This window comes from Acinetobacter sp. AS5, assembly GCF_048957595.1.
GTDB lineage: Bacteria > Pseudomonadota > Gammaproteobacteria > Pseudomonadales > Moraxellaceae > Acinetobacter.
In genome coordinates this window covers 1-57671 of record NZ_JARDAL010000015.1, presented here as the reverse complement: position 1 = coordinate 57671, position 57671 = coordinate 1, and the positions used below count along the sequence as shown (strand labels likewise).

Genomic DNA, 57671 nt, shown 5'->3' with positions numbered 1-57671 from the left:
AGCCGGTATGGCGCAACTTGAAACCGGTTTTAAGGCTTTGGGTCTTAACTATGTGCCTTCACGTACCAACTTTATTCTGGTAGATGTACAAGCAGACCCATCAGCAACCTTCAATGGTTTGCTTAAGCAAGGGGTGATTGTGCGTCCGGTCGGTATTTCTAATCACATTCGTGTATCGATTGGTACTGAAGCAGAAAATGCGAAATTCTTAAGCGCATTGGCTAAAGTACTCGGTTTAGAGGCAAAAGCTTAAACCATGTCGCAGCCACTGTTTGAAAAAGTTGCATTTATCGGGCTTGGACTGATTGGTTCAAGTCTGGCGCGTGTCATTCGAGCTGAGCATTTGGCCAATGACATTGTTGCATCGACACGTTCACAAAAGACTTTGGAAGATGCTAAATCTCTTGGCCTGATTTCCGAAGGCTATGCAGATCCTGTGGAAGCGGTCAAAGGTGCTGATCTGGTAGTGCTTGCATTACCGGTGCGTGCCACGCAAAAGGTGCTGGAAGCCATCAAGCCTTATTTATCTGCCAATACCATTATCACTGATGTCGGTAGTACTAAAGGCAATGTAGTCGATGCAGCGAAAGCAGTCTTTGGCGATGCACTACCTGAAGGTTTTGTACCGGGCCATCCGATTGCAGGTGCAGAACATACTGGTGTACATGCAGGAAAAGTCGATTTATTTGCCAATCATAAGGTGATTTTGACGCCACTGCCAAGTAGTGCAGGCTGGGCCGTCGATAAACTGATTCAGCTGTGGCAAGCGGCGAAAGCCGAAGTGATTTGTATGGATGTCGACAAGCACGATGAAGTGCTGGCGCATACCAGTCATCTTCCGCATCTCATGGCATTCAACTTGGTTGAGCAATTGGCCAAGCGTGAAGACAATTTAGATATATTTCGTTATGCTGCCGGTGGCTTCCGGGATTTCTCGCGAATTGCCGCTAGCGATCCACAAATGTGGCATGACATCTTTTTTGCCAACAAAAAAGCAGTTCTGAATGCTGTTGATGGCTTTGAACAGCAGCTCGCGATTATTCGCAAATTGATTGAAGATGAAGATTCCCACGCATTGATGGGCTTATTGGGTCATGCGCAGGCAGCTCGCCAGCATTTCAACCATATGCTCGCCAAGAAACCTTTCATGGAGAAAAATAAAGTGACACAACAATTTACCATTCAGCCGGGTGCCAAGAAATTTCAGGGTAAATTTACCGTGCCAGGTGACAAATCTGTGTCACATCGCTCGATCATGTTTGGTGCGATTGCTGAAGGCACCACGCATGTGACCGGCTTTCTGGAAGGTGAAGATGCTTTAGCGACACTGCAAGCTTTCCGTGATATGGGTGTCAGCATTGAAGGCCCTAAAAATGGTGAAGTCACCATTCATGGTGTTGGCATGCAAGGCTTAAAAGCGCCGCAGTCTGCCATTTATATGGGCAACTCAGGCACTTCAATGCGTTTGCTGTCGGGTATGCTAGCAGCACAGAAATTTGATTCAGTCATGACTGGTGACGCATCTTTATCCAAGCGTCCAATGGAGCGTATTGCCAAGCCTTTACGTGAAATGGGCGCGCAGATCCAGACCACAGGTGAACGCGGTACACCACCTGTATCCATTACCGGCAATCAAAACCTTAAAGGGATTCAGTACGATTTGCCAATGGCCTCTGCTCAGGTGAAATCAGGGATTCTACTTGCAGGTCTATGGGCGGAAGGTGAAACTTCGGTGACTGAACCAGAACCAACACGCGACCATACTGAACGTATGCTGCGTGCATTTGGTTATGAAGTGAAAACAGAAGGCAACCGAATTTCCCTGCAAGGTGGCGGCAAGTTAGTGGGTACCAACATTCAAGTGCCTTCAGATATTTCTTCAGCAGCCTTCTTTATGGTGGGTGCGGCCATTACTGAAAATTCGGACGTCACCCTTGAAGCGGTAGGCATTAACCCGACCCGTACTGGTGTGATCGAAATCCTCAAGCAAATGGGTGCGGACATTACAGTTGAAAACGAGCGTATTGCAGGCGGTGAACCGATTGCTGATATCCGTATTCGTGGTACACGTACATTAAAAGGGATTCATATGCCGGAAGATCAGGTGCCATTAGCAATTGATGAATTCCCGGCGCTATTCATTGCCGCTGCATGTGCTGAAGGTCAGACAATTTTGACCGGTGCTGCCGAGCTTCGCGTGAAAGAATCGGATCGTATTCAGGTCATGGCAGATGGTCTTCAAACCATGGGCATCGACTGTACCCCAACTGAAGATGGCATCATCATTGAAGGTAAGGGTAAGTCCGGTGACTGGTTGCCAATCTTTACGGGTGGTGAAATTGAATCGCATCACGATCACCGTATCGCGATGAGTTTTTCGATTGCCGGTTTGCGTAATTCGGAGCAGATCAAGATTGTCGGAACCGAAACGGTCGCAACCAGTTTCCCGACCTTCACAGAATTGACCTCAATCGCAGGACTGCCAATTCAAGTATCAGAATAATTTTTAAAATTATGTGAAACAGCCAAGCTTTTGCTTGGCTGTTTTGTTTATATTGCTTATGCTAAACCCATATAAGAAAAAAGCCATTTGGAAGTAGCGATGCGAAAATTAAAATTCATGGCCAATACCCAGAGCCAAACACCACGGGATGGTCAAGAAACCCAGGAATATGTAGCACATTTACTTGCCGAAAAATTAGGTAAATACGGTTTTCAGACCTTAAGCCAAAGTGGTGCTCAGGTTGCCGTCAGCGTAGAAGAACATGCGCTGCCTTTATCAGTGAGTTGCGAAACCAGAGATGAACAAGGGCATCTGGTCTGTGAGATTGCCTCATATCCTGAAGAAGAACAGGACTGGCTGGATCGTATCACCGAAAGAAGTTTGCTTAATCAGCTTGCACAGGCAGTGGAAACCTCTCTAAAAGAGCAGGAACGCTTTAGCGAGTTTGAATGGAAGAGCTAATTCAACAGACTCAATCAGCTTTGCCTACACTGCAAAGTAAACGCTTGATCCTGAATTGTTTTAAATCAGCCGATGCCAAAGAAACTTATGCTTCAATTACGCCGAGTTTGACACGTTTTATGGCGTGGGATGCACCAGAATCTGAACAGGAATTTACAACAGTCTGGAAAAATTGGCTGGAAAATATGACCGATCATAAAGAATATGTATTTGTGATCCGTCATATTGAAACACAAGAATTTATTGGACTATGTGGTTTGCATCGACTTCATGATGAAATACCTGAAGTCGGTATTTGGATCCGTGAAACTGCGCATGGTCATCATTATGGACATGAGGCAGTGCATTGTGTTGTGGTCTATGCTTTCAATACATTAGGGATTCAAGTCTTAAGCTACCCGGTAGCAGAAGAAAACTGGGCTAGCCGTAAAATTGCAGAACGCTTGGGCGGAAAAATTATCCGTTACATCGATAAGCCTAAATATCGGGCTGTGATGTATGAAATTCTTGCAGAAAATTTTGTCTTTTAACAAAAAAACCCATCAGATGATGGGTTTTTTTATTCAGCCAAGCGCTAAGTACCGGGTCATTGCGATCCGTAATTGCTTTAAATAGCCGGTAAAGAAATGATTGGCACCAGGTAATACGGTCACTAAATGGCGTTGTGGCTTTGCCCATTCAATCATATCTGAGAGCAAAGTCACTTCATCGGCTTCGCCATGAATGAACAGAATGTCGCCTTTAATGGCGGGCGTCACATAATGACGAATACCGGCAACTGTTGCAGTCGGCAGACCACATAAAATGGTTTGCTTTGGTTGCAGTTCTACGGGTAAGGCTGCATAGCTTTTTGCCATGACATGCGCACCAAAACTAAAACCGCCTGCATAAAAAGGCAGGGCAATATGCTGGTTGCGAGCGAACCGAATGACTTCTAATACATCATCTGTTTCACCGAAGCCCTCGTCGTGTATACCTTCACTTTGACCAGAACCACGGAAACTTGGACGATACACAATACAGCCACGCTCCAAATACATTTGTGCCAGTAAAACCGGGACCTTATGTTGTGGTGTACCGCCTTGCAATGGATGGGGGTGACAAACTACCGCGAATCCTTTCACTTCACCCTGAGGATAATCCACAAAAACTTCAATCTGACCCGCAGGCCCTTGAAGAAAAATTTGCTCGGGCATATAAAAACCGATGATTAACAGGAGAATCGTGCATTTTAACGATTATGGTGAATAAAAACATGAATTGGAATTAAAATAAGCAGACTGATATAGTTTAATTAATCATTTTTTGACCAGGTTGCCATGCTCGCTTTAATTTCTCCAGCCAAAACTCTCGATTACGATACTCCATTACCGACTGACCAATTTACTCAAGCGAGATTATTAGAACATTCACAGGACTTGATCAAAGTTTGTCGCACACTTTCTGCAACAGAAATTTCCAGCTTAATGAGTGTCAGTGAAAAGATTGCCAGTTTAAATACCGCACGTTTTAATGACTGGCAGCCAGATTTTAATTTAGCCAATGCCCGTCAGGCGATTTTTGCATTTAAAGGCGATGTCTATACAGGTCTGGATGCTTATAGTTTGAAACATGAAGATCTGCACTATGCACAAGACCGTTTACGCATGTTGTCTGGATTATATGGACTCTTACGTCCTTTGGATCTAATGATGCCGTACCGTCTGGAAATGGGAACCAAGTTAGCCAATTCCCGTGGGCATAATCTATATGAGTTCTGGGCTCATCACATTACTGATCTGATTAATCAGGATTTAACCGCAGCAAATTCTGAAATTCTGGTGAATATTGCTTCTGATGAATATTACAAATCAGTCAACGAGCGCAAAATTCAGGCAGACATTATCAAGCCGGTATTTCTGGATCAGAAAAATGGCAAATATAAAGTGATTAGTTTCTATGCCAAAAAAGCACGCGGTCTCATGGCGCGTTTTATGATTGAAAATAAAATTGATCGTATAGAGGGGCTAAAAGCTTTTAATACTAATGGCTATTATTTTGATGCAGACAGTTCACTCAAAGGAGAACTGGTGTTCAAGCGTGATGAACAACTGAGTGCATAAATGAGATGATTCCCAGTATCCAGCATGAGGATATGTATGCCGGATATTGGGATGTCTTTATCATGGTTAGGTTCTTAAATAGTGTTCAACGATTTGACTCTATGATGAGTGAAGTGTGGATGAACTGCATAATGAAAACTTCAAGATAGTTAAAAATAAAAAATATCGTTAAACACTTTGAAATCCCTCGCAAAATCTCCCTTATTTAGATCATTTTATTTTAAAAATTAAAGTTGAGCATTCTTGGAAAAGGCCGATAAAATAAACCGAAATAAGTTCTATTGAATAGGTTAGATTTCATTTATCTACATATTTTAATTTTGAATAAACTTCTTTTAGAGATTTTTAAAAATATATTAAATTCAATTATTTATTGTTTATTTGAAAGAATTTTTAATAGTATCGATTTTTTGAAAAAAAGAATTATAAATTAATTAAGTATTAATAAATAAAACGACATAAAATTAATCTTTAGAAGATAAATAAATGCCTTCTATCGGGTTAAATGTAAACTATGTCACAAGTTTGTTAGGTTTTTTGTTAGCATAATTGCATAGTGTTACAAAGCAGCATAATAAAAATGAAAATATATGCTATCCCTGTTTTTGCCTTAATGATCAGTTTATTAGGATTTTGTGTCCATAAACAGTCAGAAATCAGAAAATATGAAAAGATCCGTCATGTCTTGAACGATGGACGTGATTCAAGCAAATTGCTGGAATCCAATCGGCATCGACATTAAGCAGGTTATATATCTTCCTCCCGCCAATTGGGCTGGATTAATAAAATTAAAACCATAATAAATATAATAAAATTTTTTAAATATTCACCTGGAATATATTAATTTCTAATAAAGTGTAAAATCAAATAAGCAATAAGAAATCAATGTGTTATAATTTGCCAACGATCAGGATGAAGCAGAATTCATCTTGTTAAGCATTTGATTTAAATCGAGAAAATAAAGCTGCATAAAGGTTATGCAGCTTTTTTGTTTAGATTTTTTTTGGGTTTTTATAGCATAGCCCTGGGGCTGTAAGCTGTTCCAACATTTTAACCCGTCAAATGGCTATGCTGGCATATTCGTTGCTAACACATCCTTAAAATTGATGAATTTTTTTATAAAATTTCATTTATTTGACGGCTTGCTTAAAGCATAAAGTTTACTCAATAGGGGCTAGGTCATGACGACTCCTAATCCATCTTCAGAAAGTATGCTTGAACGTCTGTTTAAACTGAGTGAAAACAAAACCAGTTTCCGTACAGAAGTTCTTGCTGGTGTGACAACATTCTTAACGATGTGTTACATCATTATTGTCAATCCGATGATTTTGTCCGAAACGGGGATGGATCATGGGGCTGTCTTTGTAGCAACCTGTCTTGCAGCCGCGATTGGCTGTTTAGTCATGGGCTTGATTGCAAATTATCCAATTGCACTTGCACCAGGCATGGGCTTAAATGCCTTCTTTACCTATTCCGTCTGTTTGGGAATGGGTGTGCCTTGGCAAACAGCACTCGGGGCTGTGTTTATCTCCGGTCTTGTGTTTATTGCGATCAGCATGTTCAAAATCCGTGAAGCCATTGTCAATGCGATTCCAATGTCGCTGAAACTGGCCATCGGTGGTGGTATTGGCTTATTCCTTGCGCTGATTGCTTTGAAAAATGCCGGCCTGATTGTGGATAATCCTGCTACGTTGGTAGGTTTGGGCGATTTAAAACAACCATCGGTTTTGCTTGCATTATTTGGTTTCCTTCTGGTTGTTGTGATGCATCACTTTAAAGTGCGTGGTGCGATCATCATCAGTATTTTGGTGTTAACCGGTATTTCAGCAGCATTGGGTCTGAGTGAATTTAAAGGTGTGGTTGGCGCAGTGCCATCGATTGCACCCACATTTATGCAAATGAGCTTTGAAGGTCTGTTCACTGCCAGTTTAATTGGCGTGATTTTTGTCTTCTTCCTGGTCGATTTATTCGACTCAACCGGTACGCTTGTAGGTGTTTCACACCGTGCAGGCTTGTTGAAAGATGGCAAACTGCCGCGTTTAAAAAAAGCACTTTTTGCGGACTCTTCTGCAATTGTTGCAGGTGCAGCGCTGGGTACATCTTCAACTACGCCATACATTGAATCTTCTGCAGGCGTAGCAGCCGGTGGCCGTACAGGTCTAACTGCTGTTGTAGTCGGTATCCTGTTTGTTGCCTGTTTGTTCCTTGCACCATTGGCACAGTCTGTACCAAGCTTTGCAACAGCGCCAGCGCTGTTATTTGTTGGTGTCTTAATGATTCAAGGTATCGTGCATATTGACTGGGAAGATATTACAGAAGCAGTTCCTGCATTTTTAACCATTGTATTTATGCCATTTACCTATTCAATTGCTGATGGTATTGCGATGGGCTTCATCAGCTATGCACTGATCAAATTGTTAACCGGTAAGGCATCAACTGTACCGTATATGGTCTGGATTATTGCAGTACTATGGACGCTTAAATTCGCACTATTTGGCGGCTAATTTTTCTAGATTTGGAAAGGGTGTAAACTCAGTTTGCACCCTTTTTTTATTATTTTAGGTTTCATGAGGAGAAGCGATGAACCGTCTTGAGTTGATTCGAGCTTTGCCAAAGGCCGAGCTTCATGTTCATATTGAGGGCACTTTTGAGCCTGAGCTAATGTTTGCGATCGCTCAGCGTAATAAAATTGCCATCCCGTATAAATCTGTTGAAGAAGTTAAACAGGCCTATAACTTTCATAATCTTCAGTCGTTCCTGGATATTTATTATGCCGGCGCTGCTGTATTAATTCATGAACAGGATTTTTATGATCTGGCGTGGGCGTATTTTGAGAAATGTGCTGAAGACCGGGTCGTGCATACTGAAATGTTCTTTGATCCACAGACCCATACCGATCGTGGCGTTGCTTTTGCAACCGTGATCAACGGCTTGCAAAAAGCCTGTGATGATGCCAAAACTAAACTTGGTATCAGTTCACATCTGATTATGTGTTTCTTGCGTCATTTAAGTGAAGATGCTGCATTTGCAACACTGGAACAGGCCTTACCTTATAAAGACCAGATTATTGCGGTCGGTCTGGATTCAAGTGAAGTCGGGCATCCACCTTCAAAGTTTGAACGTGTCTTTGCTAAAGCGCGTGAAGCAGGTTTCTTGGTTGTAGCACATGCAGGTGAGGAAGGTCCGGCAGCTTATGTCTGGGAAACTTTAGATTTGCTGAAAGTGAATCGTATTGATCATGGGGTTCGTTCGGAAGAAGATCCGGAGTTAATGCAGCGCCTGATCGCAGAAAAGATGCCACTGACAGTTTGCCCATTGTCAAACCTGAAACTCTGCGTCGTGGATGATATGCAGCAGCATAATATCCGTCGCCTCTTGCAACAAGGCGTGCACGTTACAGTCAATTCAGATGATCCATCTTATTTTGGTGGTTATATGAATGACAATTTTATTGCCATTGCTGAAGCACTGGATTTAAGCAATGAGGAACTCAAGCAGTTGGCCATTAACTCATTTGAAGCCTCTTTTATTACCGATGCTGAAAAAGAGCAATGGATCAACCAGATCCGTGCCCTGGTTTAAGTTTTTAAATAACAGGCAGGGTTCGCTCTGCCTTTGTTTTTATAGATGGATATGAAATTGAAAAGCGTAATTCTGCTCCTCAGTACCGTGTTGATATCTGCCTGCTCAAATGCGGATATGACTTTGACACAGCGTACTTTAAAACCCGTGATTGAATACCAATGTGCAAAAGAATTGAAAGCATCTAAATTCTGGACTGCCTCGACCTATTTTATGCAGGACAAAAATAAAGCTGAACTTGAACAGAATGTCTGTTCATGTGTAGGTGAGCATGCACTCAAGGATATTCCGGCAAGCAATTTATTGAAAGCAACTCTGGATGAAGAAGTAAAGTCAAAACTCACTCAACAGGCTATTGCAAACAGTCTGAAAGGCTGCATGACCGAGTTCTTAAAATAAAATCAGCTTTGCAATGAAAGCTGATTGTGGGGTTTTGCAGATTATTTTTTAGAAGATTTGGATTGTCGCGTCATGCTGTTGAGTACGTGATCTTTATCGATAAAATGATGTTTCAGTGCTGCAGCAATATGTCCAACTAAAAGTAAGCCAACTGTCCAGGAAAGCCAGATATGTAGGGGTTTTACGATTGCGGTTACAGCCGGATTTTCTGCAATCAGTGCCGGCAAGTTAAATAAATACAGCACTGGTGCTGGATAGCCCAGACTCCAGCTATATAAACAGCCCGTGACAGGTAGGGCAATCAGCATGAAATACAAAGCCAGATGACCTGCATGTGCCAAAGTTTTCATCCGGGGTGACATAGTGTCCGGTAGTTCAGGGGCAGGATGAGTATAACGCCAGAAAATTCGCACAACCAGCAGGAAAATAATGGTGGTGGCGATATTTTTATGCAGGGTGATGACATCGCCTTTAAAGCTGCCATCGACTTCATAACTTAAAAAATTCCCACTATAAAAACCAATCAGCCAGGCCGCAATAAAGATAACTGCCATGATCCAGTGCAGCCATTGTGCCGTGCGCGTGTAATATTGTACTTTTTCCATGTGATTTTCGATTGCCCTCAAAGATGAATGCACCTTAGCAAAGGGCGAATCAACTCAGCAATTCCAAATCTGCAACGCTATGGTGGCTTTCATGCAACATCTATTGAAATGGCTGGGTGCAGATTAAACATTCAGGATGATTTATAGATTTCTTATTCAGGTGAATTTCGGCACAATAGCGTCACGCTTCATATATGAATAAACAAGGAACAGATCTGTGAAAAAATTATTGGCTGCACTTGCTCCGCTTACTTTGGTTTTATCGGCTTGTGCAACAACAGGCAGCCCTGAAACGCAAACCACGACTCAACAGCTGGGTGGGGCTGCGCTTAAAATCGCGATCAATGCAAAATGTACGACTGAGCTGAATAATATTCCAGCATGGCAAACAGCTACACGTCTAATGACTACGACCCAAAAGGAGAATATCCAGACTGAAATTTGTGGCTGTGTCAGCGAAAAAGCACCCCAAAGCGTAACAGCGGTAGATTTGGCGACTGCAGCGATTGACCCGGCAGCACGTGCGACGATTGTCGGCAATGTGGTTGCAAAAACCATTAACGCTTGTGTAGCTGAAGCTGTAAACTAAGCCAAGATTAAATTGAAATAGGCTGACTGGTTCAGCCTATTTTTATGGAAAAATAGACATGAAGATTGCTGGTGTAGATGAAGCAGGGCGTGGGCCATTAGTGGGTTCGGTGGTCGCTGCGGCAGTTATTTTGGATCCGAACAACCCGATTGAGGGTTTAAATGATTCTAAAAAACTCACTGAAAAGAAGCGTGAAAAACTTTTTATCGAGATTCAGGAAAAAGCGCTGGCATGGGCCATTGCTGAGGCTTCTGCGGCAGAGATTGATGAACATAATATTTTGCAAGCTTCTTTGCTGGCCATGCGTCGTGCTGTAGAAGCTTTGCCAGTTCAACCAGAGCATGTACTAGTCGATGGCAATAAAGTCCCTCAAGGCCTTCGCATGAGCTGTGATGCCGTGGTGGGTGGTGATGCACTGCATGCTGAAATTTCAGCAGCCAGTATTCTGGCGAAAGTAACCCGTGACCATCAGATGATCGAGATGGATCAGAAGCATCCGCAATTTGGTTTTGCCAAGCACAAGGGTTATCCGACCAAAGCACATTTTGAAGCAATTGCCTTGCATGGTGTCATTGATGAGCATCGCCGCAGTTTTGGGCCAGTGAAAAAGGTGATTGCAGCATTACAGCAGGGTGCAGAACTTTAAGTTTTATTTAAAGTATCTAAGTATTTAATATTTTTATATAAAATGCGGACAAATTTAAAGCGGCTCAAAAGCCGCTTTATTCTTCGCACAAACATTAACGATTAAAGTTATTTTGTGTCTGGCTGTCATCTTCATAAGAAGGTTGGTAATCTTGATCGATATGTTGAAGATGTTCATGCATTGCACGTTCATGCTGGATACGCTGGTAAATCTCTTCACGGTGCACAGAGACTTCTTTCGGAGCATTTACCCCGATACGAACCTGGTTACCTTTTACACCAAGCACAGTCACACTGACTTGATCACCAATCATTAAAGTTTCCCCGACGCGTCGAGTCAGAATCAGCATGTTTTTCTCCTTGCAAAATGCAAAACCTGCAATCTATTGAATGTAAAACAAAAAGCACAACCAAAAATTACAAAATAAGATCTGGATAGAAATTCTGTCATCTGGGTGAAAGATTTTAATCTATCTCAGCTGGTTAAAAATCCTCAGGCTTAATATAACAGAGCCACTATAAAAAAAACTATAGTGGCTCTGCATTTTTGTAGACTTTTATAAAATACTGTCAAACAATGACAATATTCTGTCTTAACGATTAAGCGCGTACGCTAGATTCGCCTTGTTCACGGTCTAAACCGAATGCGGTATGCAATGAACGAACAGCAAGTTCAAGATAATTTTCTTCAATGATCACAGAAATCTTGATTTCAGACGTCGAGATCATCAGGATGTTGATGCCTTCATCTGCCAATGCTGTAAACATTTTGCTCGCTACACCTGCATGAGAACGCATACCTACACCCACAATCGATACTTTTACGATATCTGAACGGGTCGCAACTTCACGCGCACCAATTTCTTGAGCAGTCGCTTCAAGAATGGCTTTGGCTTTATTTAATTCGCCACGGTTCACAGTAAAAGTGAAATCAGTTGTACCATCTTCTTCAACGTTCTGGATAATCATATCCACTTCAACATTGGCATCACCAATCGGGCACAAAATTTTAGAAGCAATACCTGGTTCGTCAGGCACACCTAAAATAGTTAATTTTGCTTCGTCACGGTTAAATGCGATACCGGAGATAATTGGCTGTTCCATGTTGTCTTCCAATTCAGTCGTAATAAGTGTACCAACGTTTTGCTTAAACTCTTCGTCGAATGCGCCATCGTTGTCATTGTCGAAGCTTGATAATACGCGTAAAGGCACCTGGTATTTACCAGCAAATTCAACTGAACGAATTTGCAGGACTTTAGAACCGAGTGACGCCATCTCAAGCATTTCTTCAAATGAAATACGATCAACTTTTTTTGCTTTTGGTGCAACACGTGGATCGGTGGTATATACACCGTCAACGTCGGTATAAATCTGGCATTCATCTGCTTTGAGTGCGGCGGCAATTGCAACACCTGAAGTATCAGAACCGCCACGCCCTAAAGTGGTGGTATTGCCATGTTCATCAAAACCCTGGAAACCGGCAACGACAAGTACGCGGCCTGCATCCAGATTTGAGTTCAGGACTTCAGTATCAATGGATTCGATACGTGCCTTATTGAATGAGCTGTCGGTTTTCATGCCAACCTGGCGACCTGTTAGTGATTTTGCTTCAACTCCAATTGAGTTCAGCGCCATTGCTAACATAGAAATCGTAACCTGTTCACCCGTAGATACCATTTGGTCTAGTTCACGTGGGTCAGGGGTTTCGGTAATGGCCTTCGCTAAAGCAAGTAGACGATTGGTTTCGCCACTCATTGCTGATACCACTACCACTACCTTGTGGCCGTGGTCATGCCAGCGCTTTACACGACGAGCAACATTTAAAATGCGCTCGGGAGTACCCATAGAGGTACCGCCATATTTTTGAACGATTAATGCCATAGTTGTTCCATATAAGCCATGACCCTGATGTACCTATCAGGGTCAGTTACACAAAATTGAAGTTTTATTTTGCTGCAAGCCAGGCAGTTAAATCTGCCATCACTGGAGCAAACTTCTCGTTAAGTGGCGCGCCACCTTGTGCCAAGTCAGGTTTACCACCACCTTTACCACCTAGCTCAGTCGCTAAATGTTTGATGATGTCACCTGCTTTAATAGAAGCAGTAAAGTCTTTTGCTACAGATGCGATCAAGCTCACCTTGTCACCCTCTACACCTGCCAGAACAATCACTGCATTTTCTAATTTTGATTTCACACCGTCGTGCAGGTTGCGAAGTGCTTTCGCATCCATGTTTTCAACAGTTGTAATCAAGGTTGCACGACCTGCAATGCTTTGAACTTGGCTTAGAAGTTCACCGGCTTGCAGGCTAGCAAGTTTTTGATTGAGTTGTTCAATCTGTTTCTGCAAGCTTGATGCAGTATCAACCAACGCTTCAACTTTTTCTAAAGTCTGGTCTTTTTGCGCTTTGAGCAAACCGTTAATCGTATTGATATCGCGATCGGCTTTTTGCGCAACTTCAACTGCTTTCGTGCCTGTTACTGCTTCAATACGACGTACACCGGCTGCCACACCACCTTCAGAGGTGATTTTGAACAGACCGATATCACCGGTACGTTTTACGTGAATACCACCGCAAAGTTCGATTGAGAAGTTTTTCTCTTCAATCACTGAACCCATAGACAGTACACGTACTTCGTCACCGTATTTCTCGCCAAACAGCATCATCGCGCCTTTAGCCTTCGCAGACTCGATATCCAGAAGTTCAGTAGACACCGCAGTATTGGCAATCACTTCAGCATTGACCAAGCGTTCAATTTCTTGCAGCTGTTCAAAGCTTACAGGCTGGTCGTTGGCAAAGTCAAAACGTAACACGTCAGATGCAACCAATGAACCTTTTTGCTGTACATGTGAACCTAAAATTTGACGTAATGCAGCATGTAGCAGGTGAGTCGCAGAGTGGTTACGTGCCGTTGCTGCACGAATGTCTGCTTTAACCGTTGCTTCTACATTTTGAGTAACTTTCAAGTTACCCATAGTCACGATACCTTGGTGTACAAATGCACCACCAGATTTCTTGGTATCTTGAACTTCGAAAATACCAGTATCGTTTTTGAAGAGTCCTGTATCACCGATTTGACCACCGCTTTCTGCGTAGAAAGGTGTTTGGTTAAGTACGATCAGTGCTTCGTCGCCTTCAACCACTTCGTCAACTTGCTCGCCATCTTTGTAGATTGCGATGATTTGACCTTGACCCGCAGTTGCATCGTAACCTTCAAACTGAGTTTCACCTTCGACTTTCACAACAGAATTATAGTCGATTGCGAATTTGCCTGCATCACGTGCGCGTTGACGCTGTGCAGCCATTTCAGTTTCGAAACCAGCTTCATCAATGGTTAAGTCACGTTCACGTGCGATGTCAGCAGTCAAGTCAGTCGGGAAACCGTAAGTATCGTAAAGTTTAAATACTACTTCGCCCGGAATTACAGAACCTTTTAACTGCGCCAATTCGCCTTCAAGCAATTTCAGACCTTGCTCAAGTGTTTTAGCAAATTGCTCTTCTTCTTTCAGAAGTTGCGCTTCGATACGTGCCTGGTTGGCTGCAAGTTCAGGATATGCTGCACCCATCACTTCAATCAGTGGCTTCAACATTTTGTGGAAGAACGAACCAGTCGCACCTAGTTTGTTACCGTGACGTACTGCACGACGAATGATACGACGCAATACATAGCCACGACCTTCGTTCGATGGGTTTACGCCATCAGCAATCAGGAAGCAGCATGAACGTGCATGGTCAGCAACAACTTTAAGTGAAGCAGGGTATTCAACTGGTTTGTTTTCTGCTTGTGCTTTTGCTTCAAGTTCAGACGTATCTAAACCAATAATTTCAGCAGCAGCTTTTAGCAAGTGCTGGAACAGGTCGATTTCGTAGTTTGAGTTAACGTGCTGAAGAACAGCTGAAATACGCTCCAAGCCCATACCTGTATCCACAGAAGGCGCTGGAAGAGGGTGTAATACGCCATCCGCAGTACGGTTGAACTGCATGAAAACGTTGTTCCAGATTTCAATGAAACGGTCGCCATCTTCTTCAGGAGAACCCGGTAAGCCACCCCAGATATGATCGCCATGGTCAAAGAAGATTTCAGAACATGGACCACAAGGACCGGTGTCACCCATTGCCCAGAAGTTATCTGATGCGTATTGACCGCCTTTGTTGTCACCAATACGAATAATGCGCGAAGCGTCTAGACCGATTTCTTTGTTCCAGATGTCAAAGGCTTCATCATCGGTGTGGTAAACGGTTGCATAGAGTTTATCTTTAGGAAGACCAAGCCATTCTTCGTTAGTCAAAAAGTCCCAGGCAAATTTGATCGCATCACGTTTGAAGTAATCACCAAAGGAGAAGTTACCCAACATTTCAAAGAAAGTGTGGTGACGTGCTGTATAACCTACATTGTCCAAGTCGTTGTGCTTACCACCTGCGCGCACGCATTTTTGTGATGACACTGCACGTACATAATCGCGTTTTTCTAGACCTAAGAAGCAATCTTTAAACTGGTTCATACCAGCATTGGTGAACAGCAAAGTTGGGTCATTGGCAGGTACTAGAGAACTCGACGCGACACGTGTATGCCCTTGCGATTCAAAGTAACGCAAAAATGCTTCACGAATTTCAGCTGATGTCATAAAACGAGTACTCACAACCAAGTCACTCCATAATTTCCGATTTGGCTAAAACACCACAGTCTGACAAGCATACAAGAGCTCTGCTGCAATGCGGGGCTTAAAAATTTAAAACGCCAAATTATAACGGAAAAAGCAGTAGGCACCAATCATTTTAAAACCAATTGCGAAGGATTTATTTACTCAGGTTTTTCGCTGAATAATTAAATTGAATTTTCCCACAGTAGAATTCGTGGATATCCATCACATTAAAAATAACTGGAATTTTAAATGACCCAGATACAGACAGATGGATCAGAAATAAAATAATCGAAAATCAGTATTTTCACTGAAGTTTTTTAATGTACGGCGCCAGAAATCCTTTAACATAGAAGAGTTTTAAAATAGGCATATAAAAGGTCGAGTCATGCAACGAGTGGCAATCAATGGATTTGGGCGTATTGGACGGAATGTACTGCGTGCATGGTTTGAAAACCCGAAAGATTTTAATTTTGAAATCGTTGCCATTAACGATATTGCCGATGTTGAAACCCTGATTCACCTGTTTAAATATGACTCGACCCATGGCCGTTTTCCGGGGCAGGTGGATCTCAGCTATGATACTGAACATATCTATATGCATATCAGCTATCAAGATGCTGCATTAAAAGTACAGGTTTTGTGTGAGTCGCAGCCGGCTAAGTTGCCTTGGCAAAACTTGGCGGTAGATGTAGTGCTTGAATGTACTGGACTGTTCCGTTCTCGTGAAGCCGCGACCCAGCATATTGGAGCAGGGGCGAAACGTGTGATTATCGGCGCAGCACCTTTTGATACGGTCGATGCCGCGATTGTCTATGGTGTCAATCATCATGAAGTCAAAGCATCGGACCAGATCATTTCCAGTGTTTCTTGTACTACACAGGCTTTGGTGCCACTGGTCAAAATTGTCGATGATGCTTTTGGCATCACTAGCGCCCTGATGACTGAAATCCATGCTGTAACGGCGGATCAGTCGGTACTGGATCATGCGCATCGTGATTTGCGTCGTGCACGTGCTTCAGGCCATAACATCATTCCTACGACTTCGAGCGCACTCGGTGCCTTAAAGCGTGTCATGCCAAAAATGGAAGATCGTATTGATGGTTATTCAATTCGGGTGCCGACCATTAATGTGGCCGCGATTGATTTAACGTTTGTCTCCCAGTCGCCGATTACCGATCACAAGCTGAATGAAGTGCTGATCAAGGCTGCCCAGCAGGATTTTGCGGAAATTATGGCCGTGACAGATGAGCCATTGGTATCGAGTGATTTTAATCATTCCCCATATTCATTGATTGTGGATTTGACCCAGACTCTAGTCGTTGGGCATCAAGCCAAAGTCTTTGCCTGGTACGATAACGAGTGGGGCTATGCCAACCGTCTGCTGGATTTATGTGAATCATTTCATTAAGTTCGGGTTATCTAAACCTCAAAAGCACCGAGATACGGTGCTTTTTTCTTGCCTGTAAATATTCTGCAAGCCATGTTTTAAGAGAATTTGCCGGTAATTGATCGAAAATCAGGAATTGAGGCTGAATTATTTACGTTATCTGCAGCATTTTTCGTTAAGATAAAGACAATAAAATGAAATAAGAGCAAGCACATGATGGTGGTTTGGGGATTTATTATACTGCTGACTTTGGCGGTAATTTTTCTGATCTGGCTGCAGTTTAATCAGAGTGATGAGCCACGTAGCGTGGAAGGCGTGCCAGTCGAAGAAAAAATCGTGCATCTGGAAGAAAATTTAAAAAAGACCCTGGAAATCATGCAGGATCTAGCCAAAAAAATGCATGTGCAGCAGGAAGTGCTGGATCAGACCACAGCCAAACTTCAGCAGGTTGAATTGCAAAATGCCGAACTGGTCAGTTTGCTGACCAAAGTGGTTGATCCACAGAAATAAACAAAACCCCTTTAGAGATCATTTAAAGGGGTTTTTCTAGCGTTAGATTATTAAAATTCTTAAAATTGCAGCAGAAACCATACTGATGGCGACGGTCGGTAATAATCCAAAACGTGTAGCGGCAAATAGCGTTAAAGCCAAGGCGATCAGGTCTGCAGGATGGTCGCGTACAAAATAGGGTGCAATCACTGAAATCAGCACGCAGCCGGGGACTACTTCCAGAATTTTACGCTGGCGCTGTGTCAGCGTTTTATTTTTTAATAAGACATAGCCCAAGATCCGGGTTAAATAGGTGGTCGCAGCAATCAGGAGAATGGCCACCAAGGTGCTCATCTGGATCATGTTTGATCTTCTTGAATCAGGAAAAATGCCGAAGCGATTCCAGACAAGGCACCAATCGGCACATACCAGCCCGCAGGTAAATATAAATAAGCCAAAGCCGCACAGACTAAACTGACCAGCCATGGCCGGGCAGCCTCAAAACCTTTCCACATACTTCTTAGTAACACCAGAAATACAGCAGGAAAGGCCATATCAAAACCAAAACGGTTGATGTCGCCTAATACAGGCCCAAGCATGGCGCCGAGTGTGGTAAATCCGACCCACATCAAGTACAGGCAAAAACACAGGCCAGCATAATAAGGCATGCTAAAAGCAGCACGATAACCCAGTTGCGCCTGTTTCCTTTGTGCATCAGCCAGACCGAGTGCCCAGCTTTCATCGACCATAAAAAACAGCGCCGGAAAAACTTTAAGATTCGGAAGATGCTTTAAAGACGGCACCAAACTGGCGCCCATCAACAGATGCCGGCTATTTACCAGAAAGGTAATGAACATCAGCATGAGTAAATTTGGTGGACTGCTCCAGACTTCCAGAATGGCAAATTCAGAACCGCCGGCAAAGTTCAAACCGGTCAGTAATGGCACTTCGAGCAAGCTGAAATTCTTCTGTACCGCCGTCGCACCCAGCACCAGCGCAAAGGGGATAATTCCCAAAAGCATGGGGATAGAATCTTTCATGCCACGTTGAAATTCGCTGAAATCGGTAGGGACAACCACCGCTGCGGTGCTTTGTCTGAACAAAAGCATGGAAATGACCTGGGTACTGCAAAACTAGACCATATTTTATGGCGATATTCTGGCTAGTTGCTGTTGTAATGAAAGAGATTTACGTTTTATTTAAAATTAAATTGCGCTAAATTGAATTTAAAGGGTTTTAAATGCCAAAGTATAAATATGGATCAAATAGATAAACGCATTTTGCATGAGCTGCAAATGAATGGAAAACTGCAAAATAATGAACTGGCTCAATTAATTGGCTTGTCGCCATCACCCTGTTTAAGACGGGTGAAACAGCTGGAAGATGATGGTGTGATTGAGCAATATGTCGCGCTGCTGAATCCGCAAAAGGTCAATTTGGCGATGAGTGTGTTTGCACGTGTCTGGCTCAAGTCTCAAGAGGCTGCCGTGGTCGATCAATTTGTCGAAGCGATCAAGGAAATGCCAGAGGTGGTCGAGTGCCAGTTAATGGCGGGCGATTGTGATTTCTTTCTAAGAATTGTAGTGGCTGATCTGGATGCTTATCGTAAATTTCAGATTCACCATTTAACCCAAATTCCCTGCATTCAAAGTGTAAAAACTGAAATTCCATTGCAAACGGTCAAAAGTACCACTGCATTGCCTTTGGTTTAATGCCTGATTTTTTCATGCTATTTGTTTTGAATGTGCATTAAAACGCTGATAGTTGACACAATTGTTGTTGATTTCATCAGGTAGCGAAAATTATAAAATTTGCGATGCACAGCCAAAACTATCGTGCTAGACTAGGAGAAATCGGGTGTGCTCCCGATTTTTTTATGCGGATTCGTTCCGCGCTGACAAGAATTTAGGTTTACAACATGCCCATTTCAGAGACATGGTTATTACCTGATGGTGTAGCTGATGTATTACCAGAACAAGCGCAAGTTATTGAAAGTCTGCGCCGTAAATCACTGGATTTCCTTGCATCTCGAGGTTATCAGCTGGTGTACACGCCATTCATTGAATACATCGAATCTCTATCTTCTCTCTCAGAATCGAATCAAGATTTAGACTTAGCCACTTTTAAAGTCATCGATCAGCTTTCTGGTCGTTTGCTTGGTGTGCGTGCCGATATGACACCACAAGTGGCTCGTATTGATGCGCATGTACATCCAGTGGAAGGTGTGGCACGTTATTGCTATGCAGGAACCGTTCTGCATACCAAGCCTCGCGGCTTTAATACCTCACGTGCACCACTACAGTTGGGTGCAGAGCTATTTGGTTCAGACAGCATCGATGCCGATGTGGAAATGGTCGACTTGATGATCAGTCTGATTCAGGAGACAGGTCTGGCAGATGGTATCCATCTGGACTTAGGTCATGTAGGTTTATTCCGCAGTCTGGTGGCTCAGGCAGGCTTGAACAAAGTCGCTGAACAGCAATTATCTGATTTATACCAGCGCAAGGCTTTGCCAGAATTAGAAGAATTCACGGCAGACCTCAAATTTGGTCAGGATTTTTATGCCCTTGGACGCTATGCCAGCGACCTGGATGCATTACAAGCGCATTTAAGTGCTGAAGTGTTGGCGAATCCAGCATTCACGCAAGCTTTTAATGTCTTGCAAACCACCAAAGATGAAGTTCAAACCCGTTGGCCAAACTTGAGTATTGGTATTGATGTGGTTGAATTACGTTCATACCATTATCATACTGGCCTGATGTATGCAGTCTATGCACCGAACCGTGCAGCTGCACTGGCACAAGGTGGCCGTTATGATGGCATTGGTGAACATTTTGGCCGTGCCCGTCCGGCAACCGGTTTCTCTTGTGACTTATATGCTTTAAGCGCAGGTCAGTTTGATGCGGTACAGGTCGTGGTTGCACCTAAAGGCACTGATGCAGAACTTCTGAATGCGATTCAGAACATTCGTGCACAAGGCTTAAGTGTAATTCAGTTACTGGGTAATGATGATTTAAACTCGATTCCATATGCAACGCACCAGCTGGTGAATGCGAATGGTGAGTGGACAGTCAAAACGATTTAACTGCTTGGCTCAGTGTTCATGTCGCTGAGCGGGGCTTTCAACTTTAACAGCATGATGTAATGAGGCTATTATGGGCAAGAATGTTGTGGTACTTGGTACCCAATGGGGCGACGAAGGTAAAGGTAAAATCGTCGACCTGCTCACAGATCAAGCGGCAGCGGTAGTTCGTTATCAAGGCGGACATAACGCAGGTCACACTCTTGTGGTTGGTGGTAAGAAAACTGTCTTACACCTCATTCCATCAGGTATTTTACGTGAAAACGTATTGTGCTTAATTGGTAACGGTGTTGTTCTTTCTCCTGAAGCGCTCATCAAAGAGATGGACATTCTTGAAAAAGAAGGCGTTCCTGTTAAAGAACGTTTACGCATTTCTCCTAACTGTCCATTGATTCTTCCGAACCACATCGCACTTGATCAGGCGCGTGAGAAAAAACGTGGTAATGCGAAGATTGGTACGACAGGTCGTGGTATCGGTCCTGCATACGAAGACAAAGTAGCGCGTCGTGCAGTACGTGTTGCTGACCTGGTACGTGGTGGTGAACATCTTACTGCTCAGCTGACTGAACTTCTGGACTACCATAACTTCCAGCTGACTGAATACTACGGTGTTGAAGCAGTTAAACTGGAAGACGTGCTGGCACTGTGCGACGAATGGCGTAAAGTTGTTGCGCCACTGGTTGTGGACGTGACCACTGAATTGCATAACTACCGTAAAAACGGTGACAATATCATGTTCGAAGGTGCGCAAGGTTCACTTCTTGACGTTGACCACGGTACATATCCATATGTAACTTCTTCGAATACCACTGCTGGTGGCGTAAGCTCTGGTTCAGGTCTGGGTCCTTTGCACCTTGACTATGTACTGGGTATTACTAAAGCGTACACAACGCGTGTAGGTGCTGGCCCATTCCCAACTGAGTTGGTGTATGACGCTGCAAATGACACAGGTGATGCGATTGGTAAACACCTCGGTACGATTGGTAATGAATTTGGTGCCTCTACTGGCCGTCAACGTCGTTGTGGCTGGTTCGATGCTGAAATTCTACGCCGTTCAGTTGATGTAAACTCACTTTCTGGTATTTGCCTGACTAAACTTGACGTTCTTGACGGTTTAGAAGAAGTGAAAATCTGTGTGGGTTATGAAGCTGCAGATTCTGGTTGTGTCGGTTCTTCTGATGCGCTTGCATTCGAAACTTTAAAACCGATTTACGAGACTATGCCAGGCTGGTCTGAGTCAACTTTTGGTGCGAAATCACTGGATCAGTTGCCAGAAGCTGCATTGAACTATGTAAAACGTCTTGAGCAATTGATTGAATGTCCAATCGACATCATTTCAACAGGTCCAGACCGTGAAGAAACCATTGTTCTTCGTCACCCGTTTGATGCTTAATCTTTATTTGATTAAAGCTTGAATGATAAAAACCCATCTCCGGATGGGTTTTTTTATATGCTGAATTTATGCAGGTATTTCAAGACTAAAGTTGCATCGGTAATGTAGCGTGATGTGCTTTAACATAGTGGTATATAAAGAAAGAAAAATGAGCAGCAGGATGCAAAAAAATATATCGGCGACCATGTTTTATTCATTGTTATTCGCGATGGGCGGGGCGCCAACAATTGCCATGATGATTATTCGTGCGCAAACCCAAAATCCCGAGGTGATTTATGCGGCACTGATTGGTCTGAGTGTCATTATTGCCTGTGTTTTAGTGCCTATTATTTTATTGCAAAATGCTTTTTTATATTTCAAACGTAAAGATGAAATACTTGAACAGAAAATAAAACCACTGAGTCAGGTTTACTTGGGCCTCAATATTATTTGTCTGATTTATTGGTTGGCGATACAGTATTTGGCTTAAAAATTACATAATTTATAAGAAGATGAATAAATTAAACGTTTAGCTGCTGCACGCTTTCACTTATAATTTTTACAATGTAAATTGCCCTTGAGTCAAGGCGGAGTAAATTATAATGAAGAATAAACTTTTATTGAGTATGGCGGCTGCTACAGTCGTCACATTATCAGGTTGTACCACCATTGCCGATATTGCTGGGGCCGATTCTGCGACCTTAAATGCATCCGCGAGCCAAAGCTATAATGCCATGGTCAATGATGCGCGCAATAAAGGTCAACTGGATACCAGTTCAGCCACCTATAAACGGATTAATAATGTATTTAACCGTTTGAAGCCAATTGCTAACCAGATGAATCAAACTGGTACAGCATTCCAGTGGCAATTGGCTGTGCTCAAATCTGATCAGGTCAACGCCTTTGTTGCACCAGGTGGTAAGGTTGTATTCTATACTGGTATCGTGACGAAGCTGAATCTGACCGATGCTGAAATTGCAGCGATTATGGGGCATGAAATGGTGCATGCCTTAGAAGAGCATTCTAAGCAGAAAATCGGTGCTCAAGCCCTGACTGATCTGGCCTTGGGTATTGGCTTAAATGCAGCAGGTGTAGGTCAAGGTGGCGCTGCAGCAGCACAATTAGGTAGTCAGATCGGTATTGGCTTGCCATACTCGCGTAATCTGGAAAGCCGTGCTGACCAAGGTGGTTTAATGCTGATGGCGCGTGCTGGCTATAACCCGAATGCAGCCATTACCCTGTGGGAAAAAATGAGTAAGCAAAGCAGCAGCGGTGTGGCGTTCTTATCGACCCACCCATCAAGCAGCCAACGTATTGCCGCAATGCGTCAAAATCTGCCAGCCGCTATGCAGATTTATAACCAGAACAGATAATTTGATGATCCTCCTTTAAAAGGAAAGCTAGATCGGATTGAAAAGGCAGGGCAATGGCTCTGCTTTTTTTATAGCTAATTGGATGGTTAATATTCTGCGGGCTATTTTCAGGCAATAAAAAAGGCAAAGTCAGACTTTGCCTTTTTTCACTCGAGATCAAAAGATCTTAGTGTTGGTGACCGCCTACACCGTGTACGTGGCCGTGATCTAATTCTTCTTGAGAAGCTTCACGAACAGATACGATTTCAACTTCAAAAGTCAGGTCTTGACCAGCAAGTGGGAAGTTAGCGTCAACAACAACATTGTCGCCTTCAACTGCTTTAACAGTTACGATTTGCACGCCGTCATCAGTTTGAGCTTGGAACTGCATGCCTGCTTGAATGTTGTCTACGCCTTGGAACATTTGCGCAGGAACTTCTTGAACGAGGTCAGGATTGTATTCGCCATAACCTTCAGCAGCAGGAACGTTTACAGTGAATTTTTCACCTACAGTTTTGCCTTCTAACGCATTTTCTAAACCTGGGATGATGTTACCTGCACCGTGCAAATAGGCAAGTGGTTCACCTTGAGATTGGTCGAGAGTTTCACCCTCTGCGTTAGTCAATGTGTAGTGGAAAGAAACCACGAGGTTATTTGCAATAGCAGTCATGTTAATTGATCCATTCAATTTTTTAAGGGTACATCATAAAGTGAAATTGCATTTTTGTAGACTAAAATTAGCAAAAAAACGCAATTTGACAATTTTGTTGACGATTTTTTCATTGATTGGGCCAAATTCTGGAATTTCAATGCAATTTCAGCTTTGGAGAAATTTTTCGTGTAACAAAATCTTTTGCCGTGAGAATGCCGGCATGTGCATAACCATGAATGGTCGCCTGATGGATTCGGTATAAGGAAACGTACATCGATTTAGCAACAAAGCCTTGCACATTGACCTGACCGAGTAGTTCCCCGACGGCTTTATTCTGGCTTAAGGAAATCAGTGAGCCTTTGTCGGAAAATTTAAACATCGGTAAATAGTTTTCTCCATTGATCCGTGCTTTCAGGGCATTGGCCAGAAAATTGGCCTGTTGGCTAGCGACTTGAGCGCGTGGGCCCAAGACGGGTTCATCTGCAGCAGGTTGGCAGTGAGCACAGTCACCGAAAGCAAAAATGTCTGGGTCAGATTTAGTTTGCAGGGTGGAATAGACTTTCAGGCGGTTAATATTGTCCTTTTCCATGTCTTGCAGTTGTGCCAAGACTTCAGGTGCTTTAATCCCGGCAGCCCAGACTTTAATCTCGGCATCCAGGCTTGAGCCATCTGCAAAATAAATCTTGTCTTCATCAACTTTGGCTACGCGGTGACTGGTCAAAACTTCAATACCGAATTTTTCCAGCTGTTGCATGGTATGTTCAGCAACTTTCGGCGAGAGTGCAGTCAGAATGCGATCTGCCGCTTCAATTAAGGTGATTTTGACTTTCTTCGGGTCAACTTTGTTTAAGCCATATTTAAAGAAATTGTGTTTGGCTTCCACCAGTTCAGCTGCCAGTTCTACTCCGGTTGCTCCGGCGCCAATAATCGCGATATTCAGTTCACGGCTCGAAGCTTCATGTTGAGCATTCAGGTAGAGATGCAACAGATCCTGTTGAAAGATATCAGCTTGTGGACGGCTGTCGAGAAAATGACAGAACTGTTTGACGCCTTCGGTATTAAAGTCATTCGAGGTAGAACCCAAGGCCAGTACCAGGGTGTCATAGTCAATGCGCTGTTTTTTCTTGGATTGGGATTTTTTGGAGAAATATTCTGTTTCGACCACAATCTGTTTAGCTTCGCGATCCAGACCGGTGAATGTGCCCAAGACAAATTCATAATGATGTGTAGCTGAATGGGCAAAATAATTGGTTTCTTCTTCATGTGGATTTAAGGTGCCCGCAGCAACTTCATGCAGCAGCGGTTTCCAGATGTGCGTCAGTTTTTGATCGACCAGAATAATCTGGGCTTTACCGCTTTTACCCAAGCTCTCACCCAGCTGAGTCGCCAGTTCCAGACCACCGGCACCACCACCCACAATCACGATCTTATGTGCTGTCATATATGATTAACCTGTTTATTTTTTTAATAAAAATAAGAGAAATAGAGAGAAAATATACTATGGCATGCGCTAAAACTCGTCTTGATTAAAATTGTTATACAAATTACAAAACGTAGCAATTCTGTGAGGGCGGGTAAGTGTTGCTGCTTTGAGAAAGCAATGGGAGGGTGAGATTAATAGGCGGGAAATCTGCTAGAAGATCAGCGAGTAGATCTTCTAGCTTAAAGGGAAATTACTTGAGATTTAGCGCTATTATCTATCTAAAGGATAAAGCTTTACGCTTCGCGTATTGTCTGAAAACAAACTAAATAAGCCTTGTAGCCAGCTAAAGAATTTCTGAAACAGATTGGCTTCTTCAATTTCGACATGATCTTCAATCTGAATGGTGCGAATCAACTGATTATTCTGATAAACCTGAATGGTCGCCAAAGGCATCATGGTGGCCAAGGGTGCAATGAGTTCAGATGCTTTCACTTCAACATTGATATGGGTCTGGGTTTCCTGTAGTGGCTCGATACTTTTTAAAACGCCATCACCTGTATTTAGCATGACACGCTGATTTGCCTGATCAAACTGGTTCAGGTCAATACTGTAGCCCTGATCATATAAAGAAGTGGTAATAATCTGCGGTTGCTTGGTTTGCACCTTAAACATTTTTAAGGTGGATTTAATTACAGGCAACTCAGCAAGGAGCTGTTGATCTTTGATCGCTACTTCATTACGGGTATAGGTATAAGCCAGATTCATCAGCTTATGTGATACTTCAGCGCGTTTTGCGGCACTTTTAGTACCCAGTACCACTACAATCAGACGACGATTTGGCATTTCAAAATCTGTTGTGACGCGATTGGCTGTCAGCGCCAGATTGTAGCCTGCCGCACGGGTAAAACCGGTTTTTAAACCATCTACGGTTGGATCGACCTGAAGCACACGGTTGGTCGCACGATGAAAATGCTGATTGTAGGTAAAGCTTGGCTGCTTGGAATAATACAGATAATCCGGAGTTTCATTCACCACCGCCATAGACAGTCTGGCCAAATCGGCGGCAGTCGAATAATGCTCAGGCATGGTAATGCCGGCCGGATTCTGGAAATTGGTATGCTGCATGCCCAGCGCTTTGGCTTCCTGATTCATACGTTCAACAAACTGCGGAATACCACCCGAAATTTTCTCAGCCAGCGTGACTGCGGCATCATTAGCAGACATGATAATTAAGCCCGCCAGAAGCTGATCGACTGAAATCTGATCACCTTCTTTCAGGTACATCTGTGACTCATCCCACATCACGGTTTTTACCACAGAGGTCGCGGTTAAAACTTCATTTTTATTTAATTTCCCGGCCTCAATTTCCTTTAAGGCAATATAAGCCACCATCATTTTGGTCAGCGAAGCCGGAGCACGCTGAACGTCGGCATTGTGCGCTGCAATGACTTGACCGGACTGTGAATCCAGAATGGTCCAGGCTTCAGCTTCAACGCTTTCAGGCACAATATTGAGTAGGGCAGCATGTGAAAATGCAGAAATAAATAAACTGAAAACCGCAATCAGTGAGATGATGTATTTCAATGGTGTTCCTTGATAACCCGCTGGGTGTTGAACGATTTAATTTTCACGCATGCTATGCCTTTTTTATACAGATAGCTAGTCGTAAATGTAGACAAATAAGACAGCTAAACCATACTGGCTTAAAAAATGCTAAGCTAAGCTATATCTCATTTATTTTAATTTTATATCGTTCATTATGTTGCATTATCAAATTGAATTTGACGATTATCGTCAGCATCTTATTCACGTGACTGTTCGTTTTCTTGCGGACCCGACCCAAGTCCTGTCATTACCGACCTGGATTCCGGGAAGCTATCTGATTCGAGAGTTTTCCAAGCACATTGAAGCGCTCAAAGCCTATGATGAAGATGGGCGCCAGTTACAGATCCAGAAATTTGAAAAGAACAAATGGCGTTTATTCAATACTGATCATGAACTGATTACGGTTGAATATGATGTCTATGCCTATGACCTGTCCGTTCGTGGTGCGTATGTGGATCAAAATCGTCTCTACGTGAACCCGGCTTGTGCATGTCTGGGGCTAGAAGGTCAGGAAAATAAAGAAATTGAGCTGGAAATTTTCCTGCCAGATGAATTAAAGCATTTTCAGCTGGCAACCGGCATGCAAGCTAAAAGTCTGGTCAAAGGCCGTTTCACGCTCAAAGCCAAAAACTATGCCGAATTGATTGATGCGCCATTTGAGCTGGCAGAACAAACCCGTTTCAGTTTTGAAGCAAATAGCATTCCACATGAATTTGTGGTGTCCGGTAAACATGCCATGAATGCGGCGCGTATGCAGCAGGATATTGAAAAAATCTGTGCCACAGAAATTTCAATGTTTGGTTCGGCGCCGTTTGCAAACTATACCTTTATGACCATGGCAACCGGCAATAGCTATGGTGGTCTGGAGCATCCGAACTCGACCAGCCTGATTTCACCGCGTGATGACTTGCCGAAAGCCAATGAACCTGAAGAACCGTCGAAAGATTATCAGCGTTTCTTGGGCTTATGTAGCCATGAATATTTCCATTCATGGTTGGTAAAGTTTATTCGTCCTGAAAACTTCGTTAACTACGATCTAAACAGAGAAGGCTATACTTCTTTATTGTGGATCTTTGAAGGTTTTACCTCTTATTACGATGATTTGATTTTGCTGCGCAGTGGCGTGATTAATCAGGAATCGTATATTGCTTTGTTAAAAGCACAGATTGACCGTTATTTGCAAAATCCGGGACGTGCGATTCAGTCAGTGTCTGAATCCAGTTTTGATGCCTGGGTGAAATTCTACCGTCAGGATGAAAACTCGAATAATGCGGGTACTAGCTATTACAACAAAGGTTGTCTAGTTGCACTGTGCCTGGATTTGGGGCTGCGTTTACGTGGTTCAAGTCTGGATGCCTTAATGCGCCGTTTGTATGAAAATGCGCAAAATGGTATTCAGGTGCATGAACGAACGATCTTTGAATTGTGTAAAGAACTGACAGGAGATGATTGGTCAGAACAGATTAATCATTTGATCAATACCACAGATGAGTTGCCACTGGATCAGCTTTTCCCTGAGTTTGGTATAGGTTATAGCCTGAAAAATGACAAGTCTTTGCCATTCGGTTTAAAACTGGCAGATAAGCCGGAAGGTGTTCTAGTTCAATCTGCGCGTCGTGATGGGGCTGCTGTACTCGCTGGCCTTTCTGCCAATGATGTCATTATTGCAATTGATGGCTTAAAAGCAACGACCAAACTTGTTGAAAGCTATGCAAAACAGCAAGGTACTTTTACAGTGTATGCATTCCGTCGTGATGAGCTGATGAGTTTTGAAGTTCAAGCCGCGGGTTCTGAACTGACCGAAGTTGAACTGAAAGTGGAAGATCCAGCTAAAGCCGAGAAATGGCTTAAAGCTTAAATCCGAAATTATTCTTAATTTAAAAAACCGGTGCATCGTCACCGGTTTTTTATTGAAGTGCATGTTGAAAGCAAATCTATTTAATGATCAGTCGTGAAGTTCCGCGGAATTCCGCCACGATTTGATTATGTTGATTCATCACCTGAATATCATAAATGCCACTACGGCCACTGCTGGCCTTATGTTCTGCTATAGCAGTCAGTGTGTCGCCAAGCAAGCCCGGTTTTAAATAATGAATACCGCAATGTTGACCGACTGCCGGATGTTCACCGGTATTGCAGGCAATGGCAAAGGCTGCATCTGCCAATGCGAAAATCACGGCACCATTACAGGTCTGATGACCCTGTAAATGCTGTTCAGTCACCTTTAATTCGATCTTTGCATAATTGTGGTTATAAGAAACCAGATGAGCACCAAGATGCTGAATTAACCGGTCCTGATTAAACATCTGGCTGACTTGCTGATCCATTACAAAACTCCTTTTAAGATACGTTTTATTTTAAATTATTAAATATATGAATCATAAATAGCATTAGATAGTCAGAATGACAAGAGGGCAGAGTCAGAAATCTTGTTTGCACACATAAGAAAAAGCAGGTAAAACCCATATTTAGGAATGGCTTTTTTATTATTAGAAGATGAATCAGAAAAGTTTAAATTGTGGCATTGGAATTACAGTTGTATGGCTAGCTGTAATTTTTCTATTTTGGTTTTTTGGTGATTTGAAAAATCCAACATCTTTAAATGAATTAGGTGATTTTCTTGCAGGTATAGTTGCACCTATCGCTTTCTTATGGCTGATTTTAGGCTATGTGCAGCAAGGTAAGCAGCTAGAGCAAAATACAAAAGCATTAGAACAACAGGAAAGAGCATTACAGCTCCAAATCCAGGAAATGAAAGAAAGTGTTGAATATCAAAAACAACTTGGTGAAATTCAGAAAATTCAATTACAAGAAGTACAAAAAACATTAGAACCACGTTTTCTTATATTGAGTTCTAGAGTTAGGACTGTATTTTCAAATAAGGAAATGACTATTAATTGTTATGCGAACTTATATTTGATAATCGAAAACTTGGGTGAAGATGCGTTTGATTTTAAAATACAATCAGGTGAAAAAAACGCAGTTATAGCTAAAGAAAATAAATTTTTAGCTAGTGAGGTTAAACATATTAAGTTTGAACTAGACCAAACGAAATTAGATGAATTAAATAAGCATAAAGAAGTTGACGCTGATTTTATAATTGAGTATCAGAGTAAAAATGGAAGAGACTATAAGAAGTTACTAAAAACATATATTTATCAATCTAAGCATCCATTTTATGAACTTGAATCTAACATGATTGATAAGTAATAAACTCAATTCCCCCGATACGTTGAATAGCCATAAGAACTTAATAACAGTGGAATATGGTAATGCTCCAACGTGCCATCAATCACAAAAACTACCGGCACTTCAGGGAAGAACGTCCGTTGATTATTGGCCTTAAACCAATCACTCGTTTTAAACGTTACTTTATAAACGCCTTTTTGTAACGCGGTGTCTTTAGGATAAAATTCTTTAATACGACCATTACTGTCTGTCTTGGCTTCATTGAGCTTGACCCATTTCTCACCTTGTTGAGCTTCTAGGGTGACCGTGACATTAGCAGAGGGTAGGCCGGTTTCCTGATTAAGTACATGCACACTCAGCGGATTGGCAAAGCCAAAAGTTGAAAGGGAAGTCGCAGCTAAAGCGAAAATTATTTTTTTCATGAGACTCACATTAAAATGAATACTTTAATTAATTCTAATAGATTGAAAAATAAAAAAATATTTAAGTTATGTAATAAAAAAAGCCCACCGAAGTGAGCTTGATTGAATCTATTCAAACTTAGCCACGACCGCGGCCGCGACCACGTGGTGCTTTGGTATTTGGACGAGTTGTGCCATTGGTCTTACGACGCGGCTTTTCACTTTCATCCATTTGCCAGATACGTTTGGTGCCAGACTTTTTCACAGAACCATCTTTGTTCTTGCGAACCATTGGCTTACCACCCGTACCACCCGGCTTTTTCACATAAGAGCGTGAACGGTATGGTTCTTCCGCAGGAACATTCTGGAAGTCTGGATAAAGTAATGGTTCAATTTCTCTGGTTTCACCCGGTTGCAATCCCATACGAACCAAATCAATCTCACCAATTTTGGTACGGATCAAACGCAGTGTAGGGAAGCCGACAGCAGATGTCATACGACGAACCTGACGGTTACGACCTTCACAGATTGAAATCTCAACCCAAGACGTCGGAACAGAGGCACGGAAACGTACAGGAGGATTACGCTCCCACAACCATTCCGGTTCAGATACTTTTTCAGCACGTGCAGGAAGCGTCATGCCATCTTTCAGTTCAACGCCTTTACGAAGCTGTTCAAGTGCTTCTTCGGTCACATCACCTTCCACTTGCACCATATAAGTTTTAAACTTTTTATTGGCAGGATTGGTGATATATTGGTTGAGACCACCGTGATCGGTGAGGAAAACCAGACCTTCTGAGTCCATGTCCAAACGACCCGCAAGACGTAAATCTTTGTCGTTGACAAAATCAGCCATGGTTGGGTGCTTTTCATCCGCACGGAATTGGGAGAGGACGTCATAAGGTTTGTTTAGAATGACGATTTTCATAGGAAATAACTTCTATAATTACATTAATTTAAAAAATGTAGAGGTTTATTTAAAAGGGAAATTTAGTTATTTCCCGTATAAATCTCAAAAACAACAAATCTGGATTAGAATATTATGCGTTAAGAACAGTTGAAAGTATTGCCTAATTGGCAATTATTTTAGATTTGTCAGCGGCATCCGGGAGAATACTAATAATGGGATATCAAAAAATCGTAGTACCTGTGGATGGTACCAAAATTACCGTTAATGCAGACCTGTCACTCAACGTACCAAATAATCCAATTATCCCATTTATCGAAGGGGATGGAATTGGTGCAGATATTACACCAACAATGCGAACTGTGGTAGATGCTGCTGTGCAAAAAGCATACGCCGGGAAGCGTTCCATCGAATGGATGGAAGTCTACTGCGGTGAAAAAGCTGACAAAATTTACGGCACCTATATGCCTGAAGAAACTCTCGAAGCACTGCGCGATTATGTGATATCGATTAAAGGTCCACTGACCACGCCAGTCGGTGGTGGTATTCGTTCCTTGAATGTGGCTTTACGTCAGGAACTGGATTTATATGTCTGTGTACGTCCGGTGCGCTGGTTTGAAGGGGTACCTTCGCCAGTACATAATCCGGAACTGACCGATATGGTGATTTTCCGTGAGAATTCAGAAGATATTTATGCCGGTATTGAATGGAAAGCAGATTCTCAGGAAGCGAAAAAGGTTATCAAGTTTTTGAAAGAAGAAATGGGTGTAACCAACATCCGCTTTGAAGACAATTGTGGAATCGGAATCAAACCTGTCTCCAAAGAAGGTAGCCAGCGTCTGGTACGTAAAGCGATTCAATTTGCCATTGAGAATGACAAGCCGAGTGTGACCTTGGTGCACAAAGGCAATATCATGAAATACACCGAAGGGGCGTTTAAAGAGTGGGGTTATGAAGTTGCGCTGGAACGTTTTGGCGGTGAGCTTTTAGATGGTGGTCCGTGGGTTAAAATCAAAAATCCAAGAACAGGCAAAGACATTATTATTAAAGATGTCATTGCAGATGCCTTCTTGCAGCAAATCCTGATGCGTCCAGCAGAATATTCTGTGATTGCGACACTCAACTTAAATGGTGACTATATTTCTGATGCGCTGGCCGCGGAAGTCGGTGGAATCGGAATTGCACCAGGTGCCAATATTGGCGGTTCGATTGCAGTCTATGAGGCAACCCACGGCACAGCGCCTAAATATGCCGGACAAGATAAAGTAAATCCGGGTTCGATTATTTTGTCTGCTGAAATGATGTTGCGTGATATGGGCTGGACAGAAGCTGCCGACCTGATCATCAAGGGGATTTCGGGTGCGATTGCGGCAAAAACGGTGACCTATGATTTCGAGCGTCTGATGCCAGGGGCGACCTTACTTCGTTGTTCCGAGTTTGGTGAGGCGATTATTGCTAATATGGATACCTGAAATTGCGAAGCAATTTATGAGTTAAAGCCCGTAGTAATTGCGGGTTTTTTTATAGTTTTATTTCCAGGCAAAGTCTGAACAGATAAGAGCTAAACGTTAAAATAAGTATCAGGCTGCAAGATCATGTAAGAAGTGTAATGAGCCTAGAAATGATTCGTTCTAAGCTGAACGACTTACTAAAGCTTGTATTACATTGACGTATTTGGATACAGCTCAGCGATTGGCTTATTTTGTATAAACGTTACAGTGATGAATGGAACTTCCAGTGATATAGAGACGTTTCTCCAAAGGAGTAAATCATGGCTAAAGCTAAAGCGAGACATAAGCAGGTCCAACAAAAAGATAAGCAGGACAATGCTCAGAATGAAGAGCAGCAACAGCAACAACAGCAACAACAGCAACAACCATCGAAACCATCTCGTGCTAAAAAACGTAGATAATCTCCTATCCACCTGAAATAACAAAACCCTCATTTGAGGGTTTTGTTATTTGGAGGCTAATATAAACTCATCACTAAAAATAACAGGATTGTGACTTTAAATTAGGCCGTGATGATTAAGATAAAAGTCATCTATTTAATTTGATGCGAATATTGGTGAAATTTCTTCGGATTATAAGCTTACTGTTATCTATAGGTTTTTTACTAACTGCCTGTCAGCCACCGCCTTCAGGTGAAGCAGCCGGTTGGAAAAGCCCTTATCTATATTGGCAATTACAGAGAACCAAGTTAGAAGCTCCGCTACAGATTCCGGTTGAAGGCGTCAGAGTTGGCCAAATTAATGATACTTGGGGAGCAGCGCGTAGTGCAGGTCGTAAACACGAAGGGACGGATATTTTTGCCAAACGTGGTACGCCAGTATTTAGCGCGACCCAAGGGATTGTGCGTAGGATTGGCACCAATAATCTGGGTGGAAAAATCATCTGGGTGACCGGTCCAAATATGAGCCAACATTATTATGCACATCTGGATGACTATGCAGAACATATTCAGGAAGGCGACTGGGTTGAGGCAGGTGAAGTCATCGCTTATGTGGGGAATACAGGTAATGCCAAAAATACCTCACCGCATTTACATTATGGGATTTATCTGGGTGGGCAAGGAGCAACCAATCCTTATCCTTATTTAGTTCCTTCTCCATGAGCAGACACTGGCTGAGTTTGTTGTTCAGGCTTGAGTCTGGCAGGACGTGTACACCAGAACAATTGCAATGTTCCTAATAAAAGAACCAATGTGGCCAGTATGAACTGTTGATGATAGCTCAATCCAAAATATTGCAGCGCACTAAAGCTGAGTCCACCGATCAGCTGAATCGAGGCAAAACACAAGGTAGCAATACTCCAGAGCTTTTTATAAGCCAGTCCATACAGTTGCAAAATGGTATAGGAGGTCAGGAAGACCACAGCCGGATTTAGCATCCCAGTGAAAAAGGAAGAGTTAAAAGTGTGCAATGGGCTGGCATCTAGAGTCGCAATAAAAATAGCCATAATATAAAGACTATAAAGAATTTTCAGGGCAGCAAAATTACCCCATTTTCTGGCCAGTGCATAAGCACTCAAGGCGCCTAAAGCACTACCTAGTCCATACAGAATCCAGTTGAAATTAATCCAGAACAAGCTCAATCCCAACTGCTGGCTTAAATAATCAATCCAGAAGAGTGAATGTGGTATATAGGCGAAAGCACTACAGGCGTAAACCGTCAATAAACTATAAAAGACGCTATTCAAAGATAGAGTAGAGATAACCGAAGGGGCTTGTGCGGACAAATACGGCTTAAATTTCTGAATCAGTAAACTTAAAACGATACAGATAAGCAAAGCAAAACCACATAAGATTAGCCAGGCCGTCTGTATGGAAATTTGATCCAGATAAGGCAGAAACAGGGTCGCAATTAAAACGCCTAGTCCAATTCCGCTAAAACCAATAAAGTTGATTTTAAGACGGTCTTGAAGTTCACAGCACTGTGCAACCACACTCGGCGATAAGATCATCATCAGTCCACCGCTGATCCCGGAAATAATCCGCCAAGCGATATACCATACTTCAGAAAAACCAGAAAATGCACAGCACATCAGGCTGAACATGCCGGCAAAGGCTGAAATTTGAATATAGGTACTCATGCTGCGGTCTTGAGGCAGGCGCATGGCCGTAAATGCACCGATTAAATAACCCAGCAAATTGGCACTGCCCAAGAGGCTGGAAAAATCTGTGTTCCAGTCAAAGGCCTCTCGTGTACCAGGTAACAACGCGGTATAAGAAAAGCGAAGAATGCCAATGCCCAAGCACATACTAAGGCAGAGAAAAAGGCTGAGCTTCATTGTGTTTGAGGACATCCGTGTACTCATGGAATTTTATGTTTGGTCAAAAAATAACATGAATCTTCATGATTGAGGGGAAATTGTCTGAGAAGAAACCATTGAGTGCAGAAATTTGCTCAAGTAAGCCCGTATGATTTTTAAGATTTCATCAGTCAAAAGCCTGAATTTTTTCAGAGAAATAAAAAACCGCGTATCAACGCGGTTTTTTATATTGTCTATTTCAAGAATTAACGCATCTTGGCCAGGAAACGGCCAACACGGGTAATGGCTTCACGCAGTTCGTTTTCAGCCGGCAGGAATACTACACGGAAATGATCCGGTGTTGGCCAGTTAAAGCCTGTCCCTTGAACCAGAAGTACTTTTTCTGCCCGCAACAAATCCAGCATCAGTTTTTCATCGTCCTGAATTGGATACACATTCGGATCCAGTTTCGGGAAGCAGTACATCGCACCTTCAGGTTTGACACAAGACACTCCTGGAATCTCGTTCAGCATTTCCCAGGCAATATTGCGCTGTTCATATAAGCGGCCACCCGGGCGAATCAGGTCATTAATCGACTGATAGCCGCCCAGTGCAGTCTGAATCGCATATTGTGCCTGATGGTTGGCACATAGACGCATTGATGCCAGCATATCCAGACCTTCGATATAGTCTGCTGCACGTGCTTTATTGCCGGTAATGGCCATCCAGCCGGAACGAAAACCAGCAATACGATAGGCTTTAGATAAACCGTTAAACGAAACACAGAGCTGATCGCCAGCCAGAGCTGCTACAGCAACATGCTCGATTCCATCGTAGATAATTTTGTCGTAGATTTCATCAGCAAATAAAATCAGGTCATATTTCTTGGCCAAGTCGACGATTTGTTGCAACACATGACGTGGGTAAACCGAACCGGTCGGGTTATTCGGGTTGATAATCACAATACCACGCGTATTCGGCGTGATTTTGCTTTCCATATCAGCAATATCTGGATACCAGTGATTTTCTTCATCACATTTATAGTGAATCGCTGTACCGCCAGATAGATTCACTGCCGCCGTCCAGAGTGGATAATCTGGCATTGGAATCAGCATTTCATCGCCATCATCCAGCAGACCCTGCATGGCCATCACGATCAGTTCAGACACACCATTACCGATATAGACGTCATTGACGTGCATATCTAGAATGCCTTTTTGCTGATAATACTGACAGATCGCCTTACGCGCCGGGAAAATCCCTTTGGAATCGGTATAGCCAATCGCATTCGACAGGTTTAAAGCCACATCGTTGATAATTTCTTGCGGTGCTTCAAAACCGAATGGGGCAGGGTTACCAATATTTAATTTGATAATTTTGTGACCGGCTTCTTCCATCTCGATGGCCGCTCGTAACACAGGTCCGCGAATGTCGTAGCATACATGCTCGAGCTTAGATGATTTCTTGATCTCGCGAGGGGTTTGGAAAGTGTTCGGCATTTTGATGTTCTCGGAAGGAGTGGAGGTCACTTTTGCATAACGATATAAATAACTTTTAAATGTCTCAGTTGTGACTAGATCGAGATCATGTTCATCTCGAAGTAGTGCAACAATTTTTTCATGCGTAAATCCAAGCTGCTGATATTGTTTGATCACAGGCAGCAGATTTTTAAAAATTACGCTCTTTTTTTGCGACATTTTTTAATCCTGAGCAAATTTAGAGCTAAGAATACCATTAAATTTGCTCACTAAAAAACATTTAATGTAAAAATTGCTTACTTTTATTTTTATATTTGCTTTCTTTTTGCTTTTTTGGGCATTATATGTCTTTTGTAAAATGTTGAATAAAGACTAGAATTTTTAAAATGAATCACGTAAATATAGGATTATCCTATTTTAAATAGCAAGATAAAAAGGTATGTGATCATGGGAAAACTCAATAAATCAGACCGGGAATGGCAAAGAGAGTTATCACCTGAGGAGTTTCGCATTACGCGCGAGAAGGGAACCGAGCCGGCATTTACTGGAAAATACTGGAATACCAAGCAAGATGGCACTTATGTATGTCGTTGCTGCGGCACGCCACTGTTCTCTTCTGAGACCAAGTATGACAGCGGCTGTGGCTGGCCAAGTTTCTACCGTCCCGTCAGCAGTTCAGTAGTAGAAGAATTACCTGATACTTCACACGGAATGGTCAGAACTGAGATAGTTTGTCATCATTGTGACGCACATTTAGGGCATGTTTTCCCGGATGGTCCAGAACCGACGGGCTTACGTTATTGTGTCAACTCGGCTTCTCTAGACTTAGAAACACAAGAAAAAAATGATGAGGAAACCTATCCATGACTAACATTTATCAGTTCGAAGCTGAATTGTTAGATGGCAAAAGCAAGCCACTTGCAGATTATGAAGGCAAGGTACTTTTGATCGTCAATACAGCGAGTAAGTGTGGTTTTACCCCACAGTTTTCAGGATTAGAAAAACTTTACGAAAAATATAAAGATCAAGGTCTGGAAATTTTGGGATTTCCATGTAACCAGTTTGGCGGCCAAGATCCGGGTTCCAATGAACAGATTGGTGAATTTTGCCAGAAGAATTACGGGGTATCTTTCCCGATGTTTTCCAAGGTAGATGTCAAAGGCCCTGAAGCGCACGCCATTTTTCGCTATTTAACCAATAATTCCAAAGGTATTTTAGGCAATGGAATTAAATGGAATTTTACCAAGTTCCTAATCGGACGTGATGGCAAGGTATTGAACCGTTTTGCTCCGACCACCAAGCCTGAAGATCTTGAGGATGAAATTGCAAAAGTGTTGTAATACTCTGTGTTATTTTATCAGTATGAGATAAAAATAGAACTCATCTGATTTCAATTAAAAAACCCACTTCAATTCAGTGGGTTTTTTAATCATGATTAAAACTTAGAGAATGGCTTTCAGGCGTTGAATGACTTCTTCACATTGCGCCAGATCGGCCACAAGTGCTAGACGTACATGATTTTCACCCGGATTACCCTGTTCAGTATCGCGGGATAAATAACGACCCGGAAGAACTTTAATATGTGCTTCTTCCATCAAATGTTTGGCAAAGGCTTCATCATTGTCGACTTTTAACCAGTAATAGAAACCTGCATCCGGTTTTTTGAGTGGCAGCAGATGACCGAGTTCTTGCTGGAATAAATCAAACTTGGCACGGTATTGCACCCGGTTTTCTTCCACATGTGCTTCATCATCCCAGGCAGCAATTGAAGCTAACTGGTGCTGAACCGGCATCGCCGCACCGTGGTAAGTACGATATTGCAAATAAGGTTTTAACAGGCTGGCATCACCAGCAACAAAACCTGAACGCATGCCCGGGAGGTTAGAACGTTTAGACAGTGAATGGAACACCACACAGTTTTTATAGTCATCCCGGCCAATTTCAGCACAAACTTCCAGTAAACCTACAGGTGCCTGATCAAACCACAGTTCCGAATAGCATTCGTCTGAAGCAATCACAAAGTTGTATTGATCCGACAGGGCAATCAGTTTTTTAAACTGTTCTTTGGACAGCACTGCACCGGTTGGATTGCCTGGGGTACAGACAAATAATAGCGTGGTCTTTTCCCAGACTTCTGCCGGCACAGCATCAAAATCACCAAGGTAATTGTTCTCCTCAGTACAGTTGATGAAATAAGGTTTGGCACCTGCGAGCAGTGTTGCACCTTCATAAATCTGGTAAAACGGATTCGGCATGACTACATAAGGTGCCTCTTCCCGATTCACCAAAGCCTGTACAAACGAGAAAATCGCTTCACGCGTACCGGAAACAGGCAGGATATTGCTGTCTGTACTAATGCTATTGAGCTTAAAACGGCGTGTCAGCCATTGGGCAATACTTTCACGTAGCTCAGGCAGGCCTTTACTGTTGGGATACGTCGATAAATGTTTAAAGTTATCGATAATCGCTTGTTTCACAAACTCCGGTGCAGGATGCTTTGGTTCGCCAATCGACAGGGGAATTAAAGGCATATTTGCAGGCTGGATATCCGCAAAAAGCTGATTTAACTTTTCAAACGGATAAGGATGCAGTAGAGACAAGCTAGAGTTCATGAATAAGTAACCGCGTTTTAATGTGAGTGTTGACTACAAACCTGATGAGAGGCTTCATCCAGCGCAGTTTTAAGTGCAGCTGCAAATTCAGCAGATTCTCCAGGTGTCATAGGGTTGCCATCTTTTTTGGTGACAAAGAATATATCTTCGGCACGTTCGCCCAGTGTGGCAATTTTGGCAGAGTGGATATCCAGCCCTTGCATCATAAATAAACCACCGATTTTGGCAAGTAAACCGGGATGATCGAGAGTGGCAATTTCGACCATATTCTGATTCAAGGCCGCATTCATCGTAATATCGACTGTATTTTCAATATCGAAATGACGTAATTGACGCGGAATCCGGCGTTGCATCAAGCCCGGATATTCATCTGAATGGCTCAAGGCATCTTTCAGGGCTTCAATCACTGTGGCTTCGCGTTCCGGATCGGTCAATAAGGTACCAAAACGGTCCAGTACCACATAGGTATCCAGACTGAACGCTTTAGTGGCAGTAATAATTCGTGCATCTTGTACATCCAGATTCATGCGATCCAGAATAGCCACCGTGGTAGCAAACAGGTTGGGTTGATCCTGCGTATAAATAAAGATCTGTACCGCATCCTGGGCATATTTACGGTGTGCCCGCATTAACACCAGTGGGGCAGGATTGTCGCCGTGCTGTAAAATGGCACGAGTATGCCAAGCAATTTCATCTGCTGTTTCTTTCAGGAAATAGTCATCACCAAGTTCCTGCCAGACTTTTTCTACTTCATCCAGTGAAAAATCCTGAACCAGAAGTTCGCTGGCCACAAATTTGGTATCTTCAATCAGCATTTGATAATCAACCGGACGACCCAGACCGGAACGGATCACGTCGCGTGCCTGAGTATATAGTTGACGCATCAGCGAGGCACGCCAGGTATTCCACAGCTTCGGATTGGTGGCGTTAATATCGGCGACTGTCAGGGTGTACAAATAGTCCAGATGTTCCATATCACCCATTTTTTCTGCGAATTCTTTGACCACATCCGGATCGGAGATGTCTTTTTTCTGCGCAGTGACAGACATTACCAGATGATTCTGGATCAGCCAGGCCACCAGATTACTTTCGCGTTCAGTAAAGCCATGGCTACGGCAGAATTTAATCGCGTCGCTGGCACCGAGTTCACTGTGGTCACCGCCACGACCTTTAGCAATATCATGGAAAATTGCTGCCAGATAGACTATGTCACGACGGGTCAGACGCTGAAACACTGAACTGACCACCGGAAATTCCTTGGCAAATTCAGGTTCTTTAAAGCGGTTTAAATTACGCAGCAGCAATAAGGTATGTGCATCGACCGTATAGATATGGAACAGGTCATATTGCATCAGTCCCAGAATCTGTCCAAAGGCCGGGATGTAATTTCCAAGCACACCATAACGCTTCATCGCGACCATAGTATCGTAGAGTCGATGCGGTGAACGGATAATCGCCATAAATAGCGCCTGATGCACCGGATTATCACGAAAATCCTGATCAATGCGTTTTCCAGCCAGGGTCAGCAGGCGTAAAGTACGCGCACGAATACCTTCGATCTCAGGACGATTGGCTAGTAAATAGAAAATTTCCAGAATTGCGTTTGGATTTTCCGAGAAAATCTTGTGATGCTGCACAGCCAGTTTGCCATCGACCAGTTTAAAGTTCTGGTTGATTTCTTCGATCTGGCGTTCATATTGCGGTAAACGTGGCGTAATGACCGATTCATTAAAATAGGCCAGCAGCATTTCGTTCAGCGTAGACACTTGCTGTGCACTGCGATAATAGCGCTTCATGAACTGTTCAATTGGATAGTTCGGATGATGCGCCTCTTCACGTACATAGCCAAATTTGGCAGCAATATCACGCTGATAATCGAACAATAAGCGGTTTTCATCGCGCTTGGTCAGGCGGTGCAGGTGATGACGGATTTCCCAGAGGAAACTTTCGGCTTCCTCAAGCACACCGAGTTCAAATTCTGAAATAAAACCGAGATGTACCAGATCATAAATGCGATTGACGCGGAAATGCCGTTTGGCAATCCAGCCAATCTGGTTGATATCACGGATGCCACCCGGCGCATTTTTAATATCCGGTTCCAGATTGCTTTCGGTATTGTTGTGCTGAGCATAGCGTTTATGCTGCTCATCCATCTTGGCATCAAAAAAAGTTTTGTCAGTCCAGGTACGTGACACGATACGACGTGGCCATCTACACAGGTTTTCATTGCCAATAATCAGGCGGGCTTCGATCAGGGTGGTGGCGACGGTCAGATCACTGCTGGCCTGATTGACACATTCATTGATGGTGCGGACACTGATACCGGGTTTGAAATTCCCCACGTCCCAAAGCGATGAAATGAATGTAGAAATCAGTTGTTCCTGTTCCGGGTTAATCTCGTCTTCCGACAAGATCATGATGTCGACATCAGAATATGGCAACATTTCACGGCGGCCATAGCCACCTACTGCAAACAAGGCCAAATCGGTTTGATCCAGTTCGGCATGTTGCCAGAGAAACTGCAATGCTTCATCAATCAGGTTGGAACGCGCCAGAATAATATCCCGAATCGACTGTCCATTTTCAAAACTTTCCTGCAGCTGATTTTCGACATCACTGCGCCATTGATTGATGGCTTTAATGTCATGGTTGCTTTTAGCGTAATTCAGCAGTGGATGGGTGTTGATCATGTACAGTCGTCCGTTGGTATTTCAGCTTAGTTTTGGTTGACGCTAACTTGGTTTGCGACCTGTAGGGCCAGTTCACGTGCCTGTTCAATATTTTCCGCACGTGCGGTGGCAACGCCCATACGACGACGTTTAAAACCTTCTGGTTTGCCAAACAGGCGCAAATCGGTATTGCCGTCTGCTAAAGCAAGATTCAGGCCAGAAAATGAAAGATTACGGCCATCTACTCCAGCATAAATTACCGCACTGGCAGCCACACTATGTCGTGCAGTATTCACCGGCAAGCCTAAAATAGCACGTGCATGCAGCTCAAATTCACTTTGAAATTGGGAGGCTAAAGTCACCAGTCCAGTATCGTGTGGACGCGGGGAAACCTCACTAAACCATACTTTGTCGCCTTTTACAAAGAGTTCCACACCAAAGATTCCGCAGCCACCAAGTGCTGTAGTGACCTTGTTGGCAATGCGCTTGGATTCTTCCAGCGCGGCTGGAGTCATCGGTTGAGGCTGCCAGCTTTCCACATAATCACCTGAGTCCTGACGATGTCCGATCGGGTCGCAATAAGACGTTTCGATTTCGCCGGTTTCTGGATTTTTTGCACGAACAGTCAATAAGGTAATTTCAAAATCAAAGTCAATTTGTGATTCTACAATCACAGTACCCTGATTGACCCGGCCACCGGTTTGCGCATATTCCCAGGCAGCATCGACTTCATCAAAATGGGTAACACGAGACTGACCTTTGCCTGAAGATGACATCACCGGTTTCACAAAGTTTGGATAGCCGACATCGTCACAGGCCGCGCGGAAGGATTCTAAACTGTCGGCAAAACGGTAAGCTGAAGTTGGCAGACCGAGTTCTTCCGCAGCCAGACGACGAATACCTTCACGGTTCATGGTCAGATTGACGGCTTTAGCAGAAGGAATGACTGTAGCAATGTTCTGGGCTTCTATTTCAAGCAGAACTTCGGTCGCAATCGCTTCAATTTCAGGAACAATTAAATGTGGCTGGATTTGATTGATGAGTTGTTTGAGTTCTACAGCATCTGCCATATTCAAGGTATAGGAATAATGCGCAACCTGCATGGCAGGGGCATGATCATAACGGTCAGCAGCATGAACTTCGACTCCAAGGCGTTGTAGTGAAATCACCACTTCCTTGCCCAGTTCACCAGAACCCAATAATAGAACTTTATAGGCAGAAGATTGAAGGGGAGTACCAATAGTCACGCTCATGTGGATCATCCATGCTTGATTTTATGGACTTTTAGCATAGCAGAACTGAGCCGACAGTTAAGCCAAGATTCATACAAAATTGTGATATTGACCAACAGTTTTATTTATAAAGTTTTTCTAGATTTTAATAAGGAGGCGCTGTCATTTTCACATCGCTGTCAGACTGCGTTTGCAGAAGATAAATCTCGCTTTGAGACTTGAGCTTTTCTATTTGTGCAACTTGTTCAGTATTGATATTTAGCATTTTTAACAGACGTAATGTACGAACATGCAGGAAATACGCATAGGGCAATACAAAAGGCAGTACCAAGCACAGCAAAAATAACAGTAGCCCAAAAACTGTGAATTGAATGCAGTCTCGCAAGATGGTGGTGAGCTGGAACTGATCTGCTGAAAAGGCGGTAGCTGAAAAAAGAATAAAAAGGAGCGCAAATAAACCAGCAAAAATTTTTAGAGTATTCGGCAGGACACGATGTCTGAAGCTCCATTTACCCAAAATCAATGTCAAAGGATGAAGATGCAGCACGTATTGGCTCTGATTAAGCATAGCAATAATTTGATGGGTGCTATTCTTTTTAATATAAACCACCCGAACTTGATCTGCTGGTTGAGCATGTATTTCGACAAAATGTCCGGTAAAATTTTGAGCATTGATAAAACATTCAAAATATTGTGCCGGCACTTCATGTCGATGGAATACGGTTAACATTTCATCGCGCCGATGATGAATAAAGATTTTGCCTTCAATCACCTGTTTGACCTCAAACATGCGCATCCTTCCTTGTTTTTATTGTTATATAAAAAAGACCTATACTATGAGTTTAGCATAAGTCTTTGTTTCGATTGATCAACGAGTTAAAGCTTAAAAGGGTACTGGAATATAGGTGTAAACCAGGCCATAGGTGAGCGCTGCGGTCAGAGTCGCCATCACGATACGTTTAAACTTAAAATACAAAACCGTAAGCACAATAAAGCCAACCAGCATCGCAAAACTTTTATTCGGTGTTTCTAATAAAGGTGGCAGGGTAGCAACCACCAGCATGGAGCTGATCGCAGCAATGCCAATTGAACCTAAGGCAATTTTTAGCCACAACGCTCCGCGTTTTTGCGAACCTTGCTGAAATTTTTGAATGACAAAAAAAGGTCCAAATCGCGAGGCAAAATTGGCGATTCCGACTAAAATTCCGACCAGAATAATCTCTAGATTCATGCTTGATCTCCTGCGTGTTCAGGATCTGGCTGTTTCAAAATATAGTGCTTAAACAAGCCGGCAAAAATACCCGAACTAATCCCGATAAAGATCGCGGCAGACAGGTCGATAAAATAACAGGCAATCGCAGACACCAGAATCGTGACAGCTACAACAAAAGTGTGTTTTTTCTCAAAGGCGGCTAACAAGAAACTCAGGAACAGTGCAGGTAACAGGAAATCTAGTGCAGCCTGCAAGAACTGCGGCAAGTTGCTGACCTGATCGGCAAATAAGCCACCGAGGAAAGATCCGAGTGCCCAGGACATCCAGCTAAACAGGCTTAAACCGAGCATCCAGGATTCCGACCATTCTTGACGCCGTTGCGAGAGCTTGATCATGCCAGAGGCAAAGACTTCATCGGTCAGACCCCAAGACCAGATTGCCGTTTTTTTTAAATTGAGCCGGTCTTGAATCAGATTTTGTAACGCAGGGCCATAAAGCAGATGACGAATGTCTAAGGCAATCACGGTCAATGCCGTCATCCAGATGGATGTACCACTGCCTAAGAGCGCAACTACCAGGAACTGGCTGGCACCTGCATACATCGAACAGGACAGGAACAGTGCTTCCCAAGCGGTAAAGCCAAACTGAGTAGCTGACACACCAAAAGCAAACGACACCGGTAAATAAGTGAAGATAATCGCTTGGCTATCTTTTGCACCTTGCCAGAAGCCAGCAGGTTGCGTAGCGAGTTGATTCGGTTCAGACACGACACACCTTGAAGGAGAGTTGAACGATGGGTCAAATGAAGATTGTGTATTCTACGTGAATTTAATAGCATAGTGCCGAAATGTTTAAATTGGCGAGCCTGATATGTGGATGTTCAAGACACGTGCGATGCTGACTGCTGCTTTAATAAGCACGGCAATATTGTTACAAGCGTGTGGGAATGACAGTCAATCGACTGATAAGCCAGAAATTAAACCGGCACCTAAATTGACTAATGATGCGACGACTTATGCCAATGCCGCATGGCAACTGATCAATGAAGTGGATCCACTGGTCTATAATAAAGAAGTGGATCAGCTGGAAACACAGGTACGTCAACCAGCACGTAAATTGAGTACAGACTGGCGTATTAATGTCAAAATGACCGATTCGGTGACCGAAGGCAAATATGCTCTGTGTCGTAAAGCTTTGACCAGTCTGGAAATCTGGGCGCGGACGACCATGGAAAATGGCAACAGCCTGCAACAAAAACAGGCGGATTATGAGCGGGATAAACTGCAATGTCAGAATGCCATTGCCCATCCTGCACTCGGAAATACCGATCCTAAGCAAAAAGGTACTGCAATTGCCAATATGCAATAAACCTTTGCCCATTTAAATGTACTTATAAAAAGCCAGTCTGAATGACTGGCTTTTTTAGCAAAATAAGCTTTAAAAATAGGGCATCCACATATGTTCTAATAAAAGTACCATTACACCGCAGATCAGGAGTGTGCTGCCAATCATGCGTTGAATCATTGTACGTGTAGACATGGTCGATCTCCTCAAAGATTTAAAGCGCATTCAACGCTTCCAGATAACGACGATTCACTTCTTTCCAATTTACGACATTGAAAAAAGCAGAAATATATTCCGGACGACGGTTTTGATATTGTAAATAATAGGCATGTTCCCAAACATCCAGACCTAAAAGGGGAATATTGCCATGCATCAGCGGAGAATCCTGATTGGCACTACTTTCTATAATAAGTGTTTGATCTGGCGCCATACTTAACCAGGCCCACCCACTACCAAAACGGCTAAGCGCTGCCTGGGTAAATGCTTCTTTAAATGCCTCGAATCCTCCTAATTCATGTTCGATCGCCTCAGCAATTTCACCTTCAGGATGACCACCGCCGTCTGGACTCATCACTGTCCAGAACAGGGAATGATTGGCATGTCCACCAGCATTATTAATCACGTTCTGTCTGAGTTGCTCGGGCACTTCATTGAATTTGCTAATTAAGGCTTCGACTGATAAATCTTCCCATTCTGTACCCGCGATTCCTGCATTGATATTATTGATATAAGTTTGATGATGCTTGCTATGATGAATTTCCATAGTCTTGCTATCGATATGAGGCTCTAGCGCATCATAAGCATAAGGTAGTGCAGGCAAGGTGTAGCTCATTGGCAGGATTCCTTGGGAAGAATGGAGTTAGGTTATTTTTCATTAGATTTAAGATACGCTCTAATTTAATATTTATATATGAGAATAGTTATCATTACTGTTAATATGTGTTGATCTTATGCACTTTCAGAAAGCTTGTTATACGTATGAATCCTCTTTTCAAAAGCAATAAAAAAAGCCCCTAAAAGGGGCTTTTCAAACAGCAACGACTTAAACGTTAAAGCGGAAGTGTAAAACATCGCCATCCTGAACGATGTAAGTTTTACCTTCTAGACGCCATTTACCTGCTTCTTTCGCACCGGCTTCGCCGTTGTACTGCACGAAATCATCATAAGCGATACATTCTGCACGGATAAAGCCTTTTTCAAAGTCGGTATGAATCACGCCTGCTGCCTGTGGTGCAGTTGCGCCAACTTTTACGGTCCAGGCACGAACTTCTTGTACGCCCGCGGTGAAGTAAGTTTGTAGGCCCAGTAATGAATAACCTGCACGAATGACCACGTTTAAACCCGGTTCTTCCATGCCCATTGCTTCAAGGAATTCAGCACGGTCTTCATCTTCAAGCAATGAAATTTCAGCTTCAATCTGGTTGCAAAGAGGAACTACAATCGCATTTTCTTCAGCGGCCAATTTTCTCACTGCATCTAAATGCGGGTTATTTTCAAAACCGTCTTCAGCAACGTTGGCAATGTACATGGTTGGTTTAAGGGTCATTAAACCAAAACCACGTACCAGTTTACGTTCATCATCGTCTAGGTCCGCTGCGCGAGCCGGTTTACCTTCATCCAGTAAAGGCTGGATTTTTTCCAGAACTGCTTTAGTAGCTAGCGCTTCTTTGTCACCACCTTTAGCAGATTTAGTCAAACGCGTAATCGCTTTGGCTACAGCATCCAAGTCTGCAAGCGCAAGTTCGGTATTAATCGTAGCGATGTCATCTAATGGATCAATACGACCATTCACATGAATGACGTTTTCATCTTCAAAACAACGCACAACGTGAGCAATTGCATCAGTTTCACGAATGTTGGCCAAGAACTGGTTACCCAAGCCTTCACCCTTAGAAGCACCCGCTACCAGACCTGCGATGTCTACAAATTCCATAGAAGTCGGAATAACACGTTGTGGTTTAACAATTGCAGTCAATTTGTCTAAACGTGGATCAGGAACAGGTACAATCCCGGTGTTTGGTTCGATCGTACAGAAAGGGAAGTTTTCTGCAGCAATAGCAGCTTTGGTTAAGGCATTGAAAAGTGTAGATTTACCAACGTTCGGCAAGCCGACAATACCGCAATTAAAACCCATGAAATAACTCACAAAAGCGTTATATAAAAATTGCCCCCGATTTTACATGAAAGCACGGCTAAAGTCAGGTCATGTGCTTGTGGTTTATTGCAATCAAATGCTTCTGGTGACCTAAAATGACTCGCTGAGCTTTCCGGGATATGTAGTGAGTCCACCAGCCATAGAGGAATAATCAGCCAGTATTTTACTTTTGAATAAAAATCACATTGTTTTTCTAAAAGTGAGTGACTAAAGTATCTGAATAAAATAGCGGCCTACACGCCCTGATCCAATAACGATAAACATGGAGCATACATGCGAACTTTATACCAGTTTCCTTTATCTCACTTTTGCGAAAAAGCACGTTGGATGCTGGACCATAAAGAGCTGTATTATGTTGCTCACAATCTGATACCCGGGGTACACCGCGCTTTTGCCCGCCTGAAAACAGGACAGAATCGTCTGCCTATTTTGCGTGATCAGGACCGATGGATCGCAGATTCCACCCAGATTGCTCTGTATCTGGATGATACTTATCCAGAACATCGTTTACTGCACGCGGAAGGATATTTTCGAAATAAAGCTTTAGAAATTAATGAAATTACTTTGGAATTGGGTCGTCATGTCCGTCGCTGGATGCTCTCTCAAGCACTGACTTCTGATCATGAATCTCTGGATATTTTAATTGGTGAGCAGGGCTATCTGCGCCAGTTTGAAAAATTTTCTAAACCTTTATTGAAAGCGATGGTGGCCAAGGGTTATGCATTGAATGAGGAAACCGTGGCGGAATCTAAACAGCATATTGATGTTGCTGTACAGCAGCTCAATCAGATGCTGGTCAGCCAAGGTGGGCATTATTTTGTCGGAAATCGTTTAGGTCTGGCGGATATTGCGGTCTGTTCCATGTTGGCACCGCTTCTGGCGATTCCAGGTACGCCGTGGGAAAAAGAAAATTTTGAAACCTTGTCCGAAGAATATCGCGATTATCAGCAGTATTTGAATGAGCTACCCCTAGGTGAATATATTTGTCGTATTTACCGAACCGAACGCAATGCACGGGTAGACTGGCGTGGTGTATAAGTTTAAATGCTACTCTCAGAATTAAAAAACGCGCATGAAGCGCGTTTTTTCGATGAGATTATAATTAACCCCACGGATTAGTCTGGTCGATATCAATATTTTTAGTAAAATTATTGAGGAGTGAACCAAAATCAAAGCCAGAAGAAGAACCACCACTGCCGATATTTTGAATCGTATCTTTAATGCCCGGCAGGATAGCAGACAGATCAATATTGGAATCAGTCGTACCCACACCTTGGATCAGATCACTGAGGTCAGGCAATTCAATCGAAGAGCCACTACCAACCAACTGACCAACACTTTCGGCAATACTGCCTAAGTCAAAGCCGTTTGAAGCAGAGGAAATACCTTCGATCATATCACCCAGATCCAGATCGCTACCGAGATTGAGATTACCCAATAACCCACCCAAGTCTATGCCATTTGAACCATTCGCAATCAGACCGCTCAGTAAGTCAGTGAAGCCACCGACATCAAAACCACCCGTTGCATTTCCGCCTACAAAGCCGCTAATTAAATCGGTAATAGCACCAAGATCAAACTCATTGCCTGCATTACCACCAATCAGATTGCCGACCAAACCAGCGATCGCACCAATGTCTACACCGCCCAATCCGCCAGAACCACCAATCAGGCCACCGACCAATTCAGCAATTTGTGCGATATCAATCTCGCCATTCCCGCCAATCAGATTGCCGACCAGACCCGCAATCGCACCAATGTCTACGCCACCTAAACCGCCCGACCCACCAATCAGGCCACCGACCAATTCAGAAATTTGTGCGATATCAATCTCACCATTACCGCCAATCAGGTTGCTGACCAGAACCGCGATGGCACCGATATCTACGCCGCCTAAACCGCCAGAACCGCCGATCAGGCCACCCACCAGTTGAGCGATTTGTGCGATATCAATCTCGCCATTACCACCGATGAGGTTGCCGACCAGTCCTGCGATCGCACCAATATCTACACCGCCCAATCCGCCAGAACCACCGATCAGACCACCAACCAGTTGAGCGATTTGCGCGATATCAATCTCGCCATTACCGCCAATTAAATTCCCGACCAGACCCGCGATGGCACCAATGTCCACACCACCTAAACCGCCAGAACCGCCGATCAGGCCACCAACGAGCTGAGCGATTTTTGCAATATCAATCTCGCCATTCCCGCCAATCAGGTTGCTGACCAGACCTGCGATCGCACCGATATCAATATTACTTGAACCGCCGATCAGCCCACCGACCAGTTGAGAAATTTTACCAATATCAATATTGCCCGTACTGCCGCCCAATAAGCCGCCCACCAGTTTAGAAATAGCCTCAAGATCCAGGCTGCTGCTATTGCTCCCCATTAAGCTCTTTAATAAGTTGGTGACTTGGGTAATATTGAAGCTACCACCATTGGATTGGGTTAAGCTACTGATCAGGCTTTGAATATTTAAACTTGAGGCATTCGAACCAGAAAACTGAGTTAATAAATTGCTGAGATTTGTCGTACTCAGGCTGCTTCCAGAAAGGAGATTATTTAATAATGAGCTGACTGAAGATTAAGTATTGGATCCGGTGAGATTGCCAATAAGATTGGTGAGGGTACCTGATGTCGTTCCACCGAATAAGCCGCCCAAGAAGCTCTTCGTTTGGGTTTCGACGGTTAAAACAGGACTCACTTTTGTTTTTATCAAGCTTAAAAGTTTAGAAGCCATGACCGTTCCTTGTGTAATATTTTTGAAATGCGCTATTTTTGTTTTTAAAGCGCCTTTGTTTTAATCTATTTCTATACACTTGTAAAAGATGGACGGTTAAGTCGTGTAGGAGCTGAGAGGAATAGCCTATCTGTTGCCGTGTTTACCCAGTTTAAATAATTTAAAAATAAAGATTTAACTTAAAATACCATTAGTCATATTTTTAATTAATACGATTAACGGTCATTTGATTCAGTATGAAAACCGTATTTATAAAATGAGATCCCATTTGGAAAAAAATTTCAAAATATGAAAATTTTGTGAAAAATAAATAAATATTGTATAACAGAGATGGCGCAAAATTTTCTGCATCTATTGATTATTGATATAAGAGTATAAAAATGGAACTGGATCGTTTCGATAAACATATTCTAGAAATATTGACCCATGAAGATGTCAATCTGAATGAACTGTCCGAACGGGTGAATTTATCTGTGAGTTCGGTGCATCGCAGGATCAAACATTTAATCGATCATAATATTATCAGTGGCTTAAAACGTGAAATCAATTACCAGAAATTAGGTTTCAGTCTGCATGTGCTGTTACAGGTATCCTTAAGCAAACATGATAGCGATACTTTTGCTAAATTTCTGGAAGAACTGGAAAGCATTCCCGAAGTGATTAATGCCTTTTTGGTCACCGGTCAGTCTGCGGATTTTATTGTCGAAGTCGTGGCAAGAGATATGGAAAATTATAGTGAAATCCTGCTTAAGCGGATTGGAAAAATTGAGCACGTGGTTGCACTACATTCCAGCTTTGTCATTAAAGAATATAATGTCTTTAACTGTAGCGGATTACTCAATAAAGTTTAAGCAAAGGCGAGGGTGGTCGACAGCCATAAAAAAACGCACCCTAAGGTGCGTTTTTTGAATCAGTCATATTTAAGCATCAAGTTCTGCTAAAACAGCATCTGAGAATTCAACGTTGGTATATACGTTTTGTACATCATCCAGATCTTCAAGCATATCAATCATTTTCATGATTTTTTTTGCTTGATCGATGTCTGTGATTTCTGCTTTGGTTGAAGGGCTCATCACCACTTCAGCATTGTCAGATTTTAAACCTGCAGCAGTTAAAGCATCTTGAACATCACCGAAAGCTTCAGGTGTGGTAATGACCAGGATATCATCTTCAGTGACTTCGATGTCTTCAGCACCTGCTTCTAATGCCACTTCCATGATTTGATCTTCTAAAGACACATCTTCAAAAGTAATCTCACCACGTTTCGTGAACAAGAATGCCACCGAACCGTTAGTGCCTAGGTTACCATCAGTTTTAGAGAAGCAATGACGTACGTCAGGCACAGTACGGTTCAAGTTGTCAGTCATGGTTTCAACAATAACCGCAACACCACCTACACCATAACCTTCGTAGGTCACTTCTTTCAGGTCGTCGTTATCTTCGCCACCAGCACCACGTTGAATGGCACGGTTGATCACGTCACGTGTCATATTCACTGATAATGCTTTTTCAACCACAGCACGTAGACGAGGGTTGCTTGCAGTATCTGGACCACCAAGCTTTGCAGCAGTGGTTAATTCACGAATGTATTTGGTAAAAACTTTACCACGACTCGCATCTTGTTTTGCTTTGCGATGCTTAATATTGGCCCACTTGGAATGACCCGCCATGCGAACTATGCTCCTTGTAGATTGGCTGTATGCCTATCAGAATGCCGAAATTCTACCATAAGCGTTTTTTTAAAAAAAAGTGCCTGGATTTGAGATTTCAGGATAAAAACAAAAAAAGTGCAATATCGAGGAAAAATAGAAAGAGGATAGGGGGATTTATAATTCTATTTATACATTTATATGGGCAGATGACTTGGACATAAACAGCAGGATCGCTGATTATGTCCGTGCTTTTCTTTTAAAAAGCTTACTCTGGTATAACGATATCCAGACCAACCTTATCTTTATACAGTTGTTTGATCAAAGCCAGGTCATGCGCAAGGTCTGTCGGATAGATCTTGCCAAGAATGCCACCTTGCTTGGTTCTGGAATTGGCGTATAACAACACGATCGGTACATTGGCAGCCTTGGCAATATGCCAGAAACCGGTACGGATCGGTTTGCGTGCTTCACCCTGTTTGGCTCGTGTCGCTTCGGGAGCAATGACCAGATTGAACTTTTCATTGTTCTGAAAATGTTCCACCATCTGGGTCACGATATCTTTACTGGCCTTGCGGTCAACCGGAATACCGCCCACAGCATTCAATAGCGGTTTGAACGGTCCTTTAAATAATTCTTTTTTGATCAAGGTATGAACCTTGAGGTCGTAAATCTGGAACAAAGCAATTGACAGTACTGCATCCATCATTGAGGTATGTTCAAATCCAATAATGACCTGTTTATCTTCAAGCACATCTGGTTCGACGTGATATTGCCAACCTGCAAGTTTAAATGCAGATTCGCCAAGGAATTTATTTAGCATAAGTACGGAGAAGTAAAAGCTGTATGTAGAGAACTGCATAATTTCATCTTGTTCGTCTATACAGTCAATAGGCTTTTAAATAAAATCAGCAAATAATGTAAAAATCTATAATTCATTCATCTTTTTAAGCTGCAAGATTAAGAGTTAAAATATATAAATAAAATAATATTATGATCTTAAAAATATCAGTATATACAAAAAAGTCTTAAAATGATGAAAAAATGACTATTCAGAGCACATTTTAGTTATTAGACTTTTGTCGAAGAAGAAGACTGATCTAGGTCTTTTCTATTTTCTTACTCTTTCTACTCTGAGATTGAAAAGTATGACGTACATGACAGCCTTCGTAGTCTCCCTATTGATTTTTGCGCTTATAATTGTATGGTCTTTGATCGAAATTAAGCAGGATTTACATAAAGACGAAGAAATGAAGTCTGAATTCTAGTCATTCTATCTTCTTTAGCTCAAGGCGATTTCTTTAACATTGCTGCCTGAGCAATAAAGAATTTTGATACCTTATAGATATACTAAGACCTTAAATCTATCAGTTTTACACTTAGTAGGTCGGATTAAATCCAAGATGACAGGCTCATTTGTATTAAATGATGCAGCATGTATCTCATTTTTCTATATGCTTCCTATACTGAAGTCTTAAATAGCTGAAATTTTGGCTAAGACAAGTCGCCTATGATTGCTGCCTAAATGTTCAAGCAGTTATAAAAGCACTTGTCTTTCCAAAAAATCTTAGCTAGTATTCATGACGCCTGAACTTATTGATAAATAAAGTTTTCAGCATATAGGGCCTATAGCTCAGTTGGTTAGAGCAGCGGACTCATAATCCGTTGGTCGACAGTTCAAGTCTGTCTGGGCCCACCAAATTTTATACTTATATAGCTTTATATAAGATCTAAACCCTTAATTCTAATAGAGTTAAGGGTTTTTTAATGCTTTACTTAAATGTATATAACTTCATATGGGAACACGTCCTGTGTATCCTTGTTTGTATCCTTTAAATAAAATATAACTCAGGGATACACCAAGGAAAAAATCTCTGGAGATTCCATAAGTTATGAAAACAAATGATGTAAAAAGTGATGTAAACGCTCATTCAAAAAATACACCTCAGAATGTAAATATAAGGCGTAAAAAAAGCGTTGAAGATATTTACAAAGCACTCAAGCCGAAAGCTAAAGAATATCGTCAACCCACAGACATTGCTGGATTGTATTGTCGAGTTCAGCCAAACGGTAAAAAGTCTTGGCAGTATCGCTATAAGAATGATCAAGGTAAATGGGCATGGATTGGTTTGGGTGCTTATCCAACAGTAAATTATGTACAGGCACGAGAAAAAGCAGAAGGTATGTTAAATGGCACGCTTGAAATAAAAACACAGGCTGAGATTAAAAAAATAAAGTTACAAGATAAAGATGCCTTATTTTCTACTTTAATGAATGAGTGGTTAGAACGTAAGAAATTAACGTGGAAAGCTGAAACCTATCGAAAAGAAAAACAGTCCATTGAGAAACATCTTTTATCAGTTTTTGGGGATCGGGAGTACGCTACAATTACTTCTAGAGAGTGGTTAAATCATTATACAGAAAAACAAATTAACGAAGGTATTTTTAACCGTATTGAAAAATTGATCTCATACTGCTATGGAGCCTATAGTTTAGCTAAATTTAAGAAAGATCTCTTATATAACCCTTTAGAAGGTATAAGAGATCATTTAGCTAAAGGGGAAACAGAGAGCATGAAGCATGTAAAAATTCATGAGTTACCTGAAATGATTTCTTTAATCAGAAATTCCTCTTCTCGACCCGTGGCGATCGGCTTAGAGCTTTTAATTCATATGTTCCCTCGACCAGGGGAGCTGAGACAGGCACGATGGGAACAATTTGATTTTGCTGAAGCTGTATGGATCCGACCGCCGAGTATGATGAAAAGAGGCATTGAGCATGGTATACCGCTATCTCAACATGTTATGAACCTTCTAATAGAGTTAAAAGAGATTTCTCCAGAAAGTGAATACTTATTTCCAAGCCGTGACAATATTAATAAACCGATTTCTAATCTGACATTTAATGCGGCATTAAACAGGCTGGGGTATCGAGGTAAGCAAAATCCCCATGGATTTAGGCATATTGCATCAACAAATTTGAATAAAAATTTTAGTTCTAAATCTCAGGTGATCGAGTCTGCGCTGTCTCACTTAAAAGGTGGCGTTAAAGGGGCATATGATAAAGAAGCACATCTAGAAGAACGCTACGAAATAATGGAGTGGTGGAGTAATTATATCGAGTCTTTACTTAAGCATTAACACAAAAACGTGATCACTTTTTTTGTGTTTTAGGACGGATGGGATTTGAATTATTTTTTTTTGATAGCATGGTTTCTCTATTATTAAACGAGGATCCTCAATTGGATCATTTTAGAGCACATACATCACATACTCGTCGTAGTATTGTACGTACTGTTAAAAATTTTGATGATTTAGATATACCAGTGGTTTGTCACAATATGAAGCCATTTCGCTTAAAATACAACCAAGTTTGTGAGTTGCTTAATGTAACACGAGATTGCTTACGTAAAATCATCGAAAATGATCTTTCATTTCCAAGACCATTGAAAGAATGTAGTACTCGTCAAGCAGCAGTATATTTTGATACAGCTGAAATTGAAGAGTGGTATAAAACTTACAAAGCTAAATGTAGGAGTGAATAATCACTATTTAAACAACCATCTAGGCAATACTAGATGATCAATTCCACATAGCAAACACACAATGTGTTTATATCCATTTCGGGGCTATGCAAAAAAACCACTTTAAGTGGTTTTTTAATTTTCTAGTCTTCAGATTCTATATGCAGGGTCGACTCTAGTTATGATCTAAAGAAACAATAAATTTCTCAATCATTCTTCGCTCAACCTCAGGTAATTTTTGCAGGGTGCTCACAAGGGGATCAACACCTAATGCACTCATATCTTTACTTCGTCCTAGGATGTAGTCTGCTGATATATTAAGTACGACAATGAGCTTATAAAAATTTTCTAAAGAAGGTTTACGTGAGCCCGACTCAAAATGCGCAATAGAGGTTACTGGTATTCCCGTTTTTTCAGCAAGTTCTTGCTGTGTCAGCTTTCGTATCTTTCTAACTTCTTTCAATCGAATCTTAAATTCATTCGAGTCTAATTCAAGTGTCATTATTACCGCCAAATAGACAATAAAAACTTGACGTTTTAGTCATGTTTTTATATAAATATAGACATAGTTTAGATGCTTACTTGTAAAACGAGAAGCAACTAAATCATTACTTGATAAAAATCTAAATCAATTGAAGGCCAAACGCTCATGATGAATTATTCTTCGAGTCGAATTTTGACATCGATGCATCCTAGTATTCGCCATCTCAATATTCGCAATGTAGCTAAAATTGTAGCCTCAAAAATTATTTGTAATACGCAATTACAGTTGCAATATAATCCTGACTTTTGTAGGCAACTGGGCGTATCAACTTATCTCAACACGCACATAGGATTAGCTTATTTCATTGATGATCGCTATTTTGACCATTATGGTTTACAACCAGAAAACTTAATAAATTTTTCAGATGTCTATGCTCAATTGTTGCATGACTTTTATGAGTTTTCAGGTTATCAGCCAGATCAGCTATGATCTAGGTTGCGACGGCGTACACAGGATCAGTAAAACCAACATGCAATAGCGTAAGACGGTTAGTGCCTTTCCATTGTTTTGGGATACTAGCTCAAACTTAAAAGAATTATTTAGACTGCTGTTCATGCTGCAAGATAGAAATTTAAACTGCAGTCGTTCCATGAGCTTTTCCTCAGAGATTTCAGAAGATATAGCAATCTGCCAATATTTTTCTGGAAATAAAGAATAAATTCCTGTCAAAAATCGATTTGCTAGCCTTATATCAGCACTATTAAAGATTAATCCAGCATGTGAAATGTTGGCTTTCATTTCAAAAATATGTAGTGCATTTAAGATGTTTGCATCATCACTTTTCAATTTATTAAGCCGTTTAAAAAAATACTCTAAGACTATTTTTTCTTCCTTGGTTTCAATATGTGGAAGTATGCGTTGTGATTTATCAGCATCAATAATGAAGCGAGGTCGGTTCTTGCGATTTTTGAGTTGTTTGAGCTTAAGTATATTTTGTTGCCACAGCATGAGTGTCTTAATTGGAAAGTCATACTTTTGAGACAGAAGCTCAGGTGTATAAGATTGATCTAATGCTTTAAGTATCCTTGAAATCATTAAATACGAATAACCAGATTGACTAGTACCATAAATATAACGATTTTCAGTGAGTTCATGAGTATCTATTTTCTGGGGTAGTAAAATTGATTGCTGTACTGTTTCCAATGATACCGCGTGAGTAAGTTGGGTCATTTGATTATCATAATGACTTAAATAAATTTGCTTTGTAGGTTTCCGCGGTATTACTAATTTTGGACAGTGAACCGTACCGGGTTTGTCGGAGAGTCAATATTCTGAGAGACTATCCCGATGAAAAAATTAAAATATACCCCTGAAATCAGAGAAAGAGCGGTTCAATTATTGATTGAATCTGAAAAAGATTATCCATCGA

59 protein-coding genes and 1 tRNA gene (1 of these 60 running past the window's edge) are annotated in these 57671 nt (G+C 42.3%); 31 read left to right on the top strand and 29 right to left on the bottom strand.

Translation table 11 applies throughout. The features are described from left to right. The 4 genes from hisC to PV763_RS06445 all read left to right on the top strand — a co-directional run. Positions 1-253, top strand: partial view of a histidinol-phosphate transaminase gene (hisC, locus tag PV763_RS06460; protein WP_420937512.1) — the 3' portion only. It extends 839 nt beyond the left edge of the window; the window shows 253 of its 1092 coding nt (coding positions 840-1092); its start codon lies off the left edge, out of view; its stop codon occupies positions 251-253. Between the two features lie 3 nt (positions 254-256). Continuing rightward, on the top strand, positions 257-2503 hold the full coding sequence (locus PV763_RS06455) for a bifunctional prephenate dehydrogenase/3-phosphoshikimate 1-carboxyvinyltransferase (protein WP_374952641.1): 2247 nt from the start codon (positions 257-259) through the stop codon (positions 2501-2503). A 99-nt stretch (positions 2504-2602) separates the two neighbouring features. Next, entirely contained in the window at positions 2603-2965 is a 363-nt protein-coding gene (locus tag PV763_RS06450) for a hypothetical protein (RefSeq protein ID WP_004278984.1), read from the top strand. After that, positions 2953-3495, top strand: a complete 543-nt coding sequence (locus PV763_RS06445) for a GNAT family N-acetyltransferase (protein ID WP_420937511.1) — start codon at positions 2953-2955, stop codon at positions 3493-3495. Before PV763_RS06450 ends, PV763_RS06445 begins: the two co-directional genes overlap by 13 nt. Before the next feature lie 33 nt (positions 3496-3528). Here the strand turns inward: PV763_RS06445 and PV763_RS06440 are convergent, their stop codons facing one another. Continuing rightward, a complete protein-coding gene (locus PV763_RS06440; protein ID WP_004645565.1) occupies positions 3529-4161 on the bottom strand; it encodes an alpha/beta hydrolase in 633 nt (210 codons plus the stop codon). Between the two features lie 123 nt (positions 4162-4284). Between PV763_RS06440 and yaaA the strand changes: the two genes are divergently transcribed. From yaaA to PV763_RS06420, 4 genes are all read left to right on the top strand, one after another. Further along, positions 4285-5067 carry a peroxide stress protein YaaA gene (gene yaaA / locus PV763_RS06435; protein WP_420937510.1) on the top strand — a complete coding sequence of 261 codons (783 nt, stop codon included), beginning with the start codon at positions 4285-4287 and terminating at the stop codon, positions 5065-5067. A gap of 1181 nt (positions 5068-6248) precedes the next feature. Next, positions 6249-7571 carry an NCS2 family permease gene (locus PV763_RS06430; RefSeq protein WP_004645563.1) on the top strand — a complete coding sequence of 441 codons (1323 nt, stop codon included), beginning with the start codon at positions 6249-6251 and terminating at the stop codon, positions 7569-7571. Positions 7572-7647: 76 nt separating this feature from the next. Beyond that, positions 7648-8649, top strand: coding sequence for an adenosine deaminase (locus PV763_RS06425; RefSeq protein WP_420937509.1), 1002 nt, complete (start codon positions 7648-7650; stop codon positions 8647-8649). Between the two features lie 45 nt (positions 8650-8694). Then, positions 8695-9048 carry a hypothetical protein gene (locus PV763_RS06420; protein ID WP_420937508.1) on the top strand — a complete coding sequence of 118 codons (354 nt, stop codon included), beginning with the start codon at positions 8695-8697 and terminating at the stop codon, positions 9046-9048. 41 nt (positions 9049-9089) lie between these two features. Here the strand turns inward: PV763_RS06420 and PV763_RS06415 are convergent, their stop codons facing one another. Then, entirely contained in the window at positions 9090-9653 is a 564-nt protein-coding gene (locus PV763_RS06415) for a cytochrome b (RefSeq protein WP_420937507.1), read from the bottom strand. Positions 9654-9870: 217 nt separating this feature from the next. On the opposite strand from PV763_RS06415, the gene PV763_RS06410 reads away from it, so the two are divergent. Both PV763_RS06410 and rnhB read left to right on the top strand, forming a co-directional pair. Next, entirely contained in the window at positions 9871-10242 is a 372-nt protein-coding gene (locus PV763_RS06410) for a hypothetical protein (protein ID WP_420937506.1), read from the top strand. Positions 10243-10300: 58 nt separating this feature from the next. Then, positions 10301-10888, top strand: a complete 588-nt coding sequence (gene rnhB, locus PV763_RS06405; RefSeq protein ID WP_005247416.1) for a ribonuclease HII — start codon at positions 10301-10303, stop codon at positions 10886-10888. 94 nt (positions 10889-10982) lie between these two features. Here the strand turns inward: rnhB and csrA are convergent, their stop codons facing one another. The 3 genes from csrA to alaS form a co-directional block, all read right to left on the bottom strand. Continuing rightward, a complete protein-coding gene (csrA, locus tag PV763_RS06400; protein WP_004278972.1) occupies positions 10983-11237 on the bottom strand; it encodes a carbon storage regulator CsrA in 255 nt (84 codons plus the stop codon). Positions 11238-11487: 250 nt separating this feature from the next. Next, positions 11488-12768, bottom strand: a complete 1281-nt coding sequence (locus PV763_RS06395; protein WP_253173579.1) for an aspartate kinase — start codon at positions 12766-12768, stop codon at positions 11488-11490. Positions 12769-12832: 64 nt separating this feature from the next. Further along, positions 12833-15526 carry an alanine--tRNA ligase gene (alaS, locus tag PV763_RS06390; RefSeq protein WP_180038739.1) on the bottom strand — a complete coding sequence of 898 codons (2694 nt, stop codon included), beginning with the start codon at positions 15524-15526 and terminating at the stop codon, positions 12833-12835. Positions 15527-15914: 388 nt separating this feature from the next. Between alaS and PV763_RS06385 the strand changes: the two genes are divergently transcribed. Both PV763_RS06385 and PV763_RS06380 read left to right on the top strand, forming a co-directional pair. Continuing rightward, positions 15915-16937 (top strand): type I glyceraldehyde-3-phosphate dehydrogenase, encoded by a 1023-nt coding sequence (locus tag PV763_RS06385; protein ID WP_004278969.1) that lies wholly within the window; start codon positions 15915-15917, stop codon positions 16935-16937. Between the two features lie 192 nt (positions 16938-17129). Then, complete coding sequence (locus PV763_RS06380; protein ID WP_004278968.1) at positions 17130-17426, top strand: hypothetical protein; 297 nt, start codon at positions 17130-17132, stop codon at positions 17424-17426. Between the two features lie 42 nt (positions 17427-17468). Here PV763_RS06380 and PV763_RS06375 read toward each other — a convergent pair whose 3' ends face one another. Together PV763_RS06375 and PV763_RS06370 are read right to left on the bottom strand one after the other, a co-directional pair. After that, positions 17469-17768, bottom strand: a complete 300-nt coding sequence (locus tag PV763_RS06375; protein WP_374952650.1) for an AzlD family protein — start codon at positions 17766-17768, stop codon at positions 17469-17471. Beyond that, complete coding sequence (locus PV763_RS06370) at positions 17765-18514, bottom strand: AzlC family ABC transporter permease (protein ID WP_374952651.1); 750 nt, start codon at positions 18512-18514, stop codon at positions 17765-17767. The genes PV763_RS06375 and PV763_RS06370 overlap by 4 nt, the downstream gene beginning before the upstream one ends. 147 nt (positions 18515-18661) lie before the next feature. On the opposite strand from PV763_RS06370, the gene PV763_RS06365 reads away from it, so the two are divergent. From PV763_RS06365 to PV763_RS06345, 5 genes are all read left to right on the top strand, one after another. Beyond that, complete coding sequence (locus tag PV763_RS06365) at positions 18662-19117, top strand: Lrp/AsnC family transcriptional regulator (protein WP_114541872.1); 456 nt, start codon at positions 18662-18664, stop codon at positions 19115-19117. A gap of 206 nt (positions 19118-19323) precedes the next feature. Next, on the top strand, positions 19324-20490 hold the full coding sequence (locus PV763_RS06360; protein ID WP_004278964.1) for an ATP phosphoribosyltransferase regulatory subunit: 1167 nt from the start codon (positions 19324-19326) through the stop codon (positions 20488-20490). Between the two features lie 70 nt (positions 20491-20560). Continuing rightward, complete coding sequence (locus PV763_RS06355; protein WP_004278963.1) at positions 20561-21880, top strand: adenylosuccinate synthase; 1320 nt, start codon at positions 20561-20563, stop codon at positions 21878-21880. Positions 21881-22040: 160 nt separating this feature from the next. Beyond that, positions 22041-22349 (top strand): hypothetical protein, encoded by a 309-nt coding sequence (locus tag PV763_RS06350; RefSeq protein ID WP_420937505.1) that lies wholly within the window; start codon positions 22041-22043, stop codon positions 22347-22349. A gap of 112 nt (positions 22350-22461) precedes the next feature. Beyond that, a complete protein-coding gene (locus PV763_RS06345) occupies positions 22462-23232 on the top strand; it encodes a M48 family metallopeptidase (RefSeq protein ID WP_420937504.1) in 771 nt (256 codons plus the stop codon). 166 nt (positions 23233-23398) lie between these two features. Here PV763_RS06345 and slyD read toward each other — a convergent pair whose 3' ends face one another. From slyD to PV763_RS06330, 3 genes are all read right to left on the bottom strand, one after another. Beyond that, entirely contained in the window at positions 23399-23881 is a 483-nt protein-coding gene (gene slyD / locus PV763_RS06340; RefSeq protein ID WP_004278960.1) for a peptidylprolyl isomerase, read from the bottom strand. 136 nt (positions 23882-24017) lie between these two features. Further along, positions 24018-25304: an NAD(P)/FAD-dependent oxidoreductase gene (locus tag PV763_RS06335; protein WP_420937503.1), complete on the bottom strand. Its 1287-nt coding sequence runs from the start codon at positions 25302-25304 to the stop codon at positions 24018-24020. Between the two features lie 252 nt (positions 25305-25556). Continuing rightward, the gene (locus tag PV763_RS06330; RefSeq protein WP_420937502.1) at positions 25557-26870 is read right to left on the bottom strand and encodes a D-alanyl-D-alanine carboxypeptidase PBP6B; all 1314 of its coding nucleotides are present in this window, start codon (positions 26868-26870) and stop codon (positions 25557-25559) included. A gap of 175 nt (positions 26871-27045) precedes the next feature. On the opposite strand from PV763_RS06330, the gene PV763_RS06325 reads away from it, so the two are divergent. Beyond that, positions 27046-28749, top strand: coding sequence for a M61 family metallopeptidase (locus PV763_RS06325; RefSeq protein WP_420937501.1), 1704 nt, complete (start codon positions 27046-27048; stop codon positions 28747-28749). Between the two features lie 76 nt (positions 28750-28825). Here PV763_RS06325 and paaI read toward each other — a convergent pair whose 3' ends face one another. Continuing rightward, positions 28826-29218 (bottom strand): hydroxyphenylacetyl-CoA thioesterase PaaI, encoded by a 393-nt coding sequence (paaI, locus tag PV763_RS06320; protein ID WP_420937500.1) that lies wholly within the window; start codon positions 29216-29218, stop codon positions 28826-28828. 169 nt (positions 29219-29387) lie between these two features. On the opposite strand from paaI, the gene PV763_RS06315 reads away from it, so the two are divergent. Continuing rightward, a complete protein-coding gene (locus PV763_RS06315; RefSeq protein WP_044113018.1) occupies positions 29388-30101 on the top strand; it encodes a hypothetical protein in 714 nt (237 codons plus the stop codon). Between the two features lie 5 nt (positions 30102-30106). Here the strand turns inward: PV763_RS06315 and uraH are convergent, their stop codons facing one another. Then, complete coding sequence (uraH, locus tag PV763_RS06310; RefSeq protein ID WP_044113019.1) at positions 30107-30502, bottom strand: hydroxyisourate hydrolase; 396 nt, start codon at positions 30500-30502, stop codon at positions 30107-30109. Positions 30503-30620: 118 nt separating this feature from the next. Beyond that, complete coding sequence (locus PV763_RS06305) at positions 30621-31409, bottom strand: rRNA large subunit pseudouridine synthase E (RefSeq protein ID WP_004731551.1); 789 nt, start codon at positions 31407-31409, stop codon at positions 30621-30623. 194 nt (positions 31410-31603) lie between these two features. On the opposite strand from PV763_RS06305, the gene icd reads away from it, so the two are divergent. From icd to PV763_RS06290, 3 genes are all read left to right on the top strand, one after another. Continuing rightward, positions 31604-32860: an NADP-dependent isocitrate dehydrogenase gene (gene icd, locus PV763_RS06300; protein ID WP_420937499.1), complete on the top strand. Its 1257-nt coding sequence runs from the start codon at positions 31604-31606 to the stop codon at positions 32858-32860. A gap of 299 nt (positions 32861-33159) precedes the next feature. Beyond that, entirely contained in the window at positions 33160-33300 is a 141-nt protein-coding gene (locus PV763_RS06295; protein WP_005252272.1) for a hypothetical protein, read from the top strand. Between the two features lie 143 nt (positions 33301-33443). Beyond that, positions 33444-34001, top strand: a complete 558-nt coding sequence (locus PV763_RS06290; protein ID WP_420937498.1) for a M23 family metallopeptidase — start codon at positions 33444-33446, stop codon at positions 33999-34001. On the opposite strand, the gene PV763_RS06285 is transcribed toward PV763_RS06290, so the two are convergent. Continuing rightward, positions 33980-35191 (bottom strand): YbfB/YjiJ family MFS transporter, encoded by a 1212-nt coding sequence (locus tag PV763_RS06285; protein ID WP_420937497.1) that lies wholly within the window; start codon positions 35189-35191, stop codon positions 33980-33982. The two genes, PV763_RS06290 and PV763_RS06285, sit on opposite strands and share 22 nt — an antisense overlap. Before the next feature lie 212 nt (positions 35192-35403). Then, entirely contained in the window at positions 35404-36834 is a 1431-nt protein-coding gene (locus PV763_RS06280) for a pyridoxal phosphate-dependent aminotransferase (protein WP_420937496.1), read from the bottom strand. Between the two features lie 228 nt (positions 36835-37062). On the opposite strand from PV763_RS06280, the gene msrB reads away from it, so the two are divergent. Further along, positions 37063-37482: a peptide-methionine (R)-S-oxide reductase MsrB gene (gene msrB, locus PV763_RS06275; protein WP_004645533.1), complete on the top strand. Its 420-nt coding sequence runs from the start codon at positions 37063-37065 to the stop codon at positions 37480-37482. Beyond that, the gene (locus PV763_RS06270) at positions 37479-37955 is read left to right on the top strand and encodes a glutathione peroxidase (protein ID WP_004278946.1); all 477 of its coding nucleotides are present in this window, start codon (positions 37479-37481) and stop codon (positions 37953-37955) included. The genes msrB and PV763_RS06270 overlap by 4 nt, the downstream gene beginning before the upstream one ends. A gap of 102 nt (positions 37956-38057) precedes the next feature. On the opposite strand, the gene dapC is transcribed toward PV763_RS06270, so the two are convergent. From dapC to PV763_RS06240, 6 genes are all read right to left on the bottom strand, one after another. Further along, positions 38058-39227 carry a succinyldiaminopimelate transaminase gene (gene dapC, locus PV763_RS06265; protein ID WP_216986189.1) on the bottom strand — a complete coding sequence of 390 codons (1170 nt, stop codon included), beginning with the start codon at positions 39225-39227 and terminating at the stop codon, positions 38058-38060. Positions 39228-39244: 17 nt separating this feature from the next. Further along, positions 39245-41917, bottom strand: coding sequence for a [protein-PII] uridylyltransferase (glnD, locus tag PV763_RS06260; RefSeq protein ID WP_420937495.1), 2673 nt, complete (start codon positions 41915-41917; stop codon positions 39245-39247). Between the two features lie 26 nt (positions 41918-41943). Continuing rightward, on the bottom strand, positions 41944-43158 hold the full coding sequence (gene purT, locus PV763_RS06255) for a formate-dependent phosphoribosylglycinamide formyltransferase (RefSeq protein WP_420937494.1): 1215 nt from the start codon (positions 43156-43158) through the stop codon (positions 41944-41946). Positions 43159-43273: 115 nt separating this feature from the next. Next, positions 43274-43918 (bottom strand): hypothetical protein, encoded by a 645-nt coding sequence (locus tag PV763_RS06250; RefSeq protein WP_314136922.1) that lies wholly within the window; start codon positions 43916-43918, stop codon positions 43274-43276. A gap of 93 nt (positions 43919-44011) precedes the next feature. After that, positions 44012-44359, bottom strand: coding sequence for an L-valine transporter subunit YgaH (gene ygaH, locus PV763_RS06245; protein WP_312328906.1), 348 nt, complete (start codon positions 44357-44359; stop codon positions 44012-44014). Further along, on the bottom strand, positions 44356-45108 hold the full coding sequence (locus PV763_RS06240) for an AzlC family ABC transporter permease (protein WP_004278940.1): 753 nt from the start codon (positions 45106-45108) through the stop codon (positions 44356-44358). Before PV763_RS06240 ends, ygaH begins: the two co-directional genes overlap by 4 nt. Before the next feature lie 103 nt (positions 45109-45211). Between PV763_RS06240 and PV763_RS06235 the strand changes: the two genes are divergently transcribed. After that, positions 45212-45709 (top strand): hypothetical protein, encoded by a 498-nt coding sequence (locus PV763_RS06235; RefSeq protein WP_005106524.1) that lies wholly within the window; start codon positions 45212-45214, stop codon positions 45707-45709. 190 nt (positions 45710-45899) lie between these two features. Here the strand turns inward: PV763_RS06235 and PV763_RS06230 are convergent, their stop codons facing one another. Both PV763_RS06230 and ychF read right to left on the bottom strand, forming a co-directional pair. After that, positions 45900-46517: a superoxide dismutase gene (locus PV763_RS06230; RefSeq protein WP_420937493.1), complete on the bottom strand. Its 618-nt coding sequence runs from the start codon at positions 46515-46517 to the stop codon at positions 45900-45902. Between the two features lie 210 nt (positions 46518-46727). Next, a complete protein-coding gene (gene ychF, locus PV763_RS06225) occupies positions 46728-47819 on the bottom strand; it encodes a redox-regulated ATPase YchF (RefSeq protein WP_004645523.1) in 1092 nt (363 codons plus the stop codon). 294 nt (positions 47820-48113) lie between these two features. Here ychF and PV763_RS06220 point away from each other — a divergent pair, with 294 nt between their 5' ends. Beyond that, a complete protein-coding gene (locus PV763_RS06220) occupies positions 48114-48878 on the top strand; it encodes a glutathione S-transferase family protein (protein ID WP_004645522.1) in 765 nt (254 codons plus the stop codon). 64 nt (positions 48879-48942) lie between these two features. Here PV763_RS06220 and PV763_RS06215 read toward each other — a convergent pair whose 3' ends face one another. After that, on the bottom strand, positions 48943-50268 hold the full coding sequence (locus tag PV763_RS06215) for a hypothetical protein (protein ID WP_420937523.1): 1326 nt from the start codon (positions 50266-50268) through the stop codon (positions 48943-48945). Positions 50269-50430: 162 nt separating this feature from the next. Then, positions 50431-50586, bottom strand: a complete 156-nt coding sequence (locus tag PV763_RS06210) for a hypothetical protein (RefSeq protein ID WP_420937492.1) — start codon at positions 50584-50586, stop codon at positions 50431-50433. Positions 50587-50966: 380 nt separating this feature from the next. On the opposite strand from PV763_RS06210, the gene PV763_RS06205 reads away from it, so the two are divergent. Then, complete coding sequence (locus PV763_RS06205; protein WP_004645518.1) at positions 50967-51437, top strand: Lrp/AsnC family transcriptional regulator; 471 nt, start codon at positions 50967-50969, stop codon at positions 51435-51437. A 69-nt stretch (positions 51438-51506) separates the two neighbouring features. Here the strand turns inward: PV763_RS06205 and PV763_RS06200 are convergent, their stop codons facing one another. Both PV763_RS06200 and PV763_RS06195 read right to left on the bottom strand, forming a co-directional pair. Next, a complete protein-coding gene (locus tag PV763_RS06200) occupies positions 51507-52256 on the bottom strand; it encodes a YebC/PmpR family DNA-binding transcriptional regulator (RefSeq protein ID WP_004278933.1) in 750 nt (249 codons plus the stop codon). Positions 52257-52503: 247 nt separating this feature from the next. Next, complete coding sequence (locus PV763_RS06195; RefSeq protein WP_026056524.1) at positions 52504-53058, bottom strand: 1-acyl-sn-glycerol-3-phosphate acyltransferase; 555 nt, start codon at positions 53056-53058, stop codon at positions 52504-52506. A gap of 799 nt (positions 53059-53857) precedes the next feature. On the opposite strand from PV763_RS06195, the gene PV763_RS06190 reads away from it, so the two are divergent. The 3 genes from PV763_RS06190 (at position 53858) to PV763_RS06180 (ending at position 55779) form a co-directional block, all read left to right on the top strand. Continuing rightward, positions 53858-53934 (top strand) — tRNA-Ile (locus tag PV763_RS06190). 193 nt (positions 53935-54127) lie between these two features. Continuing rightward, entirely contained in the window at positions 54128-55375 is a 1248-nt protein-coding gene (locus tag PV763_RS06185) for a tyrosine-type recombinase/integrase (RefSeq protein WP_005265732.1), read from the top strand. A gap of 38 nt (positions 55376-55413) precedes the next feature. Then, positions 55414-55779, top strand: coding sequence for a helix-turn-helix transcriptional regulator (locus tag PV763_RS06180; protein ID WP_005265731.1), 366 nt, complete (start codon positions 55414-55416; stop codon positions 55777-55779). A gap of 154 nt (positions 55780-55933) precedes the next feature. Here PV763_RS06180 and PV763_RS06175 read toward each other — a convergent pair whose 3' ends face one another. After that, the gene (locus PV763_RS06175) at positions 55934-56260 is read right to left on the bottom strand and encodes a helix-turn-helix domain-containing protein (protein ID WP_005265730.1); all 327 of its coding nucleotides are present in this window, start codon (positions 56258-56260) and stop codon (positions 55934-55936) included. Positions 56261-56407: 147 nt separating this feature from the next. Between PV763_RS06175 and PV763_RS06170 the strand changes: the two genes are divergently transcribed. Continuing rightward, positions 56408-56731: a hypothetical protein gene (locus PV763_RS06170; protein ID WP_114837261.1), complete on the top strand. Its 324-nt coding sequence runs from the start codon at positions 56408-56410 to the stop codon at positions 56729-56731. Here PV763_RS06170 and PV763_RS06165 read toward each other — a convergent pair. Next, on the bottom strand, positions 56726-57472 hold the full coding sequence (locus tag PV763_RS06165) for a hypothetical protein (RefSeq protein ID WP_420937491.1): 747 nt from the start codon (positions 57470-57472) through the stop codon (positions 56726-56728). The two genes, PV763_RS06170 and PV763_RS06165, sit on opposite strands and share 6 nt — an antisense overlap. Positions 57473-57671 lie beyond the last annotated feature (199 nt).

What these genes read in the sequence shown, in the direction of transcription:
- PV763_RS06250 (WP_314136922.1), bottom strand. Translation starts at nt 43,918, where the DNA reads ATGTTTGAGGTCAAACAGGTGATTGAAGGCAAAATCTTTATTCATCAT.
- purT (WP_420937494.1), bottom strand. Translation starts at nt 43,158, where the DNA reads ATGATCCACATGAGCGTGACTATTGGTACTCCCCTTCAATCTTCTGCC.
- PV763_RS06290 (WP_420937498.1), top strand. Translation starts at nt 33,444, where the DNA reads ATGCGAATATTGGTGAAATTTCTTCGGATTATAAGCTTACTGTTATCT.
- PV763_RS06210 (WP_420937492.1), bottom strand. Translation starts at nt 50,586, where the DNA reads ATGGCTTCTAAACTTTTAAGCTTGATAAAAACAAAAGTGAGTCCTGTT.
- PV763_RS06230 (WP_420937493.1), bottom strand. Translation starts at nt 46,517, where the DNA reads ATGAGCTACACCTTGCCTGCACTACCTTATGCTTATGATGCGCTAGAG.
- PV763_RS06455 (WP_374952641.1), top strand. Translation starts at nt 257, where the DNA reads ATGTCGCAGCCACTGTTTGAAAAAGTTGCATTTATCGGGCTTGGACTG.
- PV763_RS06180 (WP_005265731.1), top strand. Translation starts at nt 55,414, where the DNA reads ATGGGATTTGAATTATTTTTTTTTGATAGCATGGTTTCTCTATTATTA.
- PV763_RS06395 (WP_253173579.1), bottom strand. Translation starts at nt 12,768, where the DNA reads ATGGCATTAATCGTTCAAAAATATGGCGGTACCTCTATGGGTACTCCC.
- PV763_RS06355 (WP_004278963.1), top strand. Translation starts at nt 20,561, where the DNA reads ATGGGCAAGAATGTTGTGGTACTTGGTACCCAATGGGGCGACGAAGGT.
- PV763_RS06220 (WP_004645522.1), top strand. Translation starts at nt 48,114, where the DNA reads ATGCGAACTTTATACCAGTTTCCTTTATCTCACTTTTGCGAAAAAGCA.
- PV763_RS06360 (WP_004278964.1), top strand. Translation starts at nt 19,324, where the DNA reads ATGCCCATTTCAGAGACATGGTTATTACCTGATGGTGTAGCTGATGTA.
- PV763_RS06385 (WP_004278969.1), top strand. Translation starts at nt 15,915, where the DNA reads ATGCAACGAGTGGCAATCAATGGATTTGGGCGTATTGGACGGAATGTA.
- PV763_RS06185 (WP_005265732.1), top strand. Translation starts at nt 54,128, where the DNA reads ATGAAAACAAATGATGTAAAAAGTGATGTAAACGCTCATTCAAAAAAT.
- slyD (WP_004278960.1), bottom strand. Translation starts at nt 23,881, where the DNA reads ATGACTGCTATTGCAAATAACCTCGTGGTTTCTTTCCACTACACATTG.
- paaI (WP_420937500.1), bottom strand. Translation starts at nt 29,218, where the DNA reads ATGGATCAGCAAGTCAGCCAGATGTTTAATCAGGACCGGTTAATTCAG.
- ychF (WP_004645523.1), bottom strand. Translation starts at nt 47,819, where the DNA reads ATGGGTTTTAATTGCGGTATTGTCGGCTTGCCGAACGTTGGTAAATCT.
- dapC (WP_216986189.1), bottom strand. Translation starts at nt 39,227, where the DNA reads ATGAACTCTAGCTTGTCTCTACTGCATCCTTATCCGTTTGAAAAGTTA.
- PV763_RS06420 (WP_420937508.1), top strand. Translation starts at nt 8,695, where the DNA reads ATGGATATGAAATTGAAAAGCGTAATTCTGCTCCTCAGTACCGTGTTG.
- PV763_RS06175 (WP_005265730.1), bottom strand. Translation starts at nt 56,260, where the DNA reads ATGACACTTGAATTAGACTCGAATGAATTTAAGATTCGATTGAAAGAA.
- PV763_RS06450 (WP_004278984.1), top strand. Translation starts at nt 2,603, where the DNA reads ATGCGAAAATTAAAATTCATGGCCAATACCCAGAGCCAAACACCACGG.
- PV763_RS06325 (WP_420937501.1), top strand. Translation starts at nt 27,046, where the DNA reads ATGTTGCATTATCAAATTGAATTTGACGATTATCGTCAGCATCTTATT.
- PV763_RS06280 (WP_420937496.1), bottom strand. Translation starts at nt 36,834, where the DNA reads ATGTCGCAAAAAAAGAGCGTAATTTTTAAAAATCTGCTGCCTGTGATC.
- glnD (WP_420937495.1), bottom strand. Translation starts at nt 41,917, where the DNA reads ATGATCAACACCCATCCACTGCTGAATTACGCTAAAAGCAACCATGAC.
- ygaH (WP_312328906.1), bottom strand. Translation starts at nt 44,359, where the DNA reads ATGAATCTAGAGATTATTCTGGTCGGAATTTTAGTCGGAATCGCCAAT.
- icd (WP_420937499.1), top strand. Translation starts at nt 31,604, where the DNA reads ATGGGATATCAAAAAATCGTAGTACCTGTGGATGGTACCAAAATTACC.
- PV763_RS06335 (WP_420937503.1), bottom strand. Translation starts at nt 25,304, where the DNA reads ATGACAGCACATAAGATCGTGATTGTGGGTGGTGGTGCCGGTGGTCTG.
- PV763_RS06165 (WP_420937491.1), bottom strand. Translation starts at nt 57,472, where the DNA reads ATGACCCAACTTACTCACGCGGTATCATTGGAAACAGTACAGCAATCA.
- PV763_RS06365 (WP_114541872.1), top strand. Translation starts at nt 18,662, where the DNA reads ATGGATCAAATAGATAAACGCATTTTGCATGAGCTGCAAATGAATGGA.
- PV763_RS06345 (WP_420937504.1), top strand. Translation starts at nt 22,462, where the DNA reads ATGAAGAATAAACTTTTATTGAGTATGGCGGCTGCTACAGTCGTCACA.
- rnhB (WP_005247416.1), top strand. Translation starts at nt 10,301, where the DNA reads ATGAAGATTGCTGGTGTAGATGAAGCAGGGCGTGGGCCATTAGTGGGT.
- PV763_RS06295 (WP_005252272.1), top strand. Translation starts at nt 33,160, where the DNA reads ATGGCTAAAGCTAAAGCGAGACATAAGCAGGTCCAACAAAAAGATAAG.
- msrB (WP_004645533.1), top strand. Translation starts at nt 37,063, where the DNA reads ATGGGAAAACTCAATAAATCAGACCGGGAATGGCAAAGAGAGTTATCA.
- yaaA (WP_420937510.1), top strand. Translation starts at nt 4,285, where the DNA reads ATGCTCGCTTTAATTTCTCCAGCCAAAACTCTCGATTACGATACTCCA.
- PV763_RS06235 (WP_005106524.1), top strand. Translation starts at nt 45,212, where the DNA reads ATGTGGATGTTCAAGACACGTGCGATGCTGACTGCTGCTTTAATAAGC.
- PV763_RS06285 (WP_420937497.1), bottom strand. Translation starts at nt 35,191, where the DNA reads ATGTCCTCAAACACAATGAAGCTCAGCCTTTTTCTCTGCCTTAGTATG.
- PV763_RS06200 (WP_004278933.1), bottom strand. Translation starts at nt 52,256, where the DNA reads ATGGCGGGTCATTCCAAGTGGGCCAATATTAAGCATCGCAAAGCAAAA.
- PV763_RS06315 (WP_044113018.1), top strand. Translation starts at nt 29,388, where the DNA reads ATGAATCAGAAAAGTTTAAATTGTGGCATTGGAATTACAGTTGTATGG.
- PV763_RS06380 (WP_004278968.1), top strand. Translation starts at nt 17,130, where the DNA reads ATGATGGTGGTTTGGGGATTTATTATACTGCTGACTTTGGCGGTAATT.
- PV763_RS06305 (WP_004731551.1), bottom strand. Translation starts at nt 31,409, where the DNA reads ATGAAAATCGTCATTCTAAACAAACCTTATGACGTCCTCTCCCAATTC.
- PV763_RS06430 (WP_004645563.1), top strand. Translation starts at nt 6,249, where the DNA reads ATGACGACTCCTAATCCATCTTCAGAAAGTATGCTTGAACGTCTGTTT.
- PV763_RS06445 (WP_420937511.1), top strand. Translation starts at nt 2,953, where the DNA reads ATGGAAGAGCTAATTCAACAGACTCAATCAGCTTTGCCTACACTGCAA.
- csrA (WP_004278972.1), bottom strand. Translation starts at nt 11,237, where the DNA reads ATGCTGATTCTGACTCGACGCGTCGGGGAAACTTTAATGATTGGTGAT.
- PV763_RS06270 (WP_004278946.1), top strand. Translation starts at nt 37,479, where the DNA reads ATGACTAACATTTATCAGTTCGAAGCTGAATTGTTAGATGGCAAAAGC.
- PV763_RS06375 (WP_374952650.1), bottom strand. Translation starts at nt 17,768, where the DNA reads ATGATCCAGATGAGCACCTTGGTGGCCATTCTCCTGATTGCTGCGACC.
- PV763_RS06415 (WP_420937507.1), bottom strand. Translation starts at nt 9,653, where the DNA reads ATGGAAAAAGTACAATATTACACGCGCACGGCACAATGGCTGCACTGG.
- uraH (WP_044113019.1), bottom strand. Translation starts at nt 30,502, where the DNA reads ATGAAAAAAATAATTTTCGCTTTAGCTGCGACTTCCCTTTCAACTTTT.
- PV763_RS06205 (WP_004645518.1), top strand. Translation starts at nt 50,967, where the DNA reads ATGGAACTGGATCGTTTCGATAAACATATTCTAGAAATATTGACCCAT.
- PV763_RS06195 (WP_026056524.1), bottom strand. Translation starts at nt 53,058, where the DNA reads ATGCTAAATAAATTCCTTGGCGAATCTGCATTTAAACTTGCAGGTTGG.
- PV763_RS06425 (WP_420937509.1), top strand. Translation starts at nt 7,648, where the DNA reads ATGAACCGTCTTGAGTTGATTCGAGCTTTGCCAAAGGCCGAGCTTCAT.
- PV763_RS06370 (WP_374952651.1), bottom strand. Translation starts at nt 18,514, where the DNA reads ATGCTTTTGTTCAGACAAAGCACCGCAGCGGTGGTTGTCCCTACCGAT.
- PV763_RS06170 (WP_114837261.1), top strand. Translation starts at nt 56,408, where the DNA reads ATGATGAATTATTCTTCGAGTCGAATTTTGACATCGATGCATCCTAGT.
- PV763_RS06350 (WP_420937505.1), top strand. Translation starts at nt 22,041, where the DNA reads ATGCAAAAAAATATATCGGCGACCATGTTTTATTCATTGTTATTCGCG.
- PV763_RS06440 (WP_004645565.1), bottom strand. Translation starts at nt 4,161, where the DNA reads ATGCCCGAGCAAATTTTTCTTCAAGGGCCTGCGGGTCAGATTGAAGTT.